The sequence below is a fragment of the Staphylococcus devriesei genome, from assembly GCF_002902625.1.
GTDB classification, from domain to species: domain Bacteria; phylum Bacillota; class Bacilli; order Staphylococcales; family Staphylococcaceae; genus Staphylococcus; species Staphylococcus devriesei.
Window position 1 is genome coordinate 1 of sequence record NZ_PPRG01000008.1, and the last position, 43,884, is coordinate 43,884.

A 43,884-nucleotide genomic window follows, 5' to 3' on the forward strand; every position below is an offset into this window, starting at 1 on the left:
GAAGAGGGATTCGAACCCCCGCGGCCCGTTAAGGCCCTGTCGGTTTTCAAGACCGATCCCTTCAGCCGGACTTGGGTATTCCTCCAATAAACACAATAACTATCATACAGTTTTATCCATTGGAAGTCAACCTTTTTATTTTATAAATTATACAATTTTTTTATCATCTTAGCTCTTTAAAATCTATTTTATACTAAGATTCGTTGTTTTAAGTACTTATCCACTGATTGAGCCACGGCACGTCCCTCTTTAATAGCCCAAACCACTAAGCTTTGACCTCTACGTGCATCCCCTGCCGCGAAAATCTTCTCTTGGTTGGTACGGTAATCCGTATCGTTTGCAACAATCTTATTTTGTTTTGTCATCACATCAAATGCTTTTGGAAGTATTGAGTCCACACCTTCGAAACCAATTGATAAAAGTACTAAATCCGCTGGCCAATGTCTTTCAGTATCATCCATTACGACCTTACCATCTGATGTTTCTTCTAATATTTGAGTGTAGAGGCCACGAATATTGCCGACAGAATCGACATCATAACGCATGGTTTGTACACCATAAGCGCGTGGCTCTCTACCAAAGCGTGTTTGGTATTCTTTATGTGCATAATCCATCTTGAAGGCAGGTAACGCTAAAGGCCAGGAAGTATTACTTTTAAAGGTATTTGCTTCAAGTGGTCTACTATTTTTATCAAATTGTACGATAGATTTACAATTTTCACGTAAAGCCATAGCCACACAATCTGCGCCGGTATCCCCTGTGCCAATCACAATAACGTTTTTATCTTTCGCTGTAATCGTTGGTTTATCAATTTCACCATTTAGCAATTGCGTTTGTTCAGTAAGATAGTCCATCGCAAAATGTATACCCTGGCCAATACGTCCTTCTAATGGTAAATCTCTTGCTTTTTCGGCACCTGTACACAAAATGATGGCATCATATCGTTGTTCGAGTTCTTCTCGTGAGATGTCCACCCCGATGTTAATACCCGTTTTAAATACTATGCCCGCCTCTGTCATCAACTGAATCCGACGACGAACTACAGCTTTGTCTAGTTTCATATTAGGTATACCATACATTAGCAAACCACCAGGTTCTGCCGCTTTTTCAAATACCGTTACCTGGTAACCCTTAAAATTTAATTCGTCAGCCGCTGCAAGTCCAGATGGACCGCTTCCAACAATAGCCACTGATTGTTTTAAACGTTTAGCCGGTTTCTTTGGTTTAACCCATTCATTATTAAATGCTTCATCAATAATTGTCCGTTCAATCCCTTTAATCGCTACTGCTTCGCGATTAATCTTCATTACACATGAATTTTCACATGGTGCTGGACATACGCGTCCTGTAAAGTCTGGAAAATTATTAGTCTCACTTAATCGGTAGTAAGCCTCTTTAAAGTCTTGATGATAAACTAAGTCATTCCATTCAGGAATGTAGTTGCCTAATGGACAGCCAATAGTTTCCCTTTCAAAAGGAAGCCCTGTCTGACAAAATGGCGTACCACAGTCCATGCATCTTGCACCTTGTACTGAAGCATCTTCACGTGAAAAACATTGTTGAAACGCTTTATGGTGCTGTATACGTTCAACTAATGATAGTTCGGATAGTGTTTGTCTCTCATATTTCATAAACCCTTTAAATTCGCCCATTACAGTGTACTCCTTCCTTTAGTATATAACTGCTGGCTGTAAGTCTTGATCAATTGACGTACGTTCATCATAAAAAGCTGCCAGTTTCGCTTCATCTAACTGAGGCAAACGACGATGTTGTAATTCGATTTTTTGCATCATTAATTCATAATCTTTTGGTATAACCTTTACTACACTATTTTCTACATCTCCAAAGCGATTTAAAATAGCTTTAGCTTTCGTACTTTGTGTATAGCGATAGTGTGCTTCTAACATGCTTTTAAGCAATTCTTTTTCTTCTTTATGACTTACTTTCTTAAACGCTAGTGTCGGCAATGTATTAATACGTTTAAATTGTTTAATATCACTTGGGAAAATGTAACAAACTCCGCCACTCATACCTTGACCAAAGTTCTTACCTACATCTCCTAGTATTATCACGTGTCCCCCTGTCATATATTCCAGACCATGATCCCCAATACCTTCAACAACAACATCGACACCACTATTACGGATACAGAAACGTTCTCCAGCTTTACCATTAATGTAGGCTTTGCCTCGTGAAGCACCATAGAAGCATACATTTCCTACGATAATGTCGTTCTCTCGTGGTGAATTTGGTGCTTTGACAACTACTGTACCTCCTGAAAGTCCTTTTCCAACGTAATCATTCGCATCCCCAGTATGATGAATGAATAGACCTGTCGGCGCAAAGCCTGCTAAACTTTGACCAGCATGCCCTGACGTATGAGCAGTAATAGTTTGTGGTGGCAATCCTTTGCTACCATGCTGTTGCGTAATATAACTACCTGTAATGACTCCAACATCCCGTTGCTCATTATTAATCACATAACTTTTTTCAAATTTTCGTCCATCTTCAATACTTTGTTTAGCATCTTTAAATAAATAATTTAAATCGAAACCACTGTCTAAGTGATGATTTTGACTGATTTCTTTAGTATTCGGTCCTTCAATTTGATGTAATAGCTTCTCAATACCGAGTGATGCCGCTTTTGAGTTAGGATTAATTTGACTCTCACGTTGTAATAAATCTGTCCGACCTACTAACTCTTTAACAGTCTTTAAGCCAAGTGAAGCAAGTATTTCTCTTAATTCTTCAGCTATAAAGTGCATAAAGTTAACGACATGCTCTGCTTTCCCTTTGAACAGTGCTCTAAGGTCTTTATTTTGCGTAGCCACCCCTACTGGACATGTATCGTTATGACACACTCTCATCATAATGCAACCTAATACTACAAGTGGTGCAGTCGCAAATCCAAATTCTTCTGCTCCTAGTGCGCACGCTAGAGCAACATCTTTACCTGTCAGTAACTTACCATCAGTCTCTAAACGTACGCGACTGCGTAAGCCATTTAATTTTAAAGTCTGATGCGTTTCAGCTAAACCGAGCTCCCACGGTAAACCAGCATGTTGAATACTTGTCTTAGGTGAAGCTCCAGTACCTCCGTCATAACCACTAACTACAATTTTATCGGCAAAGGCTTTAGCTACCCCTGAAGCAATAGTACCTATACCGGTCTTAGAAACTAATTTCACTGCAATATCTGCATCTTTATTTGCATTCTTTAAATCATGAATTAACTGCGCTAAATCTTCAATTGAATAAATATCATGATGCGGTGGTGGTGAAATCAACCCAATACCTGGTGTTGAACCGCGTGTTTCGGCAATCCAAGGATACACTTTTGTACCTGGTAGTTGTCCCCCTTCACCAGGTTTCGCGCCTTGGGCCACCTTAATCTGAAGTTCACGTGCATGTTGTAAATAATCACTTGTTACCCCAAATCGCCCAGAAGCTACTTGTTTAATACCACTTGCTAGTGAGCTACCGTCTGGTTGAATCTCATAACGTTTAGGATTCTCTCCACCTTCACCACTATTACTTTTTCCACCTAATCGATTCATCGCCTGAGCAAGTGTTTGATGTGCTTCTTCTGAAATAGAACCATAACTCATTGCGCCGGTATTAAACCTTTTGACGATGGAGTCAATCGATTCCACTTCGCTAACATCAATTGATTGTTGTACCTTAAATTCTAATAAGTCACGTAAATGATCCGTTCTATGGTTATGAACTGCATTAGTAAAAGCTTTAAATTGTTGATAGTCATTTTCTCGACAAGCATGTTGTAATAAATGAATAGTAGTTGGATTAAATACATGGTGTTGCCCTTGTTGACGCCACTGGAATGTACTACCTGATTCTAAATATTGTGCTTGTTTATTTTGACGATCTTTATTTTCACTATCAATTTGTTGAATGTTAAGGCCCGACAACTTAGATTGTGTACCTGTAAAATACTTATCGATAACGCTTTGCGATAGACCTACCGCTTCGAATATTTGAGCCCCTTGATAACTTTGCACTGTCGAAATACCCATTTTCGCCATAACTTTAATTACACCTTCAGACAGTACATCGGTGTACGTTTTAACATTATCGGCAATGATACCTTTAAGTCGGCCGCTATCAGTTAAATGTGCAATAGTGTGTTGTGCTAGGTATGGAATAACCGCATTGGCGCCATAACCGAGTAAACAAGCGACATGGTGTACTTCACGCGTTTCACCTGATAAAGCAATTAAACTTGTCTTCATACGTAAATCTTCTTTAATTAATAATTGATGGATATGACTAATAGCTAATAACATAGGCATGGCGTAGCGTGGTTTCTCTACATCTCCAATAGCCATATTAGTTATAAGACTGCTATCATCAAGTACTAAAATAGTATAGCCTTCACGTGTTGCTTGAATTGCTTCAGCGCCTATGCGTTCTAATGCTATTTCTAAATCTTCATGATAAATAGTAGATAAATGTTTCACGTTAAACTGACTATGCTTAATCTTATCTAGTTGTGTAAGTGTTAAAACAGGCTTTGATAGTTGGATACGGTTTAACACTGATGGGTCAGGTCGTAATAAATTACCTTCGCCACCTAAATAAGATAATTCACTTGTTACAATCTTTTCTCGATATGCATCAATAGGTGGATTCGTTACTTGTGCAAATAATTGTTTAAAATAATTAAATAACGATTCCGGGCGCTCATTTAACACGGCAAGTGGCGCATCATAGCCCATCGCTCCAATAGGATCCTTTTTACCTACTACTAAATCAGTCATATATTTATTGATATCTTCTTTGGTATAACCAAACTGTTGTTGTAATTTAAAGAGTTGTTGTGATGCTAATAAAGATTGATTATATATAGTTTGATCTAATCTCAAATCAATTTTATAGTCTTCAAGCCACTGTTGGTATGGATGGCGATGCGCTATACGGGATTTTAGCTCATTATTTTCGATAACCTTGTGCGATTTGAAGTCGACTAATAATAATTTCCCTGGATTTAACTGTCCTTTAAAAGCAATATTATCTTCTGATACATCCACGACCCCTACTTCAGAAGAAAAAACAATAAAGTTGTCTTTAGTAATAGTATAGCGTCCAGGACGTAAGCCGTTACGGTCTGTTAGCGCACCAATTTTATCCCCATTACAGAACGAAATCATTGTTGGCCCATCCCAAGGCTCAATTAAATAACTATAAAATTCATAAAATGCACGGATGTGCGCATCATTAGATTTGTTATATAGCCATGGTTCTGGCATAAGTAACATAGCCGCTTCTTCAGGTTCCATGGCTAAAGATAAGAATTCCAAAGCATTATCGGCGATAGCTGAGTCACTACCATCTTCATCTACAATTTGTTGAATCTTGTAATGCTCATCACCAAATAAAGTTTTAATTAATTGACGTTGACGTGCACGCATCCAATTTACATTGCCTTTAATAGTATTTATTTCGCCGTTATGCATTAATAAACGGTTAGGATGCGCACGTTTCCAACTTGGAAATGTATTAGTACTAAATCTTGAGTGTACGAGTCCCAACTTCGATTGATAAAGCGGATTATTTAGGTCTAAATACAATTTTTTAATTTGATCTGAGCGTAACCAACCTTTATAAACGATAGTCTTATGCGACAAACTTGTGAAGTATAGTTCTAAATCTTGAGTTTCTGCATAATATTCGATTTGTTTTCTAGCTAAAAATAATTGTTTTACAGGTGTTGGATGCGATGCTAAATCTATAAAAACTTGTTGAATATACGGCATTGTTGCTACTACATGTGGTGCAATCGCTTGTGTATCAACCGGCACATCCCTATAGCCAATGACCTTTAAACCTTCATCTTCAAAATAGCGATTAAATTGCACTTCATGGCGTGAACCGCCAATCTTCTCCTTAGAGAAAAAAAGACCTACAGCATAGTCTCCTTCATTAGGTAAGTTAAGATTGACATGTTGTGCGAAGAAGCTAAATGGAATTTCCGTCATAATACCAGCGCCATCGCCAGTTATTCCATCGGCACCAACCCCGCCTCGATGGTCTAATCTTCGTAACATTTCTAACGACTTTTCTATAATATCGTGAGATCTTAAATTATCCATATTGGCGTAGAATCCAATACCACATGCATCATGTTCCTCACGGTAGTCATATAGTCCTCTTTTTAATTCTTCATCAAACATGATGCCCACTCCTTTTAAGAATTTTCAGAAAATTTACTATTAATAATAATTAATATAATGTAAAATAACTATCTGAACAATATATTAAATAGATGAGACTGTTCTAATAATTAGAAGGTTTATAGCATACAAGAATCTACACACAGTTCGGAGGAATTAGTTTGGAAATAAAACAGCTAAAATATTTCGTTGAAGTAGCTCGTCGAGAACATCTTTCGGAGGCGGCATTAGAATTAAATATTGCGCAATCAGCTATAAGTAGACAAATTACATTGTTAGAACAAGAACTGCAAGTTACTTTATTCAATAGACAAGGAAGGAATATCTATTTAACCTCACAAGGTAAGGCATTATTAAATCAGGCTACCCAAATTTTAGAACAATTAGACGAGACGGTAGCCCTTTTTCAGCAACAAAATCTTGAAAATGCACGTATAATTAATATTGGATTTGAAGAAAGTTATGCTTCGTACATGATGATGGCAGTAATTCAAACGTTTGAACGTGACTATGATAGCAAAATTATCCCTTCGCTAATGACAACCTCAGCTATTATAGATGCCTTACACACTGGGTTAATTGACACGGGTCTAGTCGAGTTAACGCCTGAATTACAACGCAACCCTAACTTGTCTTTAAAACCATTATTCGAAGAAACATATCATATTTATGTTCCTAAGGATGATACCATGGCTTTAACAGTCCAACCACCTTTGGTACAATTTGCAGAACAACGATTATATACTTTAAAACCATTGGCAAGCAGTATAGAGCGCCGTTTAAACAGTGTACTTAAGACGCCTGTTCGCACCTTAGGAACAGAAACGCTAGCGCACTATCTTATTCAGCAACAACGAGGCTATGTGATAGCACCAGACTATCTTTCTCTTTCCGATATAAATCATCAATTACACGATATTTCATTAGCCCATACAGAACTCAAACGCTCATTTGCGATTGTTGCTAATAAAGATAATAAAAAAGCAGATATTCTTAATTTTATAAATTTAATACAACAGCTACTCAGTAAAGTCACAACATATCATTAATTATTATCATTAAAATAATCGATTGTTACGTTCTTGAGGCTACATAGTTACTGTTTGAATCATCGTAACTAGAAGCGTATAATCATTCTGTCATAATAAGGGGAGAAATTAAAAAGTAAATGAGGGTTAGTATTCATGAATAAAAAGAGACACGCGCTTTTACACTATAGTGTTATGAATTGGCTCATCGCGATTATTGCAGTGATAATGATAGGATCATTCATTTTTACTTTTTTTAATGCGTCTTTTTATAATACTCCTATAGGTAAGGTGACTCATGTAGAAACAAGTAAAGCACATAAAATAACAGATGAACATCATAATTCTGATTTAAAATATAAACAACGTTTAACTTTAAATATACTCAATGGTAAGTTTAAAAATCAAAGTACTACGCTAACTAATACATATGTTCAATCTCAAGCAGATTCTGAACGCTTTAATACTAATGATAAGGTACTCTTGCACATTCAACATAGTCCGAAAGACGCTACAATTTTAGAAAAAAAACGTGATAGCCTGACTGTGGCTATCGTCGGTATATTTATTATGGTCCTACTATTTGTAGGTCGGAATGTAGGGCTTCAATCTATCCTATCTCTAGTATTCAATACCGCTACCGTTATTACAGCAATCGCCATCCACAATCATCATCCCTCAATAAATTTGTTTTTATTGATGAGTGGAGGTATCGTTATTTCTACGATAGTCACTCTATTATTAGTCACGGGGCTTCATATAAGAACGTGGATTACAGCGATAAGTACCTTGATTGGGACGTTTCTATGTATAGGTATTACTCAGCTTATTATAGTGCTTACTGGTGGATCGGGTATTAAATACGAAACAATGAGTTTCTTAACTTTACCACCTAAAGAAGTCTTTTTAGCTTCGGTACTAATTGGTTCATTAGGCGCAGTCATGGATGTAGCAATTACAATATCTAGTGGTATGTATGAAATATTACAACGAACGCCTAATATCTCTATCTCACGTTGGGCACTTGCTGGACGTAATATCGGCCAAGATATTATGGGTACGATGACTAATATCTTACTTTTTTCATATCTATCAGGCAGTTTAGCGATGTTTTTAATTTACTTGAAAAACGCTAATACCTTTACCTATACTATTTCGATGAATTGGTCTTTAGAAATTGCACGAGCCTTAACGGGGGGTATTGGTATCGTACTGACTATGCCGGTAACAATAGGTTTAATGGTGCTATGGCTTAAATGGAAGGGTGTGACACGATGAACTCAATCGTTTTGTTAGCACTAATATTATTAATTTTAATGCTTATTTTTGGTGGGAAAAAGGGGTTAATCTCATATTTAACGCTCTTTTTAAATTTTATTATCCTAATTATTAGTATTGTATTTATTATGTTAGGTACACCCATCTACCTCGTGTCATTTATCTTTTGTATAGTTATCGCGGCATGTAATTTATTTATCTTAAATAGTTATAATATCAAGACTAAAGCCGCCTTCATTGGCACAATAACAACGACAATTATTTTAATCTTAGTTATTTATTTATCAGTAAATATTGGTCACTTACAAGGATTTGCGACTGAACAACAAGATGAAACGTATATTTTTTCAATGAATATAGGTATCAATATGGTACAATTCTCAATTTTTACTATTATTTTAGCAGTCATTGCTGCCGTTATTGATTTAACGATTACAATTAGTTCACCAATGTATGAATTGAGTGAAACAAATCCTCAATTATCGCGTACAGAGTTGTTTCATTCTGGCATGAGAGTAGGTAGAGAAATCTTGGCCACATCAGCTAATACGATTTATTTAGCTTATTTTGGCGGGCAATTAACCTTATTCTTTTGGTTCTTTCAACTGCATTATTCGTTTGGTCATATTATCAATTCCAAGATTTTCGCACAAGAATTCGTTTCTATTCTGTTAGGTGGTATTGCAGTAGCTATCAGTATTCCAATCACTGCCTGGATTACTGCCATATTAATTAAAAATCCTAAGTTTAACCAACAAAATATTAATAATACTGACCCTTCTTCTGAAAATGAAGCATAGTATAAAAAGAGAGCGTCGACAGAAAACTAAGGCTATTCAAAGGTTTCTATCGATGCTCTTCACTTTTTACAATTTTATGATGAAACCTACCGTCCATTCTACTGTTGAAGCTTCGTTTATCAGGCGTAGAGACTAAGACGTTCATAACTTGTGTGCTAGAGGCTGAGCCATTAATAAAAAAATGGTTTAGCCTTTAGTTATGGCAGTAGTTGTCTGAAATAAAGATGTGTTCGAGCCTCACTTTCTTCATTTCTAGTCAACCTTGCCGGGGTGGGACGACGAAATCTTTGAAATTACATTAGATTTCTGTCCCACTCCCTAGATTTCTGTCTCACTCCCTAGATTTCTGTTCCACTCCCGAACCTCACATATCATTATAAATTTTTTACTGTGGATTTTTAGAAAATGTTTCAATCCATTTTACTACAGCTGGTGCTATTAAAGCGGTGTCGTTCTTATCAAACCAACGTATATCTGTAATTTCATGATCAATTTTCACATTATCCCAATCAATTTGTTTATTTATTGTAAAACCATTAAGTTCGGTTAAAGTATCTGGTTGTGGGTAAGCATCTCCTACTACTGTACCTATATATGTAAAATCTTGGAGTGAAAATTCTAATTGCAATTCTTCTTTAATTTCTCTTTGAATCGCTTCTAATTGCGTTTCCCCTTCATCAATCTTTCCACCTGGAAAATAATATTTCTCCCTATTGCGTACTTGCACTAATAAAATTTGATCTTCTCTTTCTTCAACTAAACACACGCACTTAATCACATCTATCGCCCTTTCCTTTTTAAATATTATGACTTCAAAAAAATAACTTAATTTAGTATGATGTTAACATATATTATTAGAAGAAAACTAAATCTAATTCTATTTTAGTGAACTACTATAAAATTGAAATTAGGATTAGGACAAAGCTATTTAGATTGTAGATAGAATTAATGAGACCGAGACATTGATGGTTTATGCTTTAGGAAAGTGATGGACAGTGTCTCAACCTCGTTGTAGTTCTTGCTTCAAAAGGACCATTTATCGGTGTCTTAATAGAAAGATATACAATGTCCTAGTCCATTAAATTGTTCGGAGGGTTTTATTCATGGCAAAAAAATCAGGATTAGCACGTTTTTCAAGTTTAGTAAGTACTGCCGGATTTATCGTTGATGGCTATAATGGTATTAAATTTGATGCTAAAAATAAAAACTTAGTATATTTATCATTAGGCTTAAGCGCAGTAGGTACGATTATCGACTTTGTAGTCTCAATGAAATCACCACGTAAATTCCGTAAACTAGCAGCGTTTACTTCATTTATTATTAATGTCACACGCTTAGCTTCAAGCTTTAGAAAAGTTAAAGAAGACTATAACTTCCAATAAAAATTTACTAGAAAATCAATTCTAAAATAATAGGCATACAAAGAGGACTTTAATTGAAATCTCTTTGTATGCCTATTTTATACTAATGAATAAATTTATAATTTCGTAATTGATATGACGAAATTGTACGATATGTTGTAATTCCTGGTCCTGCGCTAAAGTTCATTTCTGAAACTAAAATACTACCATTACTATTGATTCTTTCTACAAAAGCAACATGCCCATAGTATCCTGCATCTGATTGGGCAATAGCCCCAACTTCTGGACGGTAATCTACTCGATATCCATCGCTCAAAGCCGCGTCATCCCAGTTATTTGCGTTCCACCAATATGTGCTAATACCTCTGCCAACAGCTAAACGACGATTAAACACATGCCATGTACATTGGCCCCAATCATATAAATTACTATGACTAAACTTAGGTGAATTATAATAACTTGATGTTTGGGTTGTCGTTGGTCTAGGTGTAGAAACGCTCGCTGTGCCTGAGACTTTTAATTTTTGTCCTGGATAAATCAGGAAATTATTTAGTCCATTTAAATTCATAATGTGACGGTATGTAGTGCCATAACGGCTAGCGATCGAAGACAAACTATCTCCATATTTTACTGTATATGTATTACTCGAACCACTGTAAGATGATTGATTTGATGATCTAGATGGACTAGATGAATGAGACACCTTCAATACTTGATTTGGGAAAATAAGATTCGATGATAAGCCATTTAAAGATTTTAATTGAGATACTGTGATACCATATTTATGCGAAATAGACCATAATGATTCTCCACTTCGAACTGTGTGTGTTGTTGATGCTTCAGCTTGATGTGCAAATAGTACGCTACATGCACCTGTCCCTACAATTGCTGTCGCAAGAAGTTTTTTCTTCATACAAAGCGCCTCCTTAAGCGTATAGTTGTTTTGGTTAACTCACCATTTTAATCGTGTTGTATTAGACACTTATCATAATTATTTGTGTTCCGTCCGATCAAGTTTCCTACTTATATAAAATTAATATATTTCTTTATGATATTCCATTTCAATTTGATTACATATTTATGAAGTTTTAATGTACTAATTATAAAATTGAAACTATATAAATTAACGCATAATTCAGAATTCAATATAATATAACCTACTCTTAAATATAAAAAAGAGGCGAGACAGAAATCTAATTTAACTCCAAAGATTTCATCGTCTCGCCCCGACAAGGTTGGAACCCCATTTATAGGTTTCCTAAATCACAAATTATTAATATCTTCACTTCTCTTAATAATAAAATCTAATTTATTATTTGTTTAATGAATCGATTGCTTGTTTTAAATCTTCAACTAAATCATCCGTATCTTCAATACCGATAGATAGACGTACTAAGCCGTCAGTTATACCTTCTTTAGCACGTACATCTGGTGGAATAGACGCATGAGTCATTAAGGCAGGTACTGAAATTAAACTTTCCACTGCACCTAAACTTTCAGCTAAAGTGAAGTAATGTGTTTTATGAATCAATTGTTTTGCCGCTTCTGTATCTTTTACTTCAAAAGCAATAACACCCGTATGTCCACTAGCTTGAGCTGCGTGAATATCATGGTTTAAGTGTTCTTTAATCATCGGATGGAAGACTTGTTGTACGGCAGGATGGCTTTGTAACATCTCAACAATACCTTCCACATTACGGTTAATTTGTTCCATACGTAATCCTAGTGTTTTAATACCACGCACTAATAAATAGCTATCTTGAGGCCCAAGTACCCCACCAGTTGAATTAGAAATGAACGCTAATCGTTCGCCTAACTCATCATCAGCTGTCGCAACTAAGCCGGCTACCACGTCGCTATGACCACCTAAATATTTCGTAGCTGAATGTAATACGATATCAATACCAAAATCTAATGGGTTTTGGTAATAAGGTGTCATAAATGTATTATCTACAACAGAAATTAAGTTATGTTCTTTTGCAATTTCTGCTGTACGTTTAATATCAGTTACGCGTAATAGTGGATTTGAAGGTGTTTCCACATATAACATTTTAGTTTCTGGTTTGATGTAAGATTTAACTTCTTCAATGTGTGTTGTATCAACGAAATCTACATCGATGCCATAACGTGTAAAGACTTTTGTTAATGCACGATAAGTCCCACCGTAGACGTCAGAATTTAAAATAAGATGATCACCTTTATCTAATAACATAATAACAGCACTAATTGCAGCCATACCAGAACCAAAGGCAAAGCCATGTTTACCATTCTCTAAGTTAGCAATGACACTTTCTACTGAGGTACGTGTTGGATTAGCAGTACGAGAATATTCATACCCTTGACGTAAATCACCGATATCGTCTTGTAAATAAGTACTAGTTTGATAAATTGGCGTTGTTACTGCACCTGTAAAGTCATCCGTAGTATGTCCACCGTGAATCATTTGCGTTTTTTTCTTCATTATAATTATTCTCCTTTGTAGTCAAAGATTTGTTTAGACATATAGCGATCGCTACCGTCTGGGAAAATGGTTACAATAATACCTTTATCGATGCGTTTTTTAATTTCTAAAGCACCTTGTAAAGCTGCACCTGAGGAGCTTCCTACAAGTAAACCCTCTTGTTGCGCTAAGCGTTTTACATTTTCAAAACCGAGCTTGTCACTTACAGTAATAATATCATCCACTAATGATTTATCTAAAAATACCGGCCATTTCTCAGAGCCAATACCTTCTATATCATGAGCGTGTGCTTCACCACCATTGAGCACTGAGCCTTCTGGTTCCACGATAATATTCTTAACGTTAAATGATCGTAAATGTTGCGCCACACCAGTAAACGTACCACCTGAGCCCGCTCCAGCCACGAAATAATCGATGTGTGGCAAAGCATCGGTCAATTGTTTACCTAACGTATGCGTATAAGCAGCCGGGTTATGTGTCGTTTCAAATTGATTCATATATACAGCATCATTTGCTTCGGCATAAGCACTCGCTTCTTGTTGCGCACCTATCATGCCCTTATCTTTCGCTGTACGTTTAATCTTAGCACCTAATGCGCGCATAATCGAAATCTTTTCTTGTGAGAATCCTTCAGGCGCAAAAATCACACAATTTAAATTATACCGATTAGCTGCAATTGCTAATCCAATACCTGTATTACCAGCAGTCGCCTCTACAATCGTGTCACCGACTTGTACACGGCCCTCTTCTAAAGCAATTTCTACTAAATACTTACCTAAACGATCTTTTACACTTCCACCTGGATTAAATTGTTCTAACTTAGCGTAAATTCGAACATTTTCATCACTAAAGCTTTCTAACAATACAAGTGGCGTCTGTCCTATTAAGTCATATGCAATCATAATTTATCATTCAGTACGCTCCCTTTCGCCTGAATATAACCCACTTTCTGTATATAATATTCATTTCCTCATAAATCCATACTTAAACACTATGGATTATACGCTATCCGGTTTATGATTGCAAAATGCTAAACCTTACATTTTTCGTAAAAATTTTAGTAAATAAGGAGCAACTTAATAACTATCGTTTACCTTAGCGCTCGTGTTACCATAATAATGATGACTATGCGAGAAATGGGCAATGACTGTTCATAAACAACACTATAAAGGAGTATATATAATGACCTCAAAGGCAGATTTATCGTTATCCGTTTTTACGAACGAGCAATATAAAAACTTAAACTACAGTAATAGTAACTTTAGAAATGCGATGTATGATGAATTAGAAGTAAATAAAGGTCGCTTTAAAAACTGTAACTTCTCTGAAGGTATCTTCAAGAATGTAAATGCAATCTCTAATTCTAAATTTATTGGTTGTGATTTTAATAGCAGTATCTTTGTAAACATTAATTTCTTTAAGACCTTAATAAGCAAAGTAGACTTTAGTGTGACTACATTTGATGATAGCCAATTTAACGCTTTAACAATTGAACATAGTTACTTTAAAGATTGTAGTTTACGTAACGTGACGTTTAAAGACGTGGTGTTTAAGAAAGTTATTTTTGAAAATGTAGCATTAGATTTATGTCATTTAGATGGTATAAAAATTAAGGACTGTACATTTAAGAATGTTTCAATTAATAACTCTTCAATTCCTGAAAAAGTAATGAAAGAGTTACATAAACACGATGTAAGATTTGAGAACATGTAATATTGCATAAAAACTGTCGCCTAGTTATATAGCTAGGACGACAGTTTTTTTGTGCGAAAATTATAATTGAATTATCATTGTCATCGCTTAGTGGCTCGCTTAATACTGTTTTGAAATGTTTTAAATAATAAATTTAAAGGAATAAAAAGTAAAGTATGTATAAGGGGGAAACGCAATGTCTACACATGAAAATCATCATTATGAAGAATTTGAAGCGAGTAATATTAAAAAAGACGATTTAATGGATATTGATGAATTGAAACAATTAGTCGGAAAATTCGACGATAACAATGAAGATGAAGAATTAAAACAAAGTATTAATACTGAAATTGGTAAATGGAAAGAATATATTAGAGACCAATTCAAACCGGAAGATCCTGCAGAAAAATCTAGACTTTCAAATATTGCCGATAAAGTGCACGGAGACGTTAACGTCGCGTTTGAATATAATGAAGGCGATAAAATATATGACTTTTTAGAAGCTTCTTACCAACGAAGTAAAGAAGATTTAGTGTATGGTCGTACATTAATTTTATATTCAGAAAGTGAAATGATTAAACAATCGCTTACTTTCTTTGACTCTACAGAAGAAAACCATAAATTAGCTACGTTCATCAACGCTAAAAATATAGAAATCGGTAAAGAAATTATGTCAGAAGACTATATCGAATTATTAGAAACTGAACGTGATTATTTAAACGCCCTTTTCAAATAAAAAGAGAATTGACTATAAAAAGTGGAAGCTAACGCATTGAAGTAGGATAAAATATTCCCACAATGCACTTTAGCTTCCACTTTATTTTTATTAAAATAGTTGAACGACAAACACTAGTATAATCACTGCCGGCATGATGAATTTAATTAAAAAGTACCATGGCGCAAATAATTTAAATTTATCCTTACCAAAACTTTCTTTCAGAGCTTCTTTATCTAACAATTGACCCACTACTAATGTAGTACCTAATGCACCTAATGGCATGAGTATGTTAGAAACCACGAAATCCATATTATCAAAAATTGTACCAGCTCCAAATGTAATGCCACTTAAACTACTGAACGACAATGTCGCTGGAATACTGATAATAAAGACTAATACACTAGCGATTAACGCAATCGGCTTACGTTTCGTGTTATCGTTTTTCGTAAAGTTAGAAACGTTAAGCTCTAATAGCGAAATTGATGACGTTAAAGCCGCAAATAAGAAGAGTATCAAGAATATAAAATAGAAGACATTACCGAAGCCCATTTGGCTAAATACTAAAGGTAAGACTTTAAACAATAAGCCAGGGCCTTCTTGCGGTTCATATCCAAATGACTGTAATGCTGGAAAAATAGCTAATCCAGCTAATACTGATACTAAAATATTCATAATGACAATTGAAATAGCGGATGATTTAATTGTCATCTCTTTAGGGGCGTAACTTGCATACGTAATCATCCCTGTTGTTCCTAATGAGAGTGTAAAGAATGATTGACCTAATGCGAATAATACACCTTTCATTGAAATATCTTCTAATCTAGGTTGTAAAATATAGCGCACGCCGTCTAGCGCACCGTCTAAAGATAAAGATTTAATAACTACGATAATTAAAAAAACAAATAATAGAGGCATCATTACTTTTGAAGCTTTCTCTAACCCCTTCTCAACACCTAACATTACAATAATCATTGTTAAAAAGATAAAGATACCTTGTCCTAAAACAGTTAACCAAGGATTGCTAATAATTGCTTCAAAGTTAATACTTGTCAATGAAGCTTCCTCAATTGATAATATTTGTAAAATAACATTTCCAAGATAAATAATAATCCATCCACCGATAACACTATAAAAACCAAATAAAATAAATACGGCTAAATTCCCGTTCCATCCAATAATATTCAGCCACTTTTTACCTGTTAGCTTACTATATATTTTAGTAGTATAAGTTCGTCCCATCTTACCTACTGTAAATTCCATAATTAATAGCGGTAATCCTATAAATATTGTAAATAATAAGAATAAAAGTAAGAATGCGCCGCCTCCGTAAATGCCAGCCATATATGGGAACTTCCACATTGCGCCTAGTCCTATCGCTGAACCAGCACTCGCCAAAATAAATCCTGTCGACGTCTTCCATTCAGATTGGCTACTCATTAAATTCACTCCCTTTAACGCGTTAAAGCGTTTATGCAATTAAGTACTACTTTATCATGTCTTAGTCTAAAGTGCAATATGTGTAAAAATTCATCTTAAGAGATATAAATAGCTAACTTGGGATGTATAAAATGTGTGTTCATTTATGCTTATTGCCAAATAAAAACAGGTCTGAACTATTAATTTATATGCTTAGACCTGTTTAGTATTTTAATTATTTTGAATTGAAAAACTCAACAATTTCTTGTTCAACATTGTCACTACCCTCGCCATATGTCATAAGGTGTTTACTTAACGGATGACTTGATAGTTCCTTATCATTACTATTAATATGCTCAAAAATGTAATGCGCACTTTCTTGGTATGAGGCTTCATCTTTTTCCCCATATAAGATTCTAGCAGATGTACGAATATCTTCTAAATGTGACGTAATATTTGAAATAAAGTGTTTAAACTTAGTAATACTAGAACGATAATCATCAATCATACTTAGTTGTCTATGCGCTTCAGCTTCATCTAAATTGAGCAATTGGTTCATACGTTGACCATAACGTTCCATTCGCCATACAATACCCGCTTCGTCCTTTTCACTTGGTGCAGACATGACCGCTATTTTCGCAACTTCGACTGTTTCTGCTAATTTTAAAGTGAATAGTCCACCTAATGAGACGCCAGTGGCATATATCGTTTTATAGCCCTCATTTTTTAAAAATTCATACCCAGCTAAGACATCGTCCCACCAGTCATCAACGTTAAATTGAACAAATTGATCTAATGGCAAACCGTGCCCTCTATAATTAGGGGCGTAACACGTATAGCCTTGATTATTAAGGACAATAGCTAATGGTTTAATATCACGAATTGTCCCTGTGAACGAATGTAGTAATAAAACCGCTTCGTCACGTGTGCCTGTAAGATGAATTGGATGTGGCGATTTGACTTTCATTGAGTATCTCTCCCTTTTCAAACAATAATTTTTTTATACTGCCAACCGTCTTAAATATTGAAAATTAATCTACCCACTCGTTATATTCTTTGTGAATACGCTGGGCGAGTGAAAGGCTTTGGCGACAACCCATATTTCCCACTTTAATAATGTTCTCTGGGTTTTAAATATTATTACCAACTTCTGCTTCACTCTCACTATCCGTCTTGTCCATGTTCACATCATTCTCTAGTCATCCGGCCAACACGCCAGCTTGCCAAGCAATGCCAGTAATGCCGCCACCTAACACTAATGTAGGCTCTTCTATCATCGCCATCTTTCCTTATTTTTCAAATGACTTTGAACTACCTACTATTCTCAGGCTTTTTGGAAAAATTAAGATAAAACAACGGAATGATCATTAGATACAATGCTATCCACAACATACCTAGCGACACGCCTCCTACGACATCTATAATATAATGAGCATGAAAATACACTCGACACCATAATACGCCTAGCCAAATAATGACGGTGATTAGGCTAATAATCAGTCTTAACGCTTTACTTTTGATAATCGGTATAATGACAATAAGTAAGGTAAGCGCTAGTAATGTACTTGCGTTAGAGTGTCCACTAGGGAATGAAAATCCATGGTCACGTATTAAATGATTATACGGGCGTTGTCTCTCTACCATTTGTTTAATTAAATAATTTAATAACGTGCCAGTATATATACTAAGTATTAGCCAAATAGATAGTTTATAGTTTTTAAAAAGCAAGATGAGGGCTAAAAATGCTGTAATGTATAAAATAGATTTAACTTCACCAATTTCAGCACAAAATGTAATAAAATTATGCCAAATATTCCCTTGGAAATGTCGTTGTGGCTTACCAAATTGTTCTGTAACCCAATGTAATGACGCTAAATCTATATTTTGAATAATCCACGTGTTCCAGATTACATTCAAAGCTGCAAAAATAAAAATAAGTAGCCCTACGATAAACATGGGAACGGTTATCGATGGTGCAAATTCTCTCTTCTGTTTCATATTACTTCACCAATTTCTAATTTCGTTTATTTCTCTATATTAAAACATTAATAAGGATAAAAACATCGTTTAATTTTACGTATAATGATTAAATCGTTAAAAATTTCCAATTGACTTACTATACTAACATACGATTCTATTAACTCTCATCATGTCTTTGTGTAAATTGTACACTAAATCGTCAAAATTCGCTTAGTAAATAAAATGGGGCACAGACAGAAATCTAATACTGTTCAAAGATTTCATTGTCTCGCCCCATAAGGTTAATTATTTAGTTTTACAAAGTCTTTTCAAAGTTATCCTCTAATTTAAACACAATCACACGCTCTCCGGTAATCGTGCTTAAATCACTATGGAAGCTATTCACACTAATGTCTGTAATATCTAATATCAGTTGCATTAAGTCGTCTTGCCCTGATTCGACAAGTTCTGAACGTGTACGTTTAATGTTCAGTAAACCTTCTTGCGTTTCACATACACGATATTCTGCAGGCGTTAATACACCTTGTAAATTGACGATAATCATATCGCGTAAGATGTCCGTTTTGACCGATAGGGAACCTCGACCGAGAAAGTCTTTTTCCCATTGCGTGATTGCTGTACTAATTTCTGCTTCGTAAGCGCCTTTAGATTTAGCCATGGTAATCATAATTCTCCTATTGATAGATTAAACTTATTTTATCACTATTTTCGGAAAAACCAAACTCCCTACCAATCTTTCCAACTGTCATGCTCATCGATACTTGCCAAACGTACCCAGTGATTATCTACTTTCTGTTTAAATTTAATATTATTCTCTAGCAAATCCTTAATGTAACTGTCTGGCGCTTGAATCACTACTAAGAGTCGAATAGGTGAATGATAGATTTTGTTATCTGCTGCCATAACAGATTGCCAAGGTAATCCTGCTAGTAAGTCACTCGAATTCCCTTGCATTACACCTACGCCTGAAGTTACCGATTGTGTCGCTTTATTCCCGCTTCCGTAAAAATGTGGCGCTACCGTTGAGGCGTAATATTGTAAATTAATCCATTGAGCTACGAGTGCAGGTCCTGAAATAATTGTATTTAGTATTTGACCATCAGGATCTTTTCGCCAATCATAATTATGTAAGAAAGCACGCCCTTCTAAGTTTGTTCCCTCAGTAATTCGACGTTGTCCGATAATAAACTCTGCATTACGCGCAAGTCCCCATTCTGGACGAATCTCACTCCAGTCGTTCGCAAAACGATGTGCCTCAGCTATAGGATCTTTTACATGTCCTTGATCTAACCCTGGAAGTTGCGCTAATCGTTCTAAATTCGCTTTATAGCTAATTCGTGGCATCGCTTCTTCTAACGTGTTAAATGCTTGTTGTGCTTCAGGCGTTAATTCTGGCATATAAATCCATTCTAATTCGTCGACTGATGTTTTATGTTCAGCCGCGACAAACACTGTTTCATCTGGAATAGTAATATTTTCAGCTTTTAAGCTTTCTCGTACATGGGGCAAGTTACACATCATCGCAAGTAACTTAGCGTTAAAACCACTTGAAGCACCACCACAGGCGCCACACTCTAATGTGGCATGATATGGATTGTTATTGGATTGACTACCATGTCCACCGAGAACGATTAATGGTGCGAAATTTGTAGTTAAATCCATAAGTTGCAACGCCTGTTTTGTAAAGGTAACTTGTTCTTCTTCAGTAAAACCGACTGGTAAATTTCCATACGCGCCATGTTCACGATTAATTGTTAACTTAGCTTCGGGTTTTTTCAACCAATTCTTAGTAAATTTACGTACAAAGTTGCCCGTTTTCTTTGGCATTAGTGTACTGGCTAACGTATTTAAACTTAAGAACGGTCCACTGAGTTCTGGTAAAAGTAAACTTGGCAAAACATTATGTTTCATCAATTTAAATGTATAAAACATAGACGTTACTGAGTTCTGTTGTTGATTATAAGTATTTAGGGCATGACGATCTGCATATTCTTTAATTGTGTAAGCAGGTGGCACCATAACTGGTAAAGAGTTATGACTAAACTGTTCATCTAATACTTCTTTGCGAATAGGTAAACCGAAGAATCCTGCAATACCAATCGTTTCAAATGGTCCTTCACTTTCTAAATGACGACGAAACGGTTCTGACCGCACATCGATGCAAAATGCTAATTGCACTTGTGTAGAGGGTTTCTCTTGAGCATTAGAGTTATCGTATATATCTTCTACTAGTTTACGTTCATGTGTTTCTTCCCATGCTTCAAGCCATAATTTTTTAAAGTAAAGTGGGTTAAAGTCATGCGCAAAGCTTAAATGTTCAATTTGATCCGAAATACTCATTGATGCCCATTCATCAATAGACATTTCTCCATAGTAAAGCCACTTACTTACTAATTCTTTAATACGTCTTTCGACATTTAAGACTGCCGGGCGACTCATTTTTTCAGTATCTAATAGAATACATTCCATTGTTAAACGGATAGCTAAATATTGTGTTAATAAATCCGCTTCTCGCTCACGTTGTTCGGAGCGATAATACATCATGCCGGCCCAACCTGGTAAAGATAATAGATGCCCTGTTAAATATGATTCACGTTCATCTTCCGCGATATCTAAATGATTTAACGCCATAATTAATGCTTCTCTATAATCATTGGGCAATGTTTTGACCATTTTACGTTGTGTCTTAGTCAACATAGGATCATGTTGCGCTAAATGTAACCACCCTATGTAAAATCCTTCTTCACGTTTAGGCATCGTCCAACTTGATTGAAAATTATCTAAATAAAGCTTTGACCATTTAATTATATGTGTATTTAACTCATCCATAAGCGATTCACCTTTAGCATTAAAGGCGTTAGCACTTTTTGAACGTGCATATTTAAATGGTTCGTTTTCAAATACACTTTTAAGTTTTGATACTTCTATTTTTAAATACGCTTCTTTAGTAATTAAATCGGTTGGTACATCTTGAATACGCATTGCGTTTTTACAATAAGTGTCAATATGGTCTTGTGGCACTGCAGTCTCGTATGATTGAACTGCTTGTTTAAGTTCTTCTTCAACGAGAGTTTTGTCGATTTCGCCATTTTTCAAAGCAGTCATCACAGAAGCATGGCTTGGATATAAATCAATGTCACGCACATGTTTAAACCATTGGGCTACTTGATCGAACGTCTGGTGTTCCATTTCTTCCCAGGGGTTACGTGCTGCAAATATTGAAATAGGTGAAAGTGGTGTAATCACACGACGTGCCGATTTAACAGTATCTTCAATATTATATTTAGTTATAGTCATGTAAGGTTTCACCTCTTATAAATATTTTTTCAAATAGTTAGGATGGCTTTCAACAGATTTAAATTTTGCTTCTCCAATCTTAACGAGCCATAGATATACTTTCGCAAAAGCTGTTGAATCACGACGACGTGCTACCCAAATACTAAATATGCTACCTAGCACAAGGATGGCTATACAAATCATCACACTTACTAATGGTGGGTGTGATGTAATCATATAGACATTATGTAAAAGACTCACAAATATTTGATGTGTCACCACGTAAACTACTGCTACGATAATGAGCATAGCTATGCCAATTACGCGACCCATAACCCCTCTATTAAGGGCTACGAGTTGATTCCAAGATACAGATAATGACCATGCAAGAATAAACGCACTAATTAATGTATACGACGTGTGGTCACTCATAATGAAAAAGATAACTGCTATGACTATAGCAAGAGTTCTACCTAACACCGTCCATGCATATGAGCGTTTCACGTTTGGTGGTGTTGGAATATTAAAACGTTTGACGATAGAACCTGATTGTAAGAATAATGTCGCTTTAAACACACCGTGTAAAATCAAATGAATAACTGCTGCCGAATAAACACCTAATGCACATTGCACGAGCATAAAGCCCATTTGACTCATCGTTGAGCCCACTAACTGACGTTTATAATCCACATGTACTAAGCTAATTCCTGAACCAATAAGTACTGAAATACTAGAAATAACTAACAGTACAGTTAAAGCGATATTATTATCAAACACTGGTGAAAATCGTGTAAGAATAATTCCTCCAGCATTCACAATACCAGCATGCATGATGGCCGATACTGGCGTAGGTGCTACAACGGATTCAATTAACCAACTTTGGAAAGGATATTGCGCTGCTGGAATAATCACAGCAAGTACAAGTAATAAATCGATAATGAGTTTCAAACCATAACTCATGACGTTGTCATAGTCTTGTGATGGATCAATGACCCACTCCCCGGTACCTATGTAAAAGACAACCACTGCTAAAAGCAATGCCCCCCAGCCAATAATAAATGAGCGTGCTGAAACCTTTGCAGCTTCTGCCGGCACCTTCCATGATTGGTTAAGTCGAATCAGTTGAGTCAGACACCATAATGTAAGCCCCCAACAAACGACCATTAAACGTAAATCATTACTTAGCCAGCCAATTGACGCAAATATCGTCGTGCAAGTGTATAAAGGAAAATATTTACGATAGTTGCGATCACCAAGTAAATATCGAGTTGAGAACTTTTGAATAATAAAACCTAAAGCTAAGACGAAGACACCCACTAGCCAAGCGAGTTTATCTAATGCAAATACACCAACGACTTCTCTGCCATTTACTGTTATTAATCCGATAACTCCTACAATGACAGGTAATAAGAGTAAAGTTAAATGTAAACGTATGTATTTTACAGGAACAGATGGAATTAAAAATATTATTCCACTTAACACTGCAATGACAAGCGTTACGAAAAATAAGATCAGTAATAAACTTGAACTTAACATTGCCGCTCCTCCATGTTTTAAAACTTTTTAATTTTCATAGTGCTTATAGTATTAACAATATAAGAAAATGCCTGCAATAGTCTAGTTTTATCCCTATAATGAGAGGTTTCACTAACTATTGCAGGCTTCTTTATGAACGCATTTAATTAATATGTAAATACTTTTTCAAGCTACCTTATATGTATGTTTTAGCTACACATGTCTTACCCTTCAATTGCACAATGATGAGCACACCTTGCACAATTGCCTGATACAAACCTATGTAAATTTTAGACGTAATAAATACAATATAAGAAAATATTGAATAAATGTCAATCTCCTAGGACGTTAGGAATAGTTTTGTGAGCTTGCATTTGCTTATATTTATAAAAAATAAGCAACTAGGCATGAAAAAATGTGATTTTTCGTCCCCAATCCAACACTTACGAAGCGCTTTCATTAACTTAGGAAATAACGTCCTTTTATCGATATTTCAACGTTATACTTTAGATAACATTTAATAAGGAGGTAATTCCAAATGTCAATCATTTCAGGTATTATTGAAATTGTTAAATTTATCATCGACTTAGCTACAAAATAATTCGCATATTTCGTACATAAAATTATAAGACCAAGATAGAAATCGTTTGAGATTTCTACCTTGGTCTTTTTATATAAAAAGTGTGCGCCAAATTGATAAATTGTTATCAATTGAGCGCTCGTGGATAAAATGAATTTCTTTGTTTAACTATAAAATACCATACTTTTTCTCGTTTGCATGTAACAATTATGTGAAAACGCTTAAAAAATTTTAAAATTCTCTCAAAAATTTAATTATTCACTTGATTAATTGTGACAATTTAAGCTTGTAAAAGCGTAAAATTTCACAGATAATATAAATTAAGTATTAAAACAAACACTTTTCAAAAAGTTGTAGAATAAAAAGTCTGAAATATTTATATAAAAATTATCTACAATTTATCAATGGTGAGCCCACGAAGTCGAGGTCTTTGAAATTATATTAGACTTTTAGTCAACTCCCATTTCATCTTAGAAAGGAACACCAATGAAAACATTAAATTTTATTAATCTATTATCGGTTTTTTTAACTATTGTATGTCTTTTTATTGTCTATTCTTCGTTATTTACCGATTTATATCGCCACACTTTCTTTAGCCTATGGTATTGGCCAGGCGCTCTTATATTATTCTTCACATTAATGTTTAATGCTTTATGTTTACTCCTAAATTCTAAAATCTTTTTAAATATTTTCTTGTTTATCACAAACATCGTGTTATTGACTATGTTCACGCTACCCTTTTTCCAAATTTAGCTAGGTTATAAGTGTGGAGTTTTTTAAGTTGAAAATGAGTTTCTGATGTAGTTGTACAATATTAAATGAGCTTTTAAGACGATAGTTAGCCAATTAATACAAGGTATACGCCACCTGCAAGAGTAGTAAATTTAAATAAATCATTTTTCGTTAAATCACCTAATAAAATGACACAAAGACCTACTATCGCAAGTTGGTGCTCATATTCAGTTAAGCCCATAAGTTGACCAACCATCATAATCACACCGTAAATGATGTACCCTATCATAAATACTAAAGCCATATAGCTTAATAAGTTAATTATTTTCAAAATTACCCAATCCCTTAGCAATAAAATAAATATAGACTCAATATACCAAAATATATGCGACACAAAGGTTGTAGAGTGAAAAATGTTATTTCTTTATCCAAGATTACAAATGGAGAATTATATTTACTATAGGCAATACGGAGGGATAATTAATAGAATCTATCGCACAAAAATAGATGGTTGGGAAAAGATAAACAACTCTGATTTTAACCGTATCGAATTCGAGGCGGTTAAAAATCAAACTGGTCCAAACAATTTAGTTTTAACTTCTAAAAGATGTAAAAAACACCCTCTAACCGTTATGGCTAGAGGGTGTTATCATCTTATACCTTTTACTCCCATTCTATAGTGCTTGGGGGCTTAGAAGTAATGTCATAGACAACGCGATTCACGTGGTCTACTTCGTTAACGATGCGACTTGAAATCTTTTGTAGAACTTCCCAATCGATACGGGCAAAGTCACTTGTCATACCATCAATTGAAGTAACGGCACGGATACCTACAGTATGATCGTAAGTACGGTAGTCACCCATTACACCTACAGATTGGATGCCTGGTAGAACTGTAAAGTATTGCCAGATATCTCTTTCAAGACCTTCTTCACGTACAACTTCACGTAAAATCGCATCAGATTCACGTACGATTTCTAATTTATCTTCTGTAATTTCACCTAAAACACGGATACCTAGACCTGGTCCAGGGAATGGTTGTCTCCAAACTAAATGTTCTGGAATACCTAACTCAATACCTAACGCACGTACTTCATCTTTAAATAACGTGTTGATAGGTTCAATCAGTTCAAATTCCATATCTTCCGGTAATCCGCCTACATTATGGTGAGATTTGATTGTTTGAGCAGTCTTCGTACCAGATTCAATCACATCAGTATATAATGTACCTTGTGCTAAGAAATCAACATCTGTTAACTTAGCCGCTTCATCATCAAATACATAGACAAATTCATTACCGATGATTTTACGTTTTTGTTCAGGGTCAGACACGCCTTTTAATTTATTCATAAAGCGGTCTTGAGCATTAACACGAATAATATTCATATCAAAGCCTTCGCCAAATTGTTCCATTACCATATCGCCTTCGCCCTTACGAAGTAAACCATGATCTACGAAGATACAAGTAAGTTGGTCACCAATAGCTTTATGTAATAATACCGCTACTACAGATGAATCTACCCCACCACTCATCGCGCATAATACTTTACGGTCGCCAACGCGTTCGCGAATCTTTTCAATCTCAATTTCAATAAAGTTTTCCATCGTCCATTCACCCGTACAGTTACATACACGGCGAACGAAGTTTCTTAATAAGTCATTACCATATTCTGTGTGACGTACTTCAGGATGGAACTGTACACCATAAATACGGCGCTTTTTATCTTCAATCGCAGCGTAGTTAGTACTTGGACTATCAGCGATAACTTCAAAACCTTCTGGAATTTCAATAACTTTGTCAGAGTGACTCATCCATACTGTTTGTTTAGCAGGTAAACCGAAGAATAACTCATCAGATTTTGCATTAATTGTAGCTTTACCATATTCACGTTCATTAGCGCGTTCAACTTTTCCGCCTAAAAGTTTCGTCGTTAATTGCATACCATAACAAATTCCTAATACAGGTACGCCTAAATTATAAATTTCAGGGTCGATTGTAAATGAACCTTCTTCATACACTGAATTAGGGCCGCCTGAAAGAATAATACCTTTAGGGTTCATACGCTTAATTTCTTCAATAGACATTTCATGATCGTGCAATTCACTGTAAACGCCCATTTCACGAATACGACGCGTAATAAGTTGGTTGTATTGACTACCGAAGTCTAAGACAAGAATTAACTCTTGTTCTTTAGCCATTTCCATAATTGTGAGTCTCCTTTAAATTTAATTTATGTAAATAGTAGAGAAACGCTTTCCCAATGCTTTGTTTTAAGGGCTTCTTGAAAATGAATTACCCCATTCAACAACCACATTTAAATAGAAAAGCGTCCTCTAGCTTTATCTCACAAACTTACTCGTTCAACTTGATATTAAAATGAATAGTTTGGTGATTCTTTAGTAATTTGTACATTATGTGGGTGACTTTCTGCTAAACCAGCAGGACCCATACGTGTAAATTGAGCTTCTTCACGTAACGTTTTCAAATCAGGTGAGCCAGTATAGCCCATACCAGCTCTTACGCCTCCCATAAGTTGATAAATTGTATCTTGTAATGGGCCTTTATAAGCTGTACGACCTTCGATACCTTCTGGAACGAATTTTCTAGGGGCTTTATCTTCTTGGAAGTAACGGTCGTTTGAACCTTTTTCCATAGCTCCTAAAGAACCCATGCCACGATAAACTTTATATTGTCTACCTTGGAATACTTCAGTTGCGCCTGGACTTTCTTCAGTACCAGCAAGAAGACTACCTAACATCACAGCGTGCCCACCAGCTGCTAAAGCTTTGATGATATCGCCTGAGAATTTAATACCACCATCAGCAATAATTGCTTTGCCGTGTTTACGTGCTTCAGTTGCACAGTCATAAACGGCTGTAATTTGAGGTACACCTACGCCTGCTACCACACGAGTAGTACAGATTGAACCAGGTCCGATACCAACTTTAACAACGTCCGCGCCAGCTTCAAATAGAGCGCGTGTTGCTTCTGCTGTAGCTACGTTACCTGCAACGATAGTAATGTCAGGATATTTTTCTTTCATTTTTCTAACTTGTTCAATTACACCTTTAGAATGGCCATGTGCTGTATCAATAATTAATGCATCAACGCCAGCTTCTACTAATTTTTGTGCACGAATTTCTGTATCTTTAGACGTACCAATGGCTGCCGCTGCTAATAAGCGACCGTGTGCGTCTTTAGCTGCATGCGGGAATTCAAGTACTTTTTCAATATCTTTAATTGTAATTAAACCTTCTAGACGACCGTTTTCAACTAATGGTAACTTTTCGATTTTATGTTCTTGAAGAATTGTTTCTGCTTCATCTAATGTTGTACCAACTGAAGCAGTAATTAAGTTTTCTTTTGTCATTACATCAGAAATTTTAATTGAAAAGTCTTCAATAAAACGTAAATCACGGTTAGTTAAAATACCAACAAGTTGTCTTGATTCTTCATCGCTAACAATAGGTACACCAGAGATGCGGTATTTACCCATTAATGCTTCAGCTTCATATACACTTTCATCTGGAGTTAAGAAGAATGGATTTGTAATAACGCCATTTTCTGAACGTTTAACTTTTTGAACCTCTTCAGCTTGTTCTTCAATGCCCATGTTTTTATGAATGACACCTAAACCACCTTGACGTGCCATAGCAATTGCCATTTTTGATTCAGTTACTGTATCCATACCCGCTGAGATGACTGGGATATTTAATTTAATCTTATCTGATAATTCCACACTTAAATCAACATCGCTTGGTAATACATCTGATGCAGCTGGAATTAATAGAACATCGTCGAAAGTTAATGATTCTTTAGCAAATTTATTTTCCCACATTTATAATACAGCCTCCATTTTTTATAAAGTTAGTCTTATTATTTCACATTTTCTTCACTTTGTTTATACTTCAAGCCATTAAAAAAGAAATTAAGAATAATAGCTGAAATCGCTCCTAATACAATACCATTCTGAGTTAACCATGCAAATTGCTCACCTAAAGCTTTAAAGGCTTGTGGTACTGCACTAATACCCGTTCCTAAACCAACAGACACCGCAATAATCAGTAAATTATTTTGATTTTTAAAATCGATGTGTCCTAAAATACTAACACCATATGCCATGACCATGCCAAACATTGCTATCATAGCACCACCTAAAACTGGTAAAGGAATGATGTTAGCCAGTGCACCTAACTTAGGAATACAACCACAGATTAGAAGTAATATAACCATGCCATAAATAATCTTATTCTTTTTAGCACCTGAAAGAGATACTAAGCCTACATTTTGAGAATAGGCAGTGTAAGGAAAGGAATTAAAAATTGATCCTAAAATAATCGCAAGACCTTCCGCAGTGTAACCCTTTCGAAAATCTTTACGTTCAAGCTTTCTACCAGTGATTTCACTCAATGCATGATAAACACCTGTAGATTCAATTAGACTGACAATAGCTACAATCGTAAACACTAAAGTAGCGCCGACATCAAAGCCAAAGCCAGAGAAACGAAACGGGCGCGGAATGCCAAGCCAATGTGCTTCCCCAACTTGATTAATATCTACTGCACCTAATAAACTCGCCAATATAGTACCTATGACTAAGCCTAAGAGTATGGCAATCGATTTTAAAAAGCCTGTTGTGAACCGTTGCAATACCAAAATAACGACTAGCGTTACGCCTCCTAAAATTAAATTTTTAGAATCACCGTAGTCTTTGGCGCCTTCTCCTCCAGCCAAATAATTCATCGCAACCGGCATTAAATTGATACCAATGATAGTTACGACACTGCCAGTAACAACCGGTGGGAAGAATTTGACTAAGTATGAAAAGAACGGTGCAATGATAACGACCAGAATACCTGATAAGAATAAAGAACCATAAAGTACATCTAAGCCTTTCGTTTGGCCTATCAAAATCATAGGTGCTACAGCGGTGAACGTACATCCTAGTACAATAGGTAAACCCGTACCCGTCACTTTATTCGCTTGTAAAAACGTAGCAACTCCACACATAAAAATATCGACGGTTACTAAATAAGCAATTTGTTCAGGAGTAAATTTAAGGCTTGTACCTACGATAATTGGTACTAGAATAGCCCCCGCATACATTGCTAATAGATGTTGCAAACTTAAAATAAAATTCTTCATTCGTCTTCACTCAATAAAGTAACTTTATTACCTTTTAAAGAGGCTACTTTGCATAATGAAGACACAGTTAAACCTGCCTCTTCTAATCTTTGTCTGCCATCTTGGAAGCTTTTCTCCACGACAATCCCGATACCTACAGTTTTAGCTTTTGCTTGCTGTGCAATATCATAGAGGCCTAAAGAAGCATCTCCATTAGCTAAGAAGTCATCGATAATTAAAACTGTATCATTGTCATCTAAAAATTCTTCGGAAACAATGACCGTACTCGTTTTATTTTTAGTAAAAGAGTGTATATCAGTAGCGTAAAATCCATCTTTTAATGTGCTTGGTTTAGCCTTTTTCGCAAATAAGCAAGGAACATCAAAATGTAGTGCAGCCATAATAGCGGGCGCAATACCTGAAGCTTCAATAGTTAAAATCTTCGTTACACCTTGATCTTTGAATTGCTCATAAAAAACTTTACCTACTTCATGCATTAACTTCGCGTCGATTTGATGATTTAAAAAACCATCAACCTTTAAAATCTTCTCATCAATAACAACGCCATCTTCTTTGACCTTTTGTCTGAGCGCTTCCACTTCAAAACCTCCTAAAATTGTATACAAAAAAATCCTCAAACGTCATAACGAGTTCCAGGATCTATGAGTGAACAGTCAATACATTGTAATATACAATTTCAAGAAGATGACGATTTAAATGCATCGTTTAAATACTTTATTTTTAAAAAGTTGTTCAACTTCATTGAGCCAGTCTGAAAGCTTAGCCATATTCTAAAATCAAACAATTAATATATAGTATTTCTAGATAGCATTTAAATATACGTCTATTTTCTAGCCGTATTGTTACTGAACTCATAGTCATGTCGTTTGCGGCAACATGGTAGAAACTTCTAAAGCCATATTCTTCAGATTATATGAGCGATATAAATTATTTACTGATGATAGCAAATTTTCGTCTTATTTTCAATATAATAAAGAGAGTTGAAGCTCGTTATTACAATACTTGAGAATGTAAGCGTATAACAAGATGGGATGAAGCGTTATTTGTAAACTCCATCGATTTAATTATATAATAAGTATAGTTTAGTTTTATAAGCGCTTATTAGGGTATATTTTAATAAAAGTAGGACGAAAGATGGAGGGCGATTAACATGGCAGATTTTACTTTATTAGACAAACAAGATGAAATTTATAATGCTATTGAAAAGAAAAAGGCTGAAGGCTATTCTGACAACGAATTATATGTAATTAGTAAAAGTAAATTGCACTTAGATGATTTACATAATTCTCAAATTACATTAATTGCTACAAGTGGTTCATTTAGTGACCGTATGTCAAGATTATTAACTGGTGAAGACGGTGAAGAAGCTGTCTTAACTCGTTTTAACTTAACTGAAGAACGTTTAGAAGAATATAAACAAGAAGTCTTAAAAGGTAAATTCTTAGTAGTTGCTACTAAAGACAACACATCGCATAATGAAGTTGAAGAAAACAATTCAGCTTATGAAGAAATTGATATTACACATTATGCTAATGAATCTAAAGGTCCTAAATCATAATTACTAGTTCTAATAACCACAACTTACCGTAAGATGAACTTTCACAATAGTTCATTTTGCGGTGTTTTTATTATTCTAGAATTTTTATAATTATATAAGCTATCCTATTTGTAAATGTGCTATACTATAACAAAAAATTACGGGGGTGACGTCGTGGAATTTCATACAATTGAATCTTTAAAAGATGAATATTTTGATAAAGCGGTCGAATTCTACAATCAACAATTGGATATTAACTTTTATGAAAATAGCGCATTAATTAAACAATCCTTGCAAAACAACAAAACCGAAAATGATTATGCTATTGTGGTTGGCACAGAAAAGAATGAAATCGTGAGCCTCGCCTTGGCTCATTATGAAGCCACGACTAATTCAGCATTTCTAGTCCACTTAATGATATCTCCTTCATCAAACTATGATGCATTATTTGCGCATACCCTTGAAAAAATTGAAGGCCAATTAAATAAACTATCTCAAAAAGTACATTCTCGCGACATTAACTTCATGATGATAGAAGTACCAAAAGAATATAGCACAGAGGTAGAATTTGATGAAGAAAAGTTAGCACATCGTCAACAATTATTATTAAATAATAGTTTTGAAAAACAAAGTGAAATTAATTATCTTCATCCTAACTATACTAAAGATGAGGAGCCTTTTGAGGTAGACTTATTTATTAAATCTAATATTGAGCTCACAAAAGACATTTATCCAGCTAGTGTGAAATCGAATTATATACTTAAATATGTTTTTGCTAACGGTATTGCAAGAGAAATTATTTATACACTTTTAGAGAAAATGAATTTACGTCTTCCATTGTAAGAACACTTGAAATGAGCGGTATAAAGGGTTAAACTAGTATGCGAGGTTAGACTGACGTTTCACTGGCCGAAGACAAACGTCAGTGTACATAAATATTTACATGAAAGGACTTCGAGCTATGTTAACTAAAGAATTTGCTCAACGCGTCGAACTAAGTGAAAAACAAGTCCGTAAAATTGTCCAACATTTAGAAGAACGTGGCTACCAACTTAGTAAGACCGAATATCGTGGCCGTGAAGCTACTGATTTTAAAGATGAAGATATTGAACTTTTCCAAGATATTGCGGAAAAAGTTAAACAAACTAATAGTTATGATTTAGCCTTTGAAGAATTAGAAAAGGAAAAAGACTTTTTACAAGTCATTGTTAAAGATGATAATGAACAGTTACCTACTGACAATGGCGTTTCTCAATTAGTAGATGATTTACGCTCTGAAATTCAAAAAATGCGTGAAGAACGCCAAATGCTTGGTCAAATGATCAGCCAAGTTCATCAACAGCAAAACGAATTAAAAGAGCTACAAAGCCAAATCACTGAGAAATTAGAAACTAACAATCAATCGTTGCTTGCGATTCAAAACTCTCAAGAAGCTATTCAAACTGCTCAAAAAGAACAATCAGAATACACTAAAAATAGTTTAGTTAAAGAGATTAATGATAATAATCAACAATCAATTGATACATTAAAAGAAGATATTAAAACACAACAATCACAATCTTCCCCTCTTGGCAGACCAACTGAAGAGAAAAAAGGATTTTTAGCACGTTTGTTTAATCTTTAATGAGATGAGAAGTCTAATACAAATCAAGGACTTTATTATCTATTACAAGTAAAACCAAAATTGGGACTATAATTGCTCATCAGAAACAGCCTTAAGGTGATTTTATCTAAATTATCTTAAGGCTGTTTCTATATGGTTATAAAATTCAATAGTTAACAGTAAACTTAGATTTATCTTTAGTTTAAATTTGCTTTTTAGCTGATTTACAGATTCTTTCACTTGTATCTGACATTGCTACATCAAAGCTATCTTGGGCAAATAATTTTGCCAATTCAAAATCGAGTCTTGAAGATAATCCAGTAATCACTACTAATTTTTTTCACTCATATCTATCTCTCTAGCTTAAAATTCTATATAAGTTATCAAAATACCCAAATATTTCATTTAATACTATTTCTCGTATTGTTTATATTTATAAGCAACTTCATAAGTGCTAACTTCATTTTTTAAAATAGGACTCTCACTATCTTCACTATGTTGTCTTACATTTTTATGTGCATTTTTAAATTCATCTGAATGTAACCAGTTATTAAATGCATCTTTCGACTCCCATATAGTTAGTATTTTAACTTCATCTACATCGTTAGTGTCGTTAGTGATGGTTACTATCATATCTTTAAATCCTTTAATATTTTCAATGCCTTGTCGATTATTAAAACGTGCTGCTGTTTCTTTAGCGCTACCTTTTTTTAATTGCAAATAATTTTCTGCCATAAACATGAGTTATGTCCCCCTTTTAATTTTCCGGAAGTGTTTTTACAAAAGTGAATAGAACTATTGTTTGTAGACATACCATTATTACCAATCCAATTCTTACGAGAGTATTATCAATCATAAAAATTGAAAATCCAATAACTATATATAAACTAAGCAAAAGCTTAAATTTATTTTTTAAGGTGTAGCCTTTATTATTTCGAAAGCTTTCAACGTAATTTTTATATATTTTAGTGTTTACTAACCAGTTTCTAAATTTTTCTGAGCTATTAGAAAAACAAATAACAGCTACTAGCAAAAAGGGAGTTGTTGGTAATAAAGGTAAGACAACTCCTACAAAACCAATTATGGTAAATAAGACTCCTACCGTTATTAGAAAATATTTCAAAAACAAACCTCCTATTGATAATCATTATCAATTATATAATAGAAAATTATCTTAGTAAATAACCAACAAAACAATTAATAAATAATTTTATATATTTAATTATATTAATAATAAAAACAAGGTTATATACATCTTTTTACTTTTAGGTATTGAATTAACAGCTAAACAGTATTATTCTTATTAAGTATATCGGAATTAAAAATTGCACAAAGGAGATTAATTTCATGGGGACGTTTTTTACAATTATTAATATTGTTATAATGATTGCCTTTATTGTTGGGCTATTTATTATGGCTAAGAAACATGTGTCATTCCCAAAAAGAGTTTTTACTGCCCTAGGTGTAGGGATTATATTCGGGATAGCTTTACATCTAATATATGGCGTTAACTCTAAAGTAATCGAAACAACTACAGATTGGTTCAGTATTGTCGGAGACGGCTATGTTGCTTTATTACAAATGATAGTTATGCCATTAATCTTTATTTCAATCGTTTCTGCATTTAGCAAAATACAAATTGGTGATAAATTCGCTAAAATTGGTTCTTATATTTTTATGTTCTTAATTGGTACTGTAGCAATAGCTGCTATAGTAGGGATTTTTTATGCAATTGTATTTGGCTTAGACGCTTCAAGTATTGACTTAGGTAGCGCAGAAAGTTCACGCGGAAGCGAAATTAGTAGTAAGGCCAAAGATTTAACTGCAAATACATTGCCTCAACAAATTCTAGAATTATTACCAAGTAATCCGTTCTTAGATTTCACTGGTCAAAGAACGACTTCTACAATTGCTGTTGTTATCTTCGCAGTCTTTGTAGGATTTGCATGCTTACGTGTGGCACGTAAACAACCTGAACACGGGGACTTATTAAAACGTGGTATCGATGCTATTTACTCTCTTGTTATGGCAATTGTTACTTTTGTTTTGAGATTAACACCGTATGGTATCATTGCTATCATGGCTTCTACAATTGCTACAAGTGACTTCGAAGCAATTTGGACGCTAGGTAAATTTATGATCGCATCTTACGCTGCCTTAATCACAATGTATATTATTCACTTAATTATCTTAGCAGTTATGGGTATTAACCCTATTCGTTATGTTAAGAAAACATTAGAAGTATTACTATTCGCCTTTACTTCACGTTCAAGTGCTGGTTCATTACCATTAAATGTTCAAACCCAAACGCAACGTTTAGGCGTACCGGATGGTATAGCTAACTTCTCAGCCTCATTCGGTTTATCAATTGGACAAAATGGTTGTGCAGGTATCTATCCAGCTATGCTAGCAATCATGGTAGCACCAGTTGCGCATGTAGACATCGATTTACAATTTATTCTGACTTTAATCGGTGTAGTAGTAATTAGTTCATTCGGTGTTGCTGGTGTTGGTGGCGGTGCAACATTCGCTTCAATCCTTGTTTTATCAACACTTAATTTACCAGTAGCTTTAGCTGGTGTCCTTATCTCTATCGAACCTATTATCGACATGGGACGTACTGCATTGAACGTTAATGACTCTATACTTGCTGGTACAGGTACAGCTAAATTAACTGGTAATCTCGATAAAGAAAAATTTAATTCAGATCAATATGGTGATTTATCTACTAATTAATAATTTGATTAGTAAAGCGTAGCCGACATTCCAATGTTGTCATATATCAACATTACGGAAACATGGGCTACGCTTTTTTATATTCTTTATCTTTTCATAAAGCCTGCTTTATTTAATTGTTCTAACATGTCTAAACGAGCCTTTTTACCTAAGAACCCGGCTACTTGTTGTGACCACGTTTCTGAACGTTGTCCGTTCGTACGTTCTTTATAATAATTACTAACACGCTCATCATATTTTTCTAATTCTTCTTGTTGTTCTTTCTTATTACTATTGTATACGTTCTTATGGAATACATGTTCAAATGGTAAACGTGGTTTTGGCGAGCCATTTTCATCCTCAGAAGGTTCGCCTACTGCCATTCCAAATAACGGGAATGCATACTCAGGTAAGTCTAAAATTTCACGTACGCGACCTACGTCATTACGTAATGAACCTAAATAAACGATACCATAGCCCATATCTTCAGCAGCTAAAGCTATATTTTCAGATACTAATGCTACATCAATTGCGCCTACTAATAAGTTTTCTGCTGATTCAAAAGACGTTTCCATATCAATATCTACTTTTTCATTAATTAGACTATGACGATAATAATCTAAAATAAATACAAATAAGTAACCATTATCTACCACATAAGACTGCCCTGAGACCTCTTTTAACTGTTCTTTTATTCTAGGATCATCAACACCAATAATTGAATATGTTTGTAAATAACTTGATGTAGAAGCGCTCTGGCCAGCTTCAACTAACTTTCTCACTGTTTTTTCACTTAACGGGTTATTTTTAAATTTTCTTACCGAATGGTGTCTTTTCATTAAATCATAAACATAGTCTGCCATCACATTATCTCCTTTTATCCTTAGTATTTATATCGTAACAATTTATATTTAATTTTTCTTTTAAAATGACCTCACAATACTACTTAAACGGTTTGCATGAAGACCTAATTATAGTTATCATAATAATAACAATTTTCAGAAATTTAAGGAGAGATATTATGACTCAAGTAAATAAAGAAGTATCGAACGCCTTATATCAAGCATACGTTTCTAAACAACATATCGAATTTGTAAGTAAATCCTTCAACATTAGCGAATCAGAAGCATACAAAACACAAGATGATCTAATTAACCAACTTAATACCAAAAACGACACTACTGTTAAAGGCTACAAAGTAAGTATGACGAGCGCTGCTACGCAGGCCATCGCTAATACTGATGAGCCAGCCTATGGAACAATATTATCAAACCAAGTCGTATTTAATGATGCTAATGTATCATTGGCCAATTTATTTGATCCATTACTAGAACCTGAAATTATTTTTGAGCTGACAGCCGATCTCCCTGAAGATGCGGATAACCAAACTATACTAGAAAGTGTGAAAATAGCTCCTGGTATAGAAATCCCTGATGCTCGCTATAAAGACTGGTTCCCTAATTTTACTTTAAGTGATTTAATTTCAGATAATACGGCTACTGGTTTAATCGTTGTTGGTGAGCGCGTAACACCACTCGAATATAATCAGTTTGCAGATATTAATTTAAAATTATTTAAAGATGGAACTCAAATTAAAACAGGCCACTCTAGCGAAGTACTCGGTAACCCAGTTGAAGCTATTAAGTGGCTCAATAAAAAGTTACATTCTCATGGTAAACAACTTCAAAAAGGACAATTTATTTCATCAGGTACGTTTATCTCTCCTTTACACTTAGAACAAGGTAAGTATACTGCTGAATATGATAAAGTTGGTTCTGTTACTGTTCAAGTTGTAGAATAACAATTCATTTAAATAACGTTGAGCAATTAATATAAAAAACATCTTAGCTTTTAGTTCATGCAACCTCGTGGGGACGGGATAACGAAATCTTTGAAATTTTATAGTTTCTATCCCCTCCTCTTTCTTTTTCATCTTCTTCACTAAATATAAACGTTGCTTGCTGACGTTTTACTTTTTCATTTTCAAAAAAAAATTCTTCTAGAGACTATTCATTATCAAATACTAATGTTTAGTTGAGAATGATAAAGGATAATTGATAGTAAGAAGTATTTGAAATTTACATTGTTTAATAAAAAATCTTAAAATTCAATACTTCTTAAACTTCTTAACACAATATTAAAAATCCTAATATAACACTATTAACACAATGATTTTACAGCTATAAGCACATTAAGTTGACGAATAAGAACTGAAGTGCAATAATAATAACTAAGAGATTAGAATTATTATAAATAAGCAATGATTATTATGTAGTTCTAATTAATTTTACGAAAATCAGGAGGAATTTAAGTTATGTCTTTAATTAACAAAGAAATTTTACCATTCACAGCGCAAGCTTATGATCCTAAAAATGACGAATTCAAAGAAGTAAGCCAAGATGATTTAAAAGGTTCATGGAGTGTAGTATGCTTCTACCCAGCTGACTTCTCATTCGTATGTCCAACTGAATTAGAAGATTTACAAAATCAATATGATAAATTACAAGATTTAGGCGTAAATGTATTCTCAGTTTCAACTGACACTCATTTCGTACACAAAGCTTGGCACGATCATTCAGATGCTATTAGTAAAATCCAATACCACATGATTGGTGACCCTTCACAAACAATCACTCGTAACTTCGATGTATTAGATGAAGAAGTTGGTTTAGCTCAACGTGGTACATTCATCGTTGACCCTGATGGCGTAGTACAAGCCGCTGAAATCAATGCAGACGGTATTGGCCGTGACGCTAGCACATTAGTAAATAAAATTAAAGCAGCACAATATGTACGTAAACATCCAGGTGAAGTATGCCCAGCTAAATGGGAAGAAGGTTCTGAATCATTACAACCAGGATTAGACTTAGTAGGTAAAATTTAAGGAGGCATTAAAAAATGCTTAATGTTGATTTGAAAGAACAATTACAACAACTCTTAGGCCTTATGGAAGGCGACGTTGAATTCAGAGCTAGCATAGGTTCTGATGATAAATCTAGAGAGTTAAAAGAACTTTTAGATGAAATCGCTGAGATGTCTGAACATATCACTATTGTTGAAAAAGAATTAAAACGTACGCCAAGTTTTACAATCAGTAAACCTGAAGAAGAAAACGGCGTAACATTTGCTGGTATTCCTTTAGGCCACGAATTTAACTCACTTGTACTTGCTATCTTACAAGTAAGCGGTCGTGCGCCTAAAGAGAAACAATCAATTATTGACCAAATCAAAAGTTTAGAAGGCCATTACAACTTCGAAACTTATGTAAGTTTAACTTGTCAAAAATGTCCAGATGTCGTACAAGCACTAAACTTAATGAGTGTTGTTAACCCTAACATTACTCATACAATGATTGATGGTGCTGTTTTCCGTGAAGAATCAGAGGATATTATGGCAGTACCTGCAGTGTTCTTAGACGGTGAAGAATTTGGCAATGGTCGTATGACTATTTCAGATATTTTAACTAAACTAGGAAGCACTCAAGACGCTTCTGAATATGAAAATAAAGACCCATACGATGTATTAATCATCGGTGGTGGACCAGCAAGTGGTAGTGCTGCAATTTATACTGCACGTAAGGGTTTACGTACAGGTATTGTCGCTGACCGCATTGGTGGACAAGTTAACGATACAGCAGGTATCGAAAACTTTATTACTGTTAAAGAAACAACAGGTTCTCAATTTTCTGCTAATTTAGCAGCACACATTGAAGACTACGATATTGATACTATGACAGGTATCCGCGCTACAAATATTGAGAAAACTGATCAAGCTATTCGTGTAACACTTGAAAATGATGCAGTTCTTGAAACAAAAACTGCTATTATTTCAACAGGAGCAAGTTGGCGTAAACTTAATATCCCTGGCGAAGATCGCTTAATTAATAAAGGGGTTGCTTTCTGCCCTCACTGTGATGGACCATTATTTGAAAATAAAAACGTTGCAGTAATAGGTGGCGGTAACTCTGGTGTCGAAGCTGCTATTGATTTAGCTGGTATCGTGAAACATGTTACTTTATTTGAATATGCATCTGAACTTAAAGCAGATACTGTATTACAAGATCGTTTACGTTCTCTATCAAACGTAGATATCCATACAAATGCTAGAACTGCTGAAGTTTTAGGTGAAGACCATGTAACTGGTATTAGTTACGAAGACTTAGCGTCAGGTGAAATGAAAGAATTAAGCCTAGATGGTATCTTCGTACAAATTGGTTTAGTTCCAAATACTAGTTGGATTGGTGACGCAGTAGAATTGAATAACCGTGGAGAAGTTGTTATCGACCGCAATAACAACACTAACGTTCCGGGAATCTTTGCTGCTGGTGACGTTACTGATCAAAAAAATAAACAAATTATTATTTCAATGGGCGCTGGTGCCAATGCAGGCTTAAACGCGTTTGATTATATCATTAGAAATTAATAATTATTAGAAACTAAGTTAACCAAACTACTATTCCAAAAAACTGTTAGAATTTATTTCTATAAACAGACACTTAACCTATCAAATATCTTCGTGTAGCAGAAGCTCTTAATGAGCATTCTGCTTTTTTTATTTTTTCTTACTTTTATATAGTTTTCAAAAAATCATAAAATAACCTTTTTCAAGATTGCCACAAATTGTTCATAGATTGTAAATAATTTTAAGCTTCAAACGTTCAAATCTTTTTCTATAAATGATACTCTATTATTATGCTTAAAAGTAGATGTTTGACTGATAAAGGAGATTATTGAAATCTATGAAAAAGAGTATGATAATAGGTGTCTTTTTAACGTTGTTACTTACTTTAAGTGCCTGTGCGCCTCAAGAAGATAATCAAAAAACAAGTAGTAATCATCATCATAAGAATGGTGTCAACGCGCCTGAGCACGCTAAAAATTTAACTGAGAGCGATATCTTTTCATCTGATAAAAAAGGTCAAAAACTTAGTGAAGATGAAATGAATAAAGCAATTAAAAAATATTTAGATGTTAATAGCGATATTTTAGATAATAAATATGTAATGCAAAGCGAAATTGATCGTCAAAGTACTGGACAAACTCGAGTGACAGATGAACAAGCTAAAAAACTGAGCAATCTTTCTAACTTAGCCGTAAAAAACGATTTACATTTCAAGAAATTTGTTAAAAACAATACTCTTCCTAGCGGATATAAAGAAAATGTGGACCGCATTATTAACTATTTCCACGCGTTAAATAGTACAATTTCTGACGTCGATAAAAGCATTGAAGAACTCAATTACGAGCCTCAAAATACAATAAATGTAGTAGATGTACCTACACATTATGCTGGCGATGTTAATGGTAAACAACAAGATAAAATCCAGAAATTCTTAGATGATAAAAATATTAAAACTGATGTCTTAGATAAATAGAAGTAACTCCCAATATGATTAAGTTATATTAACTCTAATCAATATTGGGAGCTTTTTTATATTTCTATGCAATATGGCTTACAGTTTTCCACATTATAGTCTAAAGCTTCTTTTTCAGATATCATTTCAAAGTAAACTAAAATACATCTGATTACCACTTGATGTGCAACAATAACAACAGCATCGTCTTCTTTGTGTGCCACATTTTCAAAAAATGATTGCACCCTATAATAAACGTCTCTATAGCTTTCACCTTCTGGAGCTTTTTGCGTAAAACTATGTCTAAAATCTTTATAATCGGGATGATTAAAATAACGACTAAACTGTTCTTCTTGCGCCAATTTATCTTTATATTTGCCATCAAACACACCTAGAGAACGTTCGCGTAATAACGATGTAATGGTTGTAGGTATTTTATAAGGAAAGATATGGCGATACGTTTCTTGAGTACGTGTTAAATCTGAAACATAAACATGATCGACTTGTATATCTTTAAAATACGTTTCTAGAGCCTTCGCTCCTGCCACACCCTTCTCTGTGAGTGACACATCTAATTGGCCACAGAAGTAAGAGCGATGATGTTTATTGTCATAATTAGATTGAGATTCACCGTGTCTCACTAAATATATTTTCATTTTTTATTCCTCTTTTTTTAATTAGCTACTTTTACTTAACAATAAATTAAATGATAATCCTATTAAAATTAGACCTACACAATAATCGAATATTGCTTTAATTTTAGTATTACTAAAAAGTAATTTAATGTAACTAAAGATATATACACAAAATATAAACCAGCACAAAATTACTGTAACTACTATTAGTGATATTATAGTTATCTGTAATTTAATTTCCATACCATCATTTGATAAAAATTGAGGAAGAACACTTATATAATATAGTAGTGCTTTAGGATTTAAAATTGTACTTAAAAATCCTTGTCGATATGAAGTAAAATAATTTATATTATTCACTTCACTATTTTTAACATTAAATTTCATTGGTCGTCTAGCCATAAAAATACTTTGAATACCTAAATAAATTAAATAGATAGCACCTAATATTTTAATTGTTAAAAATAAATAGTATAAACTTGTTAATATATATAATGCCAAAAATTGCTAACGAAGAATAGACAATATGCGCTGAACTTATACCTAGTGCCGCCATTATACCGTTCATTTTTCCGCCGTTAATAGTATTTTTCGTAACTATTAAAAAATCAGGCCCTGGCACAATTATGATAAGCAATGTAATTGTTATAAAAGTCAATAATCCTTCCATGCAAAGACCCCCTTCGATAAAATTTATATCTATTATGCCATATTTGTATATGAGATTGAAGGTAGTCTTACAATAAAACATCTAAATATAATAAACGTCTCTCAATTAAAAATTTTTACAATTTTTATAGTAATGAAAAAATTTCGTGATTTTTAAGGAATTATGATTGTCTTTAGAATAGAATACATGATACTATAAATGTGTAGTTAGCGATAACTACAAAGTCTTTTATATTCATGAACATAATACTCCTGGGTGACGCCTTAACCCGACGTCACCCTATTTTTATGCCATTTTTTAATTTATTTTCCTTTAAAAATAAAGTTAATAACCACATATTATTTATGAAATGATAATCATTCACATTTAAGTAAAACCCCTGTCATTATGCACTTTTAAATGATACATTGAAGGTAGCAAATTACAAATACTGGGGGTGCAATAATGGAATTATTAGATTATAAAATGATAGACGAAGAACTTATTGCCACTGTAAGATCAACTCACGGTCATATATTTAAATATTCTTTCAATACCGAAACACCTGAATATGAAATTTTAGAAGTACTTGAAGAAATAAATAACCATGTAGATAATGGCAGACATCCATTAGGTTGTGAAATTATTAAAAATTATGATTATGACGATGTTCATAACTATAATATTGCAACACAATCACCTAGTAGAATTATCATAAACTAAACTTCTGATTATTATATATACAAAAAAGAGGACTACTTATTACAAGCAGCCCTCTTTTATCATCTATAAACATTATTTTCTTAAAGCACGTAAAATTAATGATACTACGAAAATAACGATAATTGCACCGATTAATGCTGGGATAATTGGTACTCCGCCCCATACAGGACCCCAAGTACCTAATAATTTACTACCTACAGCTGAACCGATTAATCCAGCGACGATGTTACCGATGATGCCGCCTGGAATATCTTTACCCATAATCATACCGGCAATCCAACCGATTAAGCCGCCGACGATTAACATAACAATAAAGCCCATAGTTTAACTCTCCTTATTTTCTATTTTTTATTCACTTCTTACTTGTACCACCTCACCACATATATAAACATTTTTATTGAAATTTTTTAAACTTTTTTTAGAACTTAGAACAGAATATATTTTAATAAATTCATACATAGTTTTCATATTTATCTAATTTTTTCATTTTAGTTT

The 43,884-nt window shown here is 34.3% G+C and carries 37 protein-coding genes, 2 pseudogenes and 1 riboswitch; of the genes and pseudogenes, 16 read left to right on the top strand and 23 right to left on the bottom strand.

The features are described 5' to 3' along the window. Nucleotides 1-188: 188 nt before the first annotated feature. The gene (locus CD147_RS01305) at nucleotides 189-1,652 is read right to left on the bottom strand and encodes a glutamate synthase subunit beta (RefSeq protein WP_103165650.1); all 1,464 of its coding nucleotides are present in this window, start codon (nucleotides 1,650-1,652) and stop codon (nucleotides 189-191) included. A gap of 18 nt (nucleotides 1,653-1,670) precedes the next feature. After that, the gene (gene gltB, locus CD147_RS01310) at nucleotides 1,671-6,191 is read right to left on the bottom strand and encodes a glutamate synthase large subunit (protein ID WP_103165651.1); all 4,521 of its coding nucleotides are present in this window, start codon (nucleotides 6,189-6,191) and stop codon (nucleotides 1,671-1,673) included. A 161-nt stretch (nucleotides 6,192-6,352) separates the two neighbouring features. On the opposite strand from gltB, the gene gltC reads away from it, so the two are divergent. From gltC to CD147_RS01325, 3 genes are all read left to right on the top strand, one after another. Next, nucleotides 6,353-7,240: a glutamate biosynthesis transcriptional regulator GltC gene (gene gltC / locus CD147_RS01315; protein ID WP_174694346.1), complete on the top strand. Its 888-nt coding sequence runs from the start codon at nucleotides 6,353-6,355 to the stop codon at nucleotides 7,238-7,240. A gap of 135 nt (nucleotides 7,241-7,375) precedes the next feature. Further along, nucleotides 7,376-8,497, top strand: a complete 1,122-nt coding sequence (locus tag CD147_RS01320) for a YibE/F family protein (protein ID WP_103165653.1) — start codon at nucleotides 7,376-7,378, stop codon at nucleotides 8,495-8,497. Further along, nucleotides 8,494-9,297: a YibE/F family protein gene (locus tag CD147_RS01325; RefSeq protein ID WP_103165654.1), complete on the top strand. Its 804-nt coding sequence runs from the start codon at nucleotides 8,494-8,496 to the stop codon at nucleotides 9,295-9,297. Before CD147_RS01320 ends, CD147_RS01325 begins: the two co-directional genes overlap by 4 nt. Nucleotides 9,298-9,682: 385 nt before the next feature. Here CD147_RS01325 and CD147_RS01330 read toward each other — a convergent pair whose 3' ends face one another. Then, entirely contained in the window at nucleotides 9,683-10,075 is a 393-nt protein-coding gene (locus CD147_RS01330) for an NUDIX hydrolase (protein WP_103165655.1), read from the bottom strand. Nucleotides 10,076-10,400: 325 nt separating this feature from the next. On the opposite strand from CD147_RS01330, the gene CD147_RS01335 reads away from it, so the two are divergent. Continuing rightward, a complete protein-coding gene (locus CD147_RS01335; RefSeq protein WP_103165656.1) occupies nucleotides 10,401-10,679 on the top strand; it encodes a hypothetical protein in 279 nt (92 codons plus the stop codon). 82 nt (nucleotides 10,680-10,761) lie between these two features. On the opposite strand, the gene CD147_RS01340 is transcribed toward CD147_RS01335, so the two are convergent. The 3 genes from CD147_RS01340 to CD147_RS01350 all read right to left on the bottom strand — a co-directional run bounded on the left by CD147_RS01340 (nucleotide 10,762) and on the right by CD147_RS01350 (nucleotide 14,021). After that, a complete protein-coding gene (locus tag CD147_RS01340; protein WP_103165657.1) occupies nucleotides 10,762-11,571 on the bottom strand; it encodes a LysM peptidoglycan-binding domain-containing protein in 810 nt (269 codons plus the stop codon). A gap of 399 nt (nucleotides 11,572-11,970) precedes the next feature. Further along, nucleotides 11,971-13,119 (bottom strand): bifunctional cystathionine gamma-lyase/homocysteine desulfhydrase, encoded by a 1,149-nt coding sequence (locus CD147_RS01345; protein WP_103165658.1) that lies wholly within the window; start codon nucleotides 13,117-13,119, stop codon nucleotides 11,971-11,973. A 5-nt stretch (nucleotides 13,120-13,124) separates the two neighbouring features. Further along, nucleotides 13,125-14,021, bottom strand: a complete 897-nt coding sequence (locus CD147_RS01350) for a PLP-dependent cysteine synthase family protein (protein ID WP_103165659.1) — start codon at nucleotides 14,019-14,021, stop codon at nucleotides 13,125-13,127. A 280-nt stretch (nucleotides 14,022-14,301) separates the two neighbouring features. Here CD147_RS01350 and CD147_RS01355 point away from each other — a divergent pair, with 280 nt between their 5' ends. Beyond that, nucleotides 14,302-14,832 carry a pentapeptide repeat-containing protein gene (locus tag CD147_RS01355; RefSeq protein ID WP_103165660.1) on the top strand — a complete coding sequence of 177 codons (531 nt, stop codon included), beginning with the start codon at nucleotides 14,302-14,304 and terminating at the stop codon, nucleotides 14,830-14,832. A gap of 175 nt (nucleotides 14,833-15,007) precedes the next feature. Continuing rightward, the gene (locus CD147_RS01360; RefSeq protein WP_103165661.1) at nucleotides 15,008-15,547 is read left to right on the top strand and encodes a hypothetical protein; all 540 of its coding nucleotides are present in this window, start codon (nucleotides 15,008-15,010) and stop codon (nucleotides 15,545-15,547) included. A 90-nt stretch (nucleotides 15,548-15,637) separates the two neighbouring features. Here CD147_RS01360 and CD147_RS01365 read toward each other — a convergent pair whose 3' ends face one another. The 6 genes from CD147_RS01365 to CD147_RS01390 form a co-directional block, all read right to left on the bottom strand. Continuing rightward, nucleotides 15,638-16,966, bottom strand: a complete 1,329-nt coding sequence (locus tag CD147_RS01365; protein WP_103165662.1) for a sodium-dependent transporter — start codon at nucleotides 16,964-16,966, stop codon at nucleotides 15,638-15,640. A gap of 214 nt (nucleotides 16,967-17,180) precedes the next feature. Continuing rightward, entirely contained in the window at nucleotides 17,181-17,912 is a 732-nt protein-coding gene (locus tag CD147_RS01370) for an alpha/beta hydrolase (protein ID WP_103165663.1), read from the bottom strand. A 344-nt stretch (nucleotides 17,913-18,256) separates the two neighbouring features. Then, nucleotides 18,257-18,943 carry a phosphatase PAP2 family protein gene (locus CD147_RS01375; protein WP_103165664.1) on the bottom strand — a complete coding sequence of 229 codons (687 nt, stop codon included), beginning with the start codon at nucleotides 18,941-18,943 and terminating at the stop codon, nucleotides 18,257-18,259. Nucleotides 18,944-19,220: 277 nt separating this feature from the next. Further along, a complete protein-coding gene (locus CD147_RS01380; protein WP_103165665.1) occupies nucleotides 19,221-19,583 on the bottom strand; it encodes a Na-translocating system protein MpsC family protein in 363 nt (120 codons plus the stop codon). Between the two features lie 68 nt (nucleotides 19,584-19,651). Then, complete coding sequence (locus CD147_RS01385) at nucleotides 19,652-22,222, bottom strand: DUF2309 domain-containing protein (protein WP_103165666.1); 2,571 nt, start codon at nucleotides 22,220-22,222, stop codon at nucleotides 19,652-19,654. Nucleotides 22,223-22,237: 15 nt separating this feature from the next. Further along, nucleotides 22,238-23,737: an NADH dehydrogenase subunit 5 gene (locus CD147_RS01390; RefSeq protein WP_103165667.1), complete on the bottom strand. Its 1,500-nt coding sequence runs from the start codon at nucleotides 23,735-23,737 to the stop codon at nucleotides 22,238-22,240. A gap of 517 nt (nucleotides 23,738-24,254) precedes the next feature. Here CD147_RS01390 and CD147_RS12530 point away from each other — a divergent pair. Continuing rightward, entirely contained in the window at nucleotides 24,255-24,317 is a 63-nt protein-coding gene (locus CD147_RS12530) for an alpha family phenol-soluble modulin (RefSeq protein ID WP_103165687.1), read from the top strand. 817 nt (nucleotides 24,318-25,134) lie between these two features. On the opposite strand, the gene CD147_RS01400 is transcribed toward CD147_RS12530, so the two are convergent. From CD147_RS01400 to xpt, 5 genes are all read right to left on the bottom strand, one after another. Further along, nucleotides 25,135-25,359 carry a hypothetical protein gene (locus CD147_RS01400; RefSeq protein ID WP_103165668.1) on the bottom strand — a complete coding sequence of 75 codons (225 nt, stop codon included), beginning with the start codon at nucleotides 25,357-25,359 and terminating at the stop codon, nucleotides 25,135-25,137. A 332-nt stretch (nucleotides 25,360-25,691) separates the two neighbouring features. Then, a complete protein-coding gene (gene guaA / locus CD147_RS01410; protein WP_103165669.1) occupies nucleotides 25,692-27,233 on the bottom strand; it encodes a glutamine-hydrolyzing GMP synthase in 1,542 nt (513 codons plus the stop codon). A gap of 167 nt (nucleotides 27,234-27,400) precedes the next feature. Continuing rightward, nucleotides 27,401-28,867 (bottom strand): IMP dehydrogenase, encoded by a 1,467-nt coding sequence (gene guaB, locus CD147_RS01415; protein ID WP_103165670.1) that lies wholly within the window; start codon nucleotides 28,865-28,867, stop codon nucleotides 27,401-27,403. 38 nt (nucleotides 28,868-28,905) lie between these two features. Further along, nucleotides 28,906-30,174 carry a xanthine permease PbuX gene (pbuX, locus tag CD147_RS01420; RefSeq protein WP_103165671.1) on the bottom strand — a complete coding sequence of 423 codons (1,269 nt, stop codon included), beginning with the start codon at nucleotides 30,172-30,174 and terminating at the stop codon, nucleotides 28,906-28,908. Next, complete coding sequence (gene xpt / locus CD147_RS01425; RefSeq protein ID WP_103165672.1) at nucleotides 30,171-30,752, bottom strand: xanthine phosphoribosyltransferase; 582 nt, start codon at nucleotides 30,750-30,752, stop codon at nucleotides 30,171-30,173. The genes pbuX and xpt overlap by 4 nt, the downstream gene beginning before the upstream one ends. Before the next feature lie 256 nt (nucleotides 30,753-31,008). Continuing rightward, nucleotides 31,009-31,111, bottom strand: a riboswitch (purine riboswitch). Between the two features lie 213 nt (nucleotides 31,112-31,324). Between xpt and CD147_RS01430 the strand changes: the two genes are divergently transcribed. The 3 genes and pseudogenes from CD147_RS01430 to CD147_RS01440 all read left to right on the top strand — a co-directional run. Beyond that, on the top strand, nucleotides 31,325-31,732 hold the full coding sequence (locus tag CD147_RS01430) for a general stress protein (protein ID WP_103165673.1): 408 nt from the start codon (nucleotides 31,325-31,327) through the stop codon (nucleotides 31,730-31,732). Between the two features lie 153 nt (nucleotides 31,733-31,885). Beyond that, entirely contained in the window at nucleotides 31,886-32,554 is a 669-nt protein-coding gene (locus tag CD147_RS01435) for a hypothetical protein (RefSeq protein WP_103165674.1), read from the top strand. 118 nt (nucleotides 32,555-32,672) lie between these two features. Further along, nucleotides 32,673-33,171, top strand: a pseudogene (locus tag CD147_RS01440) (DNA-binding protein); the annotation flags it as partial. A 554-nt stretch (nucleotides 33,172-33,725) separates the two neighbouring features. Here CD147_RS01440 and CD147_RS01445 read toward each other — a convergent pair. Further along, nucleotides 33,726-34,055, bottom strand: coding sequence for an antibiotic biosynthesis monooxygenase (locus tag CD147_RS01445; RefSeq protein ID WP_103165676.1), 330 nt, complete (start codon nucleotides 34,053-34,055; stop codon nucleotides 33,726-33,728). Between the two features lie 16 nt (nucleotides 34,056-34,071). After that, the gene (locus CD147_RS01450; protein WP_103165677.1) at nucleotides 34,072-34,437 is read right to left on the bottom strand and encodes a YbaN family protein; all 366 of its coding nucleotides are present in this window, start codon (nucleotides 34,435-34,437) and stop codon (nucleotides 34,072-34,074) included. A gap of 224 nt (nucleotides 34,438-34,661) precedes the next feature. On the opposite strand from CD147_RS01450, the gene CD147_RS01455 reads away from it, so the two are divergent. After that, the gene (locus CD147_RS01455; RefSeq protein ID WP_103165678.1) at nucleotides 34,662-36,050 is read left to right on the top strand and encodes an L-cystine transporter; all 1,389 of its coding nucleotides are present in this window, start codon (nucleotides 34,662-34,664) and stop codon (nucleotides 36,048-36,050) included. An 86-nt stretch (nucleotides 36,051-36,136) separates the two neighbouring features. On the opposite strand, the gene nfsA is transcribed toward CD147_RS01455, so the two are convergent. Continuing rightward, complete coding sequence (gene nfsA / locus CD147_RS01460; protein ID WP_103165679.1) at nucleotides 36,137-36,892, bottom strand: oxygen-insensitive NADPH nitroreductase; 756 nt, start codon at nucleotides 36,890-36,892, stop codon at nucleotides 36,137-36,139. Nucleotides 36,893-37,050: 158 nt separating this feature from the next. On the opposite strand from nfsA, the gene CD147_RS01465 reads away from it, so the two are divergent. The 4 genes from CD147_RS01465 to CD147_RS01480 all read left to right on the top strand — a co-directional run bounded on the left by CD147_RS01465 (nucleotide 37,051) and on the right by CD147_RS01480 (nucleotide 41,403). Beyond that, nucleotides 37,051-37,830, top strand: coding sequence for a 2-keto-4-pentenoate hydratase (locus tag CD147_RS01465; protein ID WP_103165680.1), 780 nt, complete (start codon nucleotides 37,051-37,053; stop codon nucleotides 37,828-37,830). A gap of 513 nt (nucleotides 37,831-38,343) precedes the next feature. Beyond that, nucleotides 38,344-38,913, top strand: coding sequence for an alkyl hydroperoxide reductase subunit C (ahpC, locus tag CD147_RS01470; protein WP_103165681.1), 570 nt, complete (start codon nucleotides 38,344-38,346; stop codon nucleotides 38,911-38,913). 14 nt (nucleotides 38,914-38,927) lie between these two features. Then, nucleotides 38,928-40,451, top strand: a complete 1,524-nt coding sequence (gene ahpF, locus CD147_RS01475; RefSeq protein ID WP_103165682.1) for an alkyl hydroperoxide reductase subunit F — start codon at nucleotides 38,928-38,930, stop codon at nucleotides 40,449-40,451. Nucleotides 40,452-40,767: 316 nt separating this feature from the next. After that, nucleotides 40,768-41,403, top strand: a complete 636-nt coding sequence (locus CD147_RS01480; RefSeq protein ID WP_103165683.1) for an NDxxF motif lipoprotein — start codon at nucleotides 40,768-40,770, stop codon at nucleotides 41,401-41,403. 56 nt (nucleotides 41,404-41,459) lie between these two features. On the opposite strand, the gene CD147_RS01485 is transcribed toward CD147_RS01480, so the two are convergent. Together CD147_RS01485 and CD147_RS01490 are read right to left on the bottom strand one after the other, a co-directional pair. Continuing rightward, complete coding sequence (locus tag CD147_RS01485) at nucleotides 41,460-42,038, bottom strand: histidine phosphatase family protein (RefSeq protein ID WP_103165684.1); 579 nt, start codon at nucleotides 42,036-42,038, stop codon at nucleotides 41,460-41,462. A 21-nt stretch (nucleotides 42,039-42,059) separates the two neighbouring features. After that, nucleotides 42,060-42,687 (bottom strand): annotated as a pseudogene (locus CD147_RS01490) (LysE family translocator). A gap of 444 nt (nucleotides 42,688-43,131) precedes the next feature. Here CD147_RS01490 and CD147_RS01495 point away from each other — a divergent pair. Beyond that, nucleotides 43,132-43,389 carry a hypothetical protein gene (locus CD147_RS01495; RefSeq protein WP_103165685.1) on the top strand — a complete coding sequence of 86 codons (258 nt, stop codon included), beginning with the start codon at nucleotides 43,132-43,134 and terminating at the stop codon, nucleotides 43,387-43,389. Between the two features lie 72 nt (nucleotides 43,390-43,461). Here CD147_RS01495 and CD147_RS01500 read toward each other — a convergent pair whose 3' ends face one another. Beyond that, complete coding sequence (locus CD147_RS01500) at nucleotides 43,462-43,710, bottom strand: GlsB/YeaQ/YmgE family stress response membrane protein (RefSeq protein WP_103165686.1); 249 nt, start codon at nucleotides 43,708-43,710, stop codon at nucleotides 43,462-43,464. Nucleotides 43,711-43,884: the final 174 nt, after the last annotated feature.

Excerpts from the sequence above, each read along its gene's own strand:
- CD147_RS01305 (WP_103165650.1), bottom strand. The coding sequence starts at position 1,652 with ATGGGCGAATTTAAAGGGTTTATGAAATATGAGAGACAAACACTATCC.
- gltB (WP_103165651.1), bottom strand. The coding sequence starts at position 6,191 with ATGTTTGATGAAGAATTAAAAAGAGGACTATATGACTACCGTGAGGAA.
- CD147_RS01320 (WP_103165653.1), top strand. The coding sequence starts at position 7,376 with ATGAATAAAAAGAGACACGCGCTTTTACACTATAGTGTTATGAATTGG.
- CD147_RS01325 (WP_103165654.1), top strand. The coding sequence starts at position 8,494 with ATGAACTCAATCGTTTTGTTAGCACTAATATTATTAATTTTAATGCTT.
- CD147_RS01335 (WP_103165656.1), top strand. The coding sequence starts at position 10,401 with ATGGCAAAAAAATCAGGATTAGCACGTTTTTCAAGTTTAGTAAGTACT.
- CD147_RS01340 (WP_103165657.1), bottom strand. The coding sequence starts at position 11,571 with ATGAAGAAAAAACTTCTTGCGACAGCAATTGTAGGGACAGGTGCATGT.
- CD147_RS01345 (WP_103165658.1), bottom strand. The coding sequence starts at position 13,119 with ATGAAGAAAAAAACGCAAATGATTCACGGTGGACATACTACGGATGAC.
- CD147_RS01350 (WP_103165659.1), bottom strand. The coding sequence starts at position 14,021 with ATGATTGCATATGACTTAATAGGACAGACGCCACTTGTATTGTTAGAA.
- CD147_RS01355 (WP_103165660.1), top strand. The coding sequence starts at position 14,302 with ATGACCTCAAAGGCAGATTTATCGTTATCCGTTTTTACGAACGAGCAA.
- CD147_RS01360 (WP_103165661.1), top strand. The coding sequence starts at position 15,008 with ATGTCTACACATGAAAATCATCATTATGAAGAATTTGAAGCGAGTAAT.
- CD147_RS01365 (WP_103165662.1), bottom strand. The coding sequence starts at position 16,966 with ATGAGTAGCCAATCTGAATGGAAGACGTCGACAGGATTTATTTTGGCG.
- CD147_RS01370 (WP_103165663.1), bottom strand. The coding sequence starts at position 17,912 with ATGAAAGTCAAATCGCCACATCCAATTCATCTTACAGGCACACGTGAC.
- CD147_RS01375 (WP_103165664.1), bottom strand. The coding sequence starts at position 18,943 with ATGAAACAGAAGAGAGAATTTGCACCATCGATAACCGTTCCCATGTTT.
- CD147_RS01380 (WP_103165665.1), bottom strand. The coding sequence starts at position 19,583 with ATGGCTAAATCTAAAGGCGCTTACGAAGCAGAAATTAGTACAGCAATC.
- CD147_RS01385 (WP_103165666.1), bottom strand. The coding sequence starts at position 22,222 with ATGACTATAACTAAATATAATATTGAAGATACTGTTAAATCGGCACGT.
- CD147_RS01390 (WP_103165667.1), bottom strand. The coding sequence starts at position 23,737 with ATGTTAAGTTCAAGTTTATTACTGATCTTATTTTTCGTAACGCTTGTC.
- guaA (WP_103165669.1), bottom strand. The coding sequence starts at position 27,233 with ATGGAAATGGCTAAAGAACAAGAGTTAATTCTTGTCTTAGACTTCGGT.
- guaB (WP_103165670.1), bottom strand. The coding sequence starts at position 28,867 with ATGTGGGAAAATAAATTTGCTAAAGAATCATTAACTTTCGACGATGTT.
- pbuX (WP_103165671.1), bottom strand. The coding sequence starts at position 30,174 with ATGAAGAATTTTATTTTAAGTTTGCAACATCTATTAGCAATGTATGCG.
- CD147_RS01430 (WP_103165673.1), top strand. The coding sequence starts at position 31,325 with ATGGCAGATTTTACTTTATTAGACAAACAAGATGAAATTTATAATGCT.
- CD147_RS01445 (WP_103165676.1), bottom strand. The coding sequence starts at position 34,055 with ATGTTTATGGCAGAAAATTATTTGCAATTAAAAAAAGGTAGCGCTAAA.
- CD147_RS01455 (WP_103165678.1), top strand. The coding sequence starts at position 34,662 with ATGGGGACGTTTTTTACAATTATTAATATTGTTATAATGATTGCCTTT.
- nfsA (WP_103165679.1), bottom strand. The coding sequence starts at position 36,892 with ATGGCAGACTATGTTTATGATTTAATGAAAAGACACCATTCGGTAAGA.
- CD147_RS01465 (WP_103165680.1), top strand. The coding sequence starts at position 37,051 with ATGACTCAAGTAAATAAAGAAGTATCGAACGCCTTATATCAAGCATAC.
- ahpC (WP_103165681.1), top strand. The coding sequence starts at position 38,344 with ATGTCTTTAATTAACAAAGAAATTTTACCATTCACAGCGCAAGCTTAT.
- ahpF (WP_103165682.1), top strand. The coding sequence starts at position 38,928 with ATGCTTAATGTTGATTTGAAAGAACAATTACAACAACTCTTAGGCCTT.
- CD147_RS01480 (WP_103165683.1), top strand. The coding sequence starts at position 40,768 with ATGAAAAAGAGTATGATAATAGGTGTCTTTTTAACGTTGTTACTTACT.
- CD147_RS01485 (WP_103165684.1), bottom strand. The coding sequence starts at position 42,038 with ATGAAAATATATTTAGTGAGACACGGTGAATCTCAATCTAATTATGAC.
- CD147_RS01495 (WP_103165685.1), top strand. The coding sequence starts at position 43,132 with ATGGAATTATTAGATTATAAAATGATAGACGAAGAACTTATTGCCACT.
- CD147_RS01500 (WP_103165686.1), bottom strand. The coding sequence starts at position 43,710 with ATGGGCTTTATTGTTATGTTAATCGTCGGCGGCTTAATCGGTTGGATT.